Here is a 54,398-nt window from a genome sequence, read left to right as displayed (position 1 = left end):
GCGCCGGAGGCGGTTGATCTGCACGTCCACGGCGCGCTCGTTGACGCTGCCATTGCCGGTCAGCGCACTGCGCGGCACGGTCTCGCCCGGCGTCTCCGAGAGAATGCGCAGCATCTCGCGCTCGCGGTCGGTGAGGTGGATGACCTCCTCGCCCTGGCGCAACTCGCCGCGATCGAGATGGTAGACATAGGGACCGAACGCGATCTTCTCGACCGTCGTGGCCTGCTGCGGCGGCGCGGCGCGCTTGAGGATGTTGTTGATGCGCAGCGCAAGCTCGCGCGGCTCGAACGGCTTTGCGACGTAGTCGTCGGCGCCGATTTGCAGGCCCTCGATGCGGGCTTCGGCCTCGTGACGCGCCGTCAGCATCACGATCGGCACTGAGGAGGAGGTCCGAATGAAGCGGGCAAGATCGAAGCCGGTCTCGCCGGGCATCATGACGTCGAGGATCAGGAGGTCGAAATGCAGGCCCAGCAGTTTGGAGCGTGCGTCACCCGCGCTTGCCGCGGTGGTGACGCGGTAGCCCTCGCTGGCGAGAAAACGCGAGAGCAGGTCGCGGATACGGCGGTCGTCGTCGACCAGCAGCAAATGCGGGGCATCGTCGGCCGGTTGCACCGGCGGACGGGCGAGCGTGGCTGCGAGCGGCACGGTCACTCCTTCGAGTCTTGATTGACGGAGGCGAAGATCGTCTCGAGCACCTTGTCCGGATCGTCGCGGTCGATCATCGCTCGCAGGAAGCGCTTGACCGTCTCGGCGTCCTGCGGACCCATCTCGGCAAGTGCCTTGGTGATCCGCGTGGTCTGGAGCCCGGCGAGCTTCTGGACCAGCGCCTCGCCCTTCGGCGTCGCGTAGAGCAGGCGCTGGCGGCGGTCATTGTCGCCGGTCTTCTGCACGATATAGCCCTCGTCCAGGAGCTGCTTGAGCACCCGGCCGAGCGACTGTTTTGTGATGCGCAGGACGTCGAGCAGGTCGGCGACCTTCAGCCCGGGATAGCGGTAGACGAAGTGCATGACGCGGTGGTGGGCCCGGCCGAAGCCGAACGCCTCGAGTTCCTGGTCGGGATCACCGACGAAATCGCGATAGGCGAAGAACAGCAGCTCGATGATATCCCAGCGCAAATTGCCTCCATCGCCCGCGGCCGGCCGGTGCGCGGCAGCGTCTTGAGGGGGAGTCGCGAAATTTATGTCAGGCATATTGACGTATCTTGGGTTCAATGTTACAAAAGGATCGACCCGCACGAAATTTTAGATCGTTTCGCATCGGGTGGCATCGTAGCAGGGCGGCCAAAGAGAGCCGGACAGGCGGCGACGGCCGAAGCAGATCTACCGTGCGATTGTCGAGCGGCATTTCGGCAAAACATACTGGACTTCCGCCTTCCGCAAAAGCATGTCCTCGGCGACATGCTGGCCACGGAAACCGGCCGTAACATGGCTGGCGGCGGTCCGGCCAGAAACCCAATCAAGCCAGCCGGCCCCGGAACGGGCCGGCGGGCGCGAGAAACAGCGCCGCCACCGGGCAGCGGGAGGCAAGGACATGAGCATGAAATTCGACATCCAGCCCGCATCCAATCCGACGTCCGAAAAGGACCGCGTCGCCAAGCTGGTGGACCCCGGCTTCGGGCGGATCTTCACCGACCACATGGCGATCGTCCGCTACAACCAGGCCAAGGGCGGCTGGTATGAGGCCCGCGTCGAGGCGCGTGCCAATTTCCAGCTCGATCCGGCCGGCGCCGTCCTGCACTACGCCCAGGAAATATTCGAAGGCCTCAAGGCCTACAAGCGCGACGATGGCGGCGTGAACCTGTTCCGTCCCGACGCCAATGCGCGCCGCTTCAGGGATTCCGCCGACCGCATGGCGATGGCGCAATTGCCCGAGGACGTCTTCATCGAGGCGGTCGAGCAGGTCGTGCGCATCGATCGCGCCTGGATGCCGGGCGGCGAGGGCAGCCTTTACCTGCGCCCCTTCATGATCGCGAGCGAGACCTTCCTCGGCGTCAAGCCGTCGTCCGAATACATCTTTGCGGTGATCGCTTCGCCTGTTGGCTCCTACTTCAAGGGCGGGCCTGCGCCGGTGTCGATCTGGGTTTCCGAGAACTATACACGCGCCGCGATCGGCGGCACCGGCGCCGTCAAATGCGGCGGCAACTATGCCGCGAGCCTGCGCGCCCAGGCCGAAGCGATCCAGCACGGCTGCGATCAGGTCGTCTTCCTCGACGCAGTCGAGCGCCGCTATATCGAGGAGCTCGGCGGCATGAACATCTTCTTCGTGTTCGACGACGGCTCGCTCTCGACGCCGCCGCTCGGCACGATCCTGCCCGGCATCACCCGCGACTCCATCATCGCGCTCGCCCGCGATGCAGGTAAGACCGTGCGCGAAGAGCCGTATTCGCTCGACCAGTGGCGCAAGGATGCGGCCAGCGGAAAGCTCAAGGAAGCCTTTGCCTGCGGCACCGCCGCCGTGATTTCGCCGATCGGCAAGGTGCGTTCGGTGAGCGGCGATTTCGAGATCTCGGGCGGTGCCGCCGGCCCCGTCGCCATGGGCCTGCGCAAGCAGCTCGTCGACATCCAGTACGGCCGCACCAACGATCCGCACAACTGGATCCGCAAGGTGTTTTGATCTCTTCACCCTCCCCTGGAGGGGGAGGGTCGATCGCGCGAAGCGCGAGCGGGGTGGGGTGATTTCTCCACACGGGCGGTGCGCACAGTGGAGAGACCGTCACCCCACCCCGTCTCTCATCTTCGCTACGCTCAGATGCGAGCCGACTCTCCCCCTCCAGGGGAGAGGGCAGAAGCGCAGCGCTTGTGGCTTATCGCGCACTGAACGTGCTGCTGCCGACATGCGACAAAGCCAGGACACAACAAGCATCCTGGACATCGCGAACATGGCATTCAAACTCTCCCAGCCCATGAAATGGGTAATTCTCGCCGCCGTCACCGGCGTCTCCGTTTTCGGCATCCTGACCATCGGCCCCACGCCCGAGGTGGTCGCGCAGGACCGCTCGCCGATCGTCGACGTGCGCACCACCGACCCCGAGATGAACGCCGCGATTGCCCGCGCCCGCGGCTCGCTGCCGACCTTCTGGGCCTCCTATGACGCGCCAAAATCGTCGGAGACCGGGCACGCCCTGAAAGTCCGCTTCTCGACCCGCAAGGGCGGCGAGCACATCTGGATCGGCGAGGTGAAGAAGCAGCCCGACGGCAGCTATTCCGGTCTGTTCGCCAACGAGCCGCGCGATCTGCCGGGCAAGCACGCCGGCGACGAGGTCAAGTTCAGCGAAGCCGACATCTCGGACTGGATGTTCATGCGCAACGGAAAGATCGTCGGCGGCGAGACCATCAGGCCGACGCTGAAGTCGCTGCCGAAGGCGGACGCGGATGCCCTCCGGGCCCGGATGGAGAAGCCGTAAAGGGCTGACGCCGTCATTCCGGGATGGTCCGAAGGACCAGACCTCAGGTGCGCAATTGCGCACCGGGGAATCTCGAGATTCCGGGTTCGATGCTTGCGCATCGCCCCGGAATGACGGCGTCCCCTAAGCACCGGTTGCCGCCACCGGCGTCGGCTGGTAAACGCCGCGGATGGCCGAGAAACCCAAAAAACCCCAGAAACTGAAGGCGCGCCTGCCGCGCGGGCTCGAGGATCGCGACCCCTCAGCGATCCGGGCGACGCGCGAGATGGTCGAGAAGATCCGCGCCGTCTACGAGCTCTACGGTTTCGAGCCGGTGGAAACGCCGGCGATGGAATACACCGACGCGCTCGGCAAGTTCCTGCCCGACCAGGACCGTCCGAACGAGGGCGTGTTCTCGTTCCAGGACGACGACGAGCAGTGGATCAGCCTGCGCTACGATCTGACCGCGCCGCTCGCCCGTTACGTCGCCGAGAATTTCGACACGCTGCCCAAGCCCTACCGCAGCTATCGCGCCGGCTACGTGTTCCGCAACGAGAAGCCCGGCCCCGGCCGCTTCCGCCAGTTCATGCAGTTCGATGCCGACACGGTCGGCTCGGCGACGCCGGCGGCGGATGCCGAGATCTGCATGATGGCGGCCGACACGATGGAAGCGCTGGGCATAGCGCGCGGCTCCTATGTCGTGAAGGTCAACAACCGAAAAGTGCTCGACGGTGTTCTGGAAGCCATCGGGCTTGCCGGTGCCGAGAACGCAGGCCGCAGGCTGACCGTGCTGCGCGCCATCGACAAGCTCGACAAGTTCTCCGCCGACGAAGTGCGCAAATTGCTCGGTCCCGGACGATGGGATGGCGGCGAGGAAGGCAAGGGCGACTTCACCAAGGGCGCCAATTTGAGCGAAGCTGAAGCTGACGTTGTTCTCGCCATCACCAGGCCGCGCGACGATTGGAAGGAGGCGATTGCCGCCGCGGAAACCTACCTCGCCAAGAGCGAGATTGGTCAAGCCGGCGTCAGCGAGCTGGAAGAGATTGCGAAGCTGGTGACGGCGTCGGGTTACGGCGCGGACCGCATCAAGATCGATCCGTCCGTGGTGCGCGGTCTCGAATATTACACCGGCCCGGTCTACGAGGTCGAACTGCTGCTCGACACCAAGGACGAGAAGGGCCGCCCGGTGCGCTTCGGCTCGGTCGGCGGCGGCGGGCGTTACGACGGCCTCGTCTCGCGCTTCCGCGGTGAGCCGGTGCCGGCGACCGGTTTCTCGATCGGCGTCTCGCGGCTGCAGGCCGCGCTGACGCTGCTCGGCAAGCTCGACACGCGGCCCGAGTTCGGGCCCGTGGTTGTTACCGTGTTCGATCGCGACCGCGTCGCCGACTATCAGAAGATGGTGGCAAGCTTGCGCACCGCGGGCATCCGCGCCGAGCTCTATCTCGGCAATCCCAAGAACATGGGCAACCAGCTCAAATATGCCGATCGCCGCAACTCACCCTGCGTCATCATCCAGGGCTCGGACGAGAAGGCGCGTGGCGAGGTGCAGATCAAGGATCTGGTCGAAGGCGCGAAAGCAGCCGCCGCGATCGCTTCCAATCAGGAATGGCGCGAGACCCGCCCGGCGCAGTTCTCGTGCAGCGAAGCCGATCTCGTCGCAAAAGTGCGTGAAGTCCTCGCGCGCCATGACGTGAACTGGGGCTAGCCATTCGCTCCATTGGTCATGCGCGGGCTTGACCCGCGCATCCATCTTTCAAATGATGAATGGCCGGGACGAGCCCGGCCATGACGACCAGCAGCAGGGAGAAGACGATGCCTGAGATCACCATCAGCATGGCCGAGGGCCGCACCGACGAGCAGAAGGCCGGCATGATGCGCGACATCACCCAGGCGCTGGTGAAGAACCTCGGCGTCGATGCCGATGCCGTCGTCATCCAGATCAACGAAGCCCCGCTCCGCCACAAGATGAAGGGCGGCAAGACGTTCGTGGAGCGCGCGGCGGCTGCGAAGAAGTAGGCGCTGCTGGCGCGGCAATCACAACTGTCGTCCCGGCGAAGGCCGGGACCCATAGCCACAGGGAGTGGTTATTTGGCCAGCTGGCAACTCCGAGCCTTCGCCAAACTACTCCCTGTGGTTATGGGTCCCGGATCAGCGCGCGCTTAAGGCGCGCTTGTCCGGGACGACATCGAGCAAGCACCATGGATGCACGCGAGTTCATCAAAATCGGCATGAGCGCCGAGCGCACCCTGGTGGTGCCGGCCGAGCGCACCGTCGGGCATTTCGTGCCCGGCATGCCCATGGTGTATGCGACGCCGATGATGATCCTCGAGATGGAGATGACCGCGGGCGATGCGATCCGCGCCGCGCTTCAGCCGGGCTGGGTCACTGTCGGCACCGAGGTCGACATCCGCCATCTTGCAGCTGCGCTGGTCGGCGCGACGGTGCGGACCACGGCGAAGGTGACTGCCGTAGAGCGCCGCGTCATCCGCTTCGAGGTCGAGGCATTCGAGGGCGCGCGCAAGCTCGGCGAGGGCCGCCACGCCCGCGGGCTCGTCAATGTGGAGATGTTCAACAAGCGGCTGGGTGCGTAGCCGCGGACGCGGTGCCGTAGGGTGGGTTAGCTCGCGGTCGCGCGAAGCGCGGTCCGCTGGCGTAACCCACCAACTTCGATCCGCAATCGCTGATGCATGGTGGGTTACGGCTTCGCCTAACCCACCCTACGGCACCTGTTTACTTCGCCAGCTCCTTCGACCGCTTCGTCGCCGCCGCGATCGCGCGGATCATCAGATCGCGCAGGCCCGGCTCGCCCATCAGCACGCCGAGGGCCGCGGCCGTGGTGCCGCCCGGCGAGGTGACGTTCTGGCGCAGCGTGGCGGAGGGGAGCTCCGACTGGTGCAGCAATTCGCCTGAGCCGGCGACGGTCTCGCGCGCGAGCTTGGTCGCGAGCGCTTCGGGCAACCCCGCCTCCACGCCGGCCCGCGCCAGCTCCTCGGCGAGCAGGAACACATAGGCCGGGCCCGAGCCGGAGACGGCGGTCACCGCGTCCATCAGGCCTTCATCCTCGACCCATTCGACCGAGCCGGTGGCGCGCAGCAGCGCATCGGCCACCGCGCGCTGGCTCACGCTGACGTTCTGTGCTGCGACCGCGACGGTGATGCCGCGGCCGATCGCGGCCGGCGTGTTCGGCATCGCGCGCACCACGGCGCCGCCGCAGACCTCCTCGAGCGAGGCGATCGTGGTTCCCGCCATGATCGAGACCACCGAGGTCTTGTCCGAGACGAACGCTTTCAACTTCGCGCCGGCCTCGCGGAACATCTGCGGCTTCACGGCGACGACCATCGTCTCGACCCGACCGGCAGTCGCAACATCGGGATTGAGCGCAACGCCCTTGGCGGCAAGTGCCGTGATCTCCGGCGAGACATGCGGATCGATCACCGCGACGCGGCGCGGATCGAGCCCGCCCGCCAGCCATCCGGTCAGCATCGCGCCGCCCATCTTGCCGGCGCCGGCGAGAAGAATGGTGCCGGTGATGTTTTTGAGAGTGCTTTTGTCTGCCACTGAGGTCACCCAAGCAAAAGGTGTCGTCCCTGCGAACGCAGGGACCCATAACCACGAGTGGTTCTAGTGGATGGAGGTGGTGGCAACAAGCCGCGTGCCACAAGGGAAATCACGCGGTATGGGTCCCGGCGTTCGCCGGGACGACGTGGGGAGGGAGTAGCGGCTCCCTCACGATCCCGGGCGAGGCCTTACGCCTCTCCCACCGTGTCGAACATCGCCGCGTCCATCGCCTCGGTCGTGGTCTTGCCAGCCCACACCACGAACTGGAACGCCGGAAAGTAGCGCTCGCAGGCGTGGATCGCGCCGGCGAGCATGGCTTCGCATTGCGCGGGCGAGGCGGTGAGGCCGCCCGGCAGCACCAGGGCCTGGCGGTGCATGACCATGCCGGTGTTGGTCCACAGATCGAAATGGCCGACCCACAACTGCTCGTTGACCGCGGCGACGAGCCGCTGCACTTCGCTCCGCCGCGCGGGCGGAATCTTCATGTCGAACGCGCAGGCAAGATGCAGCGCCTCGATCTCGCCCATCCAGGTGAAGGAGATCTGGTAGTCGGTCCATTGTCCCTTCGAGACAATCGTGAGTTCGTCTTCGCCGGAGCGTTCGAACGGCCAGTTGTTGCTGGCAGCGATATCCTCGACCACCGCGAGCGGATGGTTTCGGGAATCGATGTTGCCTTCGAGCAGGGACATGCCGTCTCGACCTCTTGCCTTCTTGTTGTCGTTGATACGCACGCGGTTGGGCCCGGCGCGCGCTCCCTAAACGCTACGGCGTCCCCTCGGAGTCGCTCTTGCGATCCCTCGGATCAGCGCGGGCCTGTCGCGGATCAAGTGATGTGATTTGCGGAATCTGCGCAACGGGGTCGCGAGTCCGTCCACAAGCCAGGACTCGGTCGTCCACAGCTCATCTCCGCCACAATTATTAACGTGGGAGTCGCGATCCGGACGGACGAGAACAAACCGGAATCGGATTCGAGCGGGCCGGCCAATCGTTAATTCCGTCCCGCGAGGCCGCTCCCGCCACGATGGCATGGGACCATGCGCTTTCCCCATGGGGAACGCGCTTGCTGTCGCCGCCGGCCGGCGTCATATTTCCGGGCAGGCCGTTCATTCCGGACGGCCGATGTTCTCAGGGCGGGGTGAAAGTCCCCACCGGCGGTAAGGGCCGAAAGGCCCAAGCCCGCGAGCGCCTTCTCCCAAGGACTTTCCTGAAAAGGTCTTGTCCGAAGGGAAGGGTCAGCAGATTCGGTGCAATTCCGAAGCCGACGGTTAAAGTCCGGATGAAAGAGAACGGTCGGTGGCAGACGCATCGTGAGGATGCGGCTGTTTGTCGTTCCGTGTGCCCTGATTCTGGTCCTTGAACCGAGGAAAGCCATGAATCAGATGTTGCAAGATCCCCAAACCGAAACGTCCCAACCCACCCAAACGCCGCCGCCGGTTCCGCAAGAGCCGGCACCCGCGCATCCGCGCTTCGCCAAACCGCAGCGGGTGGCCTTCGTGCAGGCCTGCTGGCACCGCGACGTGGTCGAGGAAGCCCGCATCGCCTTCATGAAGGAGGCCGAGGCGCGCCACCTCACCCATGTCGACGTGTTCGAGGTGCCGGGCTCGTTCGAGATCCCGCTGCACGCGCAGGTGCTCGCCAAGACGCGGCGCTACACCGCGATCGTCGCCGCCGGCCTCGTCGTCGACGGCGGCATCTATCGCCACGAGTTCGTCGCCGACACCGTGATCAAGGCGCTGATGGACGTGCAGCTGCGCACCGAGGTGCCGGTATTCTCGGCGGTGCTGACGCCGCAGCAATTCCACGAGACCGAGGTGCACTACGATTTCTTCCGCAGGCATTTCTCCATCAAGGGCGTCGAGGTCGCGGCAGCCTGTGCCGAGACGTTGCACGGCCTGGAGCGCCTGCGCGGCCAGGTCGCGGCGGGGATCGTGTAGCCGCGCCCTTCACACGCCGCTGATTGTCAATCCCGCCGCCGTCCCTATAAAGTCGGCGGCGGGAGGAGGCCGTGCCGTGGAGACGGGGCGGCCGGCAAGATCATGTTCGAAGGACACGATCCCTATCTCGTCGCGCTCTCTGTGGCGATCGCGAGCCTGGGTGGCTATACCGGCTTTGCGCTTGCGGCTCGCATCCGCAACACGCCCGGCGTCAGTAACCGCGTGATGCTTGCGGGTGCGGCGGCGTTTCTGGCCGTCGGCATCTGGACCATGCATTTCGTCGGCATGCTGGCCGCGCCGTTGCCGCGGGACACGGTCTATCTGGTTCTGCCCACCATCATCTCGTTCCTGATCTGCGCGCTGGTGGTGGGCATCTCCCTGTTCTTCGTCTCGATCGGCGAGCCCACGCTGAAGCGGCTGGCGTCGTCCGCCGTCTTGCTCGGCGTCGGCATCGCCAGCATGCACTATGTCGGGATCCATGGTCTCGCCGGTCCCTTCGGCATCGCGCACGACTGGACGATGGTGCTGCTGTCGGTGCTGGTTGCGATTGTCACGGCTTATGGCGGTTTGCGCGCCTTCCTGGCGCAGCAGGACGGCGTGCGCCTGATCGTCAGCTCGATCGCCTTCGGTGTCGCGGTCTCCGGCATGCACTACACCGCGATGCTCGGGATGCATTTCGAGCCGCTGACGGCGAGCGGGCATCAGCATCTCGGCGGCAGTCTTGCCGCGTCGCAGCAAGTCCTGTCCATCGTGGTTGCCGTGCTCTGCTTCGTGATCGCCGCCGGCTTCCTGCTCTCGCTGGTGCCGGACCGGCGGCAAGCGGCGGCCGATCCGGTTGCTCCGTCCGTCTCTTCTGATCCGATCCCTCAGGCGACCTTATCGCCGAGGCCGACGCCCGCGCCGCTCGGCGGCCTGGGCCAGCCGCAGCGTGCGCCCGTGCCCCGGCTGCCGGTCGAGGGGGCCGATGGCACGCACTTTATCGACACCGCCAATGTGCGGAGCGTCCGCGCCGACGCCCATTACACCCGCGTCCATGACGGCACGCGCGAGCGCATGTGTCCCTGGTCGATCTCGGAAGCCGAAGCCCAGCTCGATCCCTCGCTGTTCCTCCGCGTGCACCGTAGTCACATCGTCGCCATTCCCCATGTCGCCCTGGTCCGGAAGGAGGGCGATGGCGCCGTGCTCGAGCTCGATGGCCCGTCGCCGCATCGGGTGCCGGTCAGCCGCGCCAAGATCGCCGAGGTGAAGGCGCGGCTCGGACTGGCGAACCGGCGGCACGCGTAAGATCTTAGCCGAATTGGAAAGGGCGCCCCTTCTCCCGCCTGCTCCCTCCACTCCCTCTCCCCGTTCTTACGGAGCCGCGACGAGCTTCGCTCGCGCTGAGAGGGTTGGGGTGAGGGGCCTCTCTCCGCGGATGAGATCTCCCGATAGACCTGTACCCCCTCACCCGGCTTGCATCTTGCGATGCAATCCGACCTCTCCCCGCAAGCGGGGAGAGGTGAAGGCACAAGAGGGTGGGAAGGGTCTCCGGCCCTGACGCAATTCGTGCGTTCCCTGCCGCAACTCGTGCGAAATCCGCTGTTCCGTGCCGCTGGTGTTGCGGCCCGCCCTGCTCGGAGAGACCGTTCGCCCAACGTCCGCGCCGTCAGCGGCCCAAGGACGATTGTGGGAGGAGATGATGATCCCGGGCTCATTCAGCTATCACCGGCCGGCGAGTGTCGCCGACGCCGTCAAACTTCTATCCGACCTCGGCGAGGATGCGCGGCCACTGGCCGGCGGGCACAGCCTGGTGCCCATGATGAAGCTGCGGCTCGCCACCCCCGCCCATCTGGTCGATTTGCACGGCATCGCCGCCCTCAAGGGCATCCGCCGCGACGGCAGCAATCTCGTCATCGGCGCGATGACCACCCAGCACGAGCTGCTGGCCTCTGGCGATGTCGCAACGACCATGCCGATCCTGCACGAGGCGGCCCTGCTGATCGCCGACCCGCAGGTGCGCTACCGCGGCACGATCGGCGGCAATGTCGCCAATGGCGATCCCGGCAACGACATGCCGGCGCTGATGATGACGCTGGGTGCGTCCTATCGCCTCGAAGGCCCCGGCGGCACCCGTGATGTGGCGGCCGCCGACTTCTATCAAGGCGCCTATTTCACCGCGCTCGAGCCCGGCGAGATCCTGACCTCCGTCTCGGTCCCGGTGCCTGCGGCCGGCCACGGCTACGCCTACGAAAAGCTCAAGCGCAAGGTCGGCGACTACGCCACGGCAGCGGCGGCCGTCGTCCTCACCATGTCCGGCGGCAAGGTCGCGACCTGCTCGATCGGGCTCACCAACGTCCACGAGACGCCGCTGCTCGCCGTTGACGCGGCCAAGGCGGCCATCGGTACCAGCCTCGATGCGGCCACGCTGAAGAAAGCGGCTGCGGCGGCCGAAGCGATCATGGCGCCGGCCGCGGATGCGCGCGGTCCGGTCGAATACCGAAAACATGTCGGCGGCATCATGGTGGCGCGCGCGCTCCAGCGCGCCGCGGCGGTCGCGAAGTAAGGGAGGGGATAGATGGCAAAAACACATGTGACCATGAAGGTGAACGGCGCCGAGGTCGAAGGCCTCGTCGAGCCGCGCACGCTGTTGGTGCACTTCATCCGCGAGAACCTGGGGATGACCGGCACCCATATCGGCTGCGAGACCACCCATTGCGGCGCCTGCACCGTCGATATCGACGGCATGTCGGTGAAGTCCTGCACCATGTTCGCGGTGCAGGCGCAAGGCAGCGACATCACGACCGTCGAAGGCATGGCCAATGCCGACGGCACGCTGTCCGCGCTGCAGGAAGGCTTCCGCATGATGCACGGCCTGCAATGCGGCTTCTGCACGCCCGGCATGATTGTCCGCGCGCATCGGCTCTTGAAAGAGAATCCCGCGCCGAGCGAGCAGGAGATCCGGATGGGCATCTCCGGCAACATCTGCCGCTGCACCGGCTACCAGAACATCGTCAAAGCCATTCAATACGCGAGCGCCAAGATCAGCGGCGTGGAATTCCGGGAGGCCGCAGAATGAACGACATGACTCCCACGCGGGAACAACGCTCTGCCGCGCTCGAAGGCATGGGCTGCAAGCGCAAGCGCGTCGAGGACATCCGCTTCACGCAAGGCAAGGGCAATTACGTCGACGACGTCAAGCTGCCGGGCATGCTGCACGGTGATTTCGTCCGCTCGCCGCATCCGCATGCGCGCGTCAAGAAGATCGACGACAGCGAAGCACTGAAAGTGCCGGGCGTGCTCGCGGTCATCACCGCCGAGACGCTGAAGACAGTCAATCTCGCCTGGATGCCGACGCTCGCCGGCGACGTGCAGATGGTGCTGGCCGACGGCAAGGTGCTGTTCCAGAACCAGGAGGTCGCGTTCGTCGTCGCCACCGACCGCTATGCGGCCGACGACGGCATCAACAAGGTGATCGTCGAATACGAGCCGCTGCCGCCGCTGGTCGATCCGTTCAAGTCGATGGATCCCGACGCGCCGGTGCTGCGCGAGGACCTCGCTGGCAAGACCTCGGGCGCGCACGGTCCCCGCAAGCACCACAATCACATCTTCGAATGGACCGTCGGCGACAAGGAGCTGACCGACGCGGCCTTCAACAAGGCCGACGTCAAGATCAAGGAGATGATCGCCTATCACCGTACCCATCCGTCGCCGCTGGAGACTTGCCAGTGCGTCTGCTCCTTCGACAAGATCAAGGGCGAGCTGACGATCTACGGCACGTTCCAGGCCCCGCACGTGATCCGCACCGTGGTGGCGCTGATCGCAAAGCTGCCGGAGCAGAAGATCCACGTCATCGCCCCCGACATCGGCGGCGGCTTCGGTAACAAGGTCGGCGCTTATCCCGGTTACATCTGCGCGGCGGTGGCCTCCATCGTCACCGGTAAGCCGGTGAAATGGGTCGAGGACCGCATCGAGAACCTCACCGCGACGTCGTTCGCGCGCGACTATCACATGACCACCGAGATCGCCGCGACGAAGGACGGCAAGGTCACGGGCCTGCGCGTCCATGTGCTCGCCGACCATGGTGCGTTCGACGCCTGCGCCGACCCGTCGAAATGGCCGGCCGGGTTCTTCAACATCGTCACCGGCTCCTACGACTTTCCGACCGCGCATCTGGCGGTGGACGGCGTCTATACCAACAAGGCGCCCGGCGGCGTCGCCTACCGTTGCTCGTTCCGCGTCACGGAGGCGGCCTATTGCATCGAGCGCGCCATGGATATCCTTGCGCAGAAGCTCAACATGGATCCGGCCGAGCTGCGGCTGAAGAACTTCATCAAGCCGGAGCAGTTCCCGTATCACTCGGCGCTGGGCTGGGAATACGATTCCGGCGACTACCACACCGCCATGCGCAAGATGATGGAGACCACCGGCTACGCCGCGCTCCGGAAGGAGCAAGCCGAGAAGCGCGAAGCCTTCAAGCGCGGCGAGACCCGCGAGATCATGGGGCTCGGCATCTCCTTCTTCACCGAGATCGTCGGCGCCGGGCCGTCGAAGAACTGCGACATCCTCGGCATTGCGATGTTCGACTCCTGCGAGATTCGCATGCATCCGACCGGTGCGGGTATCGCGCGGATGGGCACCAAGAGCCAGGGGCAGGGCCACGAGACCACCTGGGCCCAGATCATCGCAACCGAGATCGGTATTCCCGCCGACAACATCATGGTGGAAGAGGGCAACACCGATACCGCGCCTTACGGGCTCGGCACCTACGGTTCGCGCTCGACACCGGTGGCGGGCGCCGCAATCGCGATGGCCGCGCGAAAGATCAAGGCCAAGGCGCAGATGATCGCTGCCTACAAGCTCGAGGTCCACGAGGACGATCTCGAATTCGACATCGACGGATTCCGGGTGAAGGGCCTGCCGGAGAAATTCATGTCGATGAAGGATATCTGCTGGGCGGCGTACAATTCCGTGCCGCCGGGCATGGAGCCGGGACTGGAGGCGGTGAGCTACTACGATCCGCCCAACATGACCTATCCGTTCGGCGCCTATCTCTGCGTGATGGACATCGACGTCGACACCGGCGTGTACAAGGTCCGGCGCTTCTATGCGCTGGACGACTGCGGCACTCGCATCAACCCGATGATCATCGAGGGCCAGGTGCATGGCGGCCTCACTGAGGCCTTCGCCATCGCGATGGGCCAGGAGATCCGCTACGACGAGACCGGCAACGTCGTCACCGGCTCGTTCATGGACTTCTTCATGCCGACCGCGGTCGAGACGCCGCATTGGGAGACCGACTTCACCGTCACCCCGTCGCCGCATCACCCGATCGGCGCCAAGGGCGTCGGCGAAAGCCCGAATGTCGGCGGTGTGCCGGCCTTCTCCAATGCCGTCAACGACGCGTTCTCGTTCTTAGGATCCACGCACATCCAGATGCCGCACGATTTCTGGCGCAACTGGAAGGCGGCCAAGGATCTGGGCGCGGTGGTGTAGTGTTGTCGTCATTGCGAGCGAAGCGAAGCAATCCAGTATCCCACCGCGGAAACAGTCTGGATTGCTTCGTCGCTTCGCTTCTCGCAATGACGAGGGGGAAGTAGGAGCATGAAAAGCCGTGACGAGATCGCGCAAGCACTGGCCGCATCCGGCTACATTGCCGATGCGGACCTCGCGACTGCGATCTCGCTGATGCAATTGCTGCGGCGTCCGCTGCTGCTGGAAGGCGAAGCGGGCGTCGGCAAGACCGAGGTGGCGAAGGCGCTCGCGAAGGTGCGCGCGACCGAGCTGATTCGTCTGCAATGCTATGAGGGGCTCGACCAGTCCTCGGCGCTCTACGAGTGGAACTACCAGCGCCAGTTGCTGGCGATCCAGGCGCATCGCGGCACCGAGAGCATCGAGGACCAGATCTTCTCGGAAAAGTACCTGCTCGAGCGCCCGCTGCTCGCCGCGATCCGCCGGCCGCAGGCGCCGGTGCTGCTGATCGACGAGGTCGACCGCGCCGACGACGAGTTCGAGGCGTTCCTGCTGGAGCTGCTCTCCGACTTCCAGGTCTCGATCCCCGAGCTCGGCACCATCCCCGCGATCACCATTCCGCACGTCGTTTTGACCTCGAACGGCACCCGCGAGCTTTCCGATGCGCTGCGCCGGCGCTGCCTCTATCACTATGTCGACTATCCCGATGTCGACCGCGAGACCCGCATCATCCTGGCGCGCGTCGCCGGCGCCAGCCCATCACTGTCGCTCCAGATCGCGCGGATGGTCGAGGGCGTGCGCAAGGAGGAGCTGAGAAAAGTCCCGGGTGTGGCGGAGACGCTCGACTGGGCAGCGGCGCTCGTCGGCCTCGACGTCCGCGATCTCCATGATGCGCCGGAGACCGTGTACGACACGCTGATCTGCCTGTTGAAGACCCACGAGGATCGCGCCCGCGTCACGCAAGAGGTGACACAGCGCCTGCTGGGGAAGGTCGCATGAGCTGCTGCGGCTCCAGTCCCGAATACGACGATCTCAATGAGGTCTCCAAGCTCGTATCCGCAAGGCTCGCGGCGTTCCTGCGGACCTTGCGCGATGCCGGTTTTCGCGTCGGGCTCGCCGAGGGGCAGGATGCGGCGACGCTGATGTCATCCGGCTATGCGGCACGACCGAACCTGCTTCGGGCAGCGTTCAAGCACCTGTTCTCGGCACGCAAGTCCGACTGGGACAAGTTCGACGGGCTGTTCGACGCGTTCTGGCTGGGCAAGCGCGTGCGCTCGCGCTCCCGCACGATCGGCTCGGCCCCGGGCGCCGGCAACCCGTCGCTGAAGAGCCTGCAGGACAAGTTGGCCGAGCAGGGGGGCAACCAATCGATCTCGGACCAGCTTCCGTCAGCCGACGATGCGCCCGATGGCCGCGCAGGCGAGGGCCGCATGGAAGGCGCTTCGCGCGCGGACAATCTTGCGGAGGTCGATTTCAGAAAACTCAGCGATCCCGATCAGGTTGCGCAGGCCCATGACGCTGCCGCCCGGCTCGCCAGGGCGATGCGCACGCGGCTGACGCGGCGCGATCTCGCGCGCCGGCGCGGCTATCGGCTCGACCTCAGGCGCACCATCCATCGCAACATCAGCCATGGCGGTGTGCCGATCAGCCTCGTCAAGCGCCAGCGCAAGGACAAGCCGCTGCGGCTGGTCGTGCTGCTCGATGCCTCGGGTTCGATGAGCATGTACATCGCCGTCTTCCTGCGCTTCATCCACGGCGTGCTCGACCAGTTCCGCGAGGCCGAGGCGTTCCTGTTCCACACGCGCCTCGCGTACGTATCCGATGCGATGAAGGAGAAGGACGCCGGCCGGGCGCTCGACCGGCTCTCGATCATGGCGCAGGGCGCGGGCGGCGGCACGAAAATCGGCGAGTCCTTGCAAACCTTCAATCGCTGGTACGCCGCCCGCGTCATCCATTCGCGCAGCTGTGTGATGATCGTGTCCGATGGCTATGAGACCGGCGATGCCGCGTTGCTCGGCCGGGAGATGGCGGCGCTGCACCGGCGCTGCCGCCGCATCGTCTGGCTCAACCCGATGATGGCGTGGACCGGCTATGCGCCCGAGGCGAGGGGCATCAAGGCCGCGCTGCCGCATGTCGATCTCTATGCGCCGGCGAATTCGCTGCAAAGCCTGCGTGCGCTCGAACCCTATCTGGCGAAGCTCTGAGGAGGCGCCGATGACCGCTCATGTCGAAGTGCTGGATCTGGTCGCGCAGATGAAGGCCGCAGAACGCGCCTTCGTGCTCGCGACGGTGGTGCGTACGGTGTCGGTGACCGCGGCGAAGGCTGGCGCCAAGGCGATCATCGCGGCCGACGGCACCATCGTCGCGGGCTGGGTCGGCGGCGGCTGCGCCAGGGGCGCGGTGCTGAAGGCGGCGCGCGAGGCGCTCGCCGACGGCGAGCCGCGCATGGTCTCGGTGCAGCCGGAGAACCTGCTGGCCGAGCTCGGCGTCAGCGCCGGCGAGAGCCGCGACGGCATCCGCTTTGCCAGCAACATGTGCCCGAGCAAGGGCACGATGGACATCTTCGTCGAGCCGGTGCTGCCGCATCCCTCGCTCGTCATTCTCGGTGCAAGCCCGGTGGCGCTGTCGCTTGCCGCGCAGGCGCGCGTGCTCGGCTATCACGTCACGCTGGCCGCGCCCGCGGCCGATCTCACGGCGCAGCCGGATGCCGATGCGGTGATCGATGGCTACCAGCTCGGCGAGCTCAGCGACGCCAAACGTTTCGTCGTGGTTTCGACGCAAGGCAGGGGCGACGAAGTCGCGCTCCGCGCCGCCGTCGCGACCAAAGCCGACTATCACGCCTTCGTCGGCAGCCGCCGCAAGATGGCCTCGCTGCGCGCAAAACTTCTTACGGACGGCGTCAACGCCGCGGCGATCGACGATTTCAAGGCGCCGGCTGGTCTCGACCTCGGCGCCATCACGCCGGAGGAGATCGCGATGTCGATCCTCGCCGAGATCACCGCGGAACGGCGGCGCGGCCAGCGCGCCGCCCAACAGCCAGCAAGCAGAGAGTAATCGACCATGGAGATGAACGACAGCCAGCGCATCCCCGCCTCACGCGAACAGGTCTGGGCGGCGCTGAACGATCCCGCTGTGCTGAAGCAGTGCATTCCCGGCTGCCAGTCGCTCGACGTGACCGCGCCGAACGAGATGACCGCAACGGTGGTTTTCAAGGTCGGTCCGGTGAAAGCGACTTTCAGCGGCAAGGTGACCCTCTCCGATCTCGATCCGCCCAACTCCTATCGCATCTCGGGCGAGGGCTCCGGCGGTGTCGCCGGCTTCGCCAAGGGCGGCGCCGTGGTGCGGCTGGAGTCCGAGAGCGCCGAGGTGACGGTGCTGCACTATGACGTGGACGCCCAGATCGGCGGCAAGCTCGCCCAGCTAGGGGCGCGGCTGATCAACTCGACCGCGACGAAGCTCGCGGGTGAGTTCTTCAAGTCGTTTGCCGATGTGGTGAGTGCTAAGGCAGAGGCGAGCTGAGGTGCCGTAGGGTGGGCAAAGCGAAGCGTGCCCACCACCTTCATTGCAAAAAGAAAAGGTGGGCACGGCGCGTCGCGCCTTTGCCCACCCTACGAGACCTTTTGGATCGGAAAACTAGTCGAACAGGCTCGACACCGACTCTTCCGCGGCGGTGCGCGCGATCGCGTCCGAGATCAGGCTGGCGATTGGCAGCGTGCGGATGTTCGGCGCCTTGGTCACCGCTTCGGTCGGCAGGATCGAGTCGGTGATCACCAGCTCCTTCAGCTTCGAGCCGGAGATGCGGGCGGCCGCGCCGCCGGAGAGCACGCCGTGGGTGATGTAGGCGTAGACGTCCTTGGCGCCCTTGGCGATCAGCGCGTCGGCCGCATTCACCAGCGTGCCGCCGGAATCGACGATGTCGTCGACCAGGATACAGCTGTAGCCGGAGACGTCGCCGATCACGTTCATGACTTCGGATTCACCCGGACGCTCGCGGCGCTTGTCGACGATGGCGAGCGGGGTGTTGATGCGCTTGGCGAGGCCGCGGGCGCGGGCCACGCCGCCGACGTCGGGCGATACCACCATCACCTTGCCGAGGTCGAAACGTTCGCGGATATCGCGCACCATCAGGGGGGCAGCGAACAGATTGTCGGTCGGGATATCGAAGAAGCCCTGGATCTGGCCGGCATGCAGGTCGAGCGTCATGACGCGGTCGACGCCGGCATGGGTGATCAGATTTGCGACGAGCTTGGCCGAGATCGGCGTGCGCGAGCCGGAGCGGCGGTCCTGCCTGGCATAGCCGAAATAGGGGATCACAGCGGTGATGCGGCGCGCCGAGGAGCGGCGCAGCGCGTCGGTGATGATCAGCAGCTCCATCAGATTGTCGTTCGCCGGGAACGAGGTCGACTGGATGATGAAGGCATCCGAGCCGCGGATGTTCTCCTGGACCTCGACGAAGATCTCCATGTCGGCGAAGCGCCGGACCACCGCCTTGGTCAGCGGCACGTTGAGCCCCTGCGCGATGGCCTGGGCGAGTGCCGGATTGGAGTTGCCGGCGACGAGCTTGATGGAGCCGTTCTTGGCCGACATGGACGCTTCCTCCCGCGCTTTGCTGGATACGACGTTCAACATCAGAAAATACCCACTGGGAGCACGGTTACGACGGGCGAGGAAATATCAGGCCGGGGGCCGCAATGGCAACCCGGGATGCTACGTTTTCCCTTTGAAATCCTGAGTCCGGCCAACGGCTTGGCCGCAAACTGGGCCCGTGGTTTAGCGGGGGTTATCACTCGGCATAGCCGAGCGCCGAGGCCGGCATCTCGGGCGCGGGCGCGACCGGAGCGACGCTCGCCACCGCCGGTCCGCGCAGGCCGGGAGCCGCGCTAGGTGCATCCGGCGTTCCGTTGATCATGTTGGAAAGTCCGCTGAATCCGGCCTGGGCGATCTTCCGCAGCACGAGGTCGTCGGCCGCGGCCCAAGCGTCGCGGCCGCCCTTGGCCGAGGTGGGTTCCTCGCCGGAGAGGCGCAGCGCCCGCTGCTGGTTGGCGTCGTAGACGTCCCAGACCCAGGCGATCACGGTCTTGCCGCGCACCACCTGGGCGGAAAGGTAGCTGCGCACGCGGTAGGCCGCCGTCCCCTCGCGGGAGACCACGGACAGGCTGCGCAGCTTGGATTCGCTGTCGAGCACGCCGACCATGCGGTCGAACACCTGCGGCGGCGGCCCGTCGATGGATTCGAAGGCGACCGTCGCTCCCGAACCGGTGCTCGGCGCCATCGCATAGGAATTGGCGGCATTGCCGCCGCCACCGGCGCAGCCGCCGAGCGCGGTCGCAGCCGCCAGCAGCATGACCGCCAGCACGCGCGAACCCGCGCGGCGCAAGATGGATGACGCGTCCCTCATTATGGAGGGCAGCGATATCGTTAAAATCGATTAAGGTCTAGGGCAGAGGCGAGATAGACCACTGTCATTCCGGGCTCGGCTCTTCGAGCCGCCCCGGAATGACACGAGGTTGCCTTTGTGTTCACGCGTCCAGCGTGCAGCTTTCAAAGCGATGGTCGGGAAAACGGTGCGTGTCCCGGACGCGCTGCGGCGCGCAGTGCCGCTGCGCTGAGCCGGGACCCAGATTGCCGCCGAGATCGAGATCGTGGAGACATGGACCCCGGACGCGGCGCATCACTTGCGTGCTGCGCCGCGTCCGGGGCACGAGACCTCACGCTTCGAGCGCGATCGCGTGAACGTGCCGGCCGTAATCCGGCTCCTTGCGATGCACCGAGCGGCGATAGCTGAAGAAGCGCTCGTCGGCGTAGGTGTCCAGACCAAGATCGTCGATCATCAGGATGCCGGCCGCCTCCAGCCGTTTGCGGATGAAACCGGCGAGATCGAACATCGCGTGACCCTCGCGCACCGAGGGAATGAAGAACACCGCGTTGTCCGCGTCCGCCTCGATGAAGCGCGCGACGAACTCGTTGCCGACCTCGTAGCTCTCTTGCCGGATCAGCGGCCCGATCGCGGCGATGATGCCGCCGCGCGTGGCGCCGAGCTTCTCCATGGCCGAGATCGTGGATTCCAGCACGCCGGTCAGTGCGCCCTTCCAGCCGGCATGCGCGCCGCCGATCACGCGCGCGTTGGGGTCGACGAACAGCACCGGCCCGCAATCGGCGGTGGAAACGCCGAGCGCAATGCCGGGCGTCTTCGTGACCAGCGCGTCGCCCTTCGGCCGCGGGCCGCTCGGCCACGGCAGTTCGGCGATGAGCACGTCGGGCGAATGGATCTGGTGCAGGCTGATGAAGCGCTCCGGCGCGACGCCGACATGCTCGGCCATGCGGCGGCGGTTCTCCGCGACGAGGGCCTGATCGTCGTTCGAGCCGAGCCCGCCGTTCAGCGCGGCATAGATGCCGCCGGAGACGCCGCCCTCGCGGGTGAAGAAGGCATGGCGCAGGCCGGGCACCGCCGACAGCAGCGACGAGGCAACAGTCATCAATGTCCTCCGGCGTGTTCGAGATCGCTGAGACCGGCAATGCCTGTCAGCCGCGGCTCGGAAATGCCGAGCACCTTGAACATAGAGCCCATGCCGCTGCGTCCCGTATCGGTCAGGCGCTTGAGCGCCACCGAAATATCGGTGGCGACTTCCGGCGTCGCCTTCTGCATCAGTGCCGCGGCGCGGGTGTCGATGCCGACGCGCTTAAGAAAATCGCCCTGCGTCACCGGGCCGTGGACGCGGGCGCCGACATCCTCGGCCGCCCGCGCCAGCGCCTGGAAGTCGACATGGGCGGTGACGTCGGCCTGGCCCGGCGCCTTCAGGGGATCGGTGAAGGTGTGGCGGGCGATGGCCTGGAAGGTGTCGCCGGCATCGCTGCGTAAGTGGCCATAGTCGATGATCAGCGCCGCGCCGTCCTGGTCGCGTACGCGCGTGGCGAGCTTCATGATCTCGCCGTCCGGCCGCCATTCGAACACGGCGCCGACAGGGGCGGCGCGCACCAGAGGCGGCAGCAGCACCTCGAAGCGCGGCGTCGGCTCGGACGCCGCGCCGAACTGCAGCTTGCCGTTCGGGTCGATCTCGATCACGCGCTCGTGCCAGCCGTTCTCGAGCCTGACCATCTGGTGGATCGGCAGCACGTCGAAATATTCGTTGGCGAGGATGACGCTTGGTCCTTCCGGCACGTCGTCGATGCTGTCGTGCCAGGAGATGTTGCGCACGCCCGCCAGCGTCGCGCTCTGCCGCTCGCGCAGCACGGGATTGACCTCGACCATGTGGATGTGGAGCGCCTGGTAGAGCGGCGGCAGCACGCGGAGCGCACGCAGCGCATCCGCCATCATGGTGCCGCGGCCGGGGCCGAGCTCGATCAGCCGCAGGAATTGCGGCGAGCCCATCTGCTTCCACACAGAGGCGGTCCACAGTCCCAAGAGCTCGCCGAACATCTGGCTGACCTCGGGCGCGGTGGTGAAATCGCCCTCACGCCCGAGCGGATCGCGCGAGACGTAATAGCCATAGCGCGGATGCATCAGGCACAGTTCCATGTACCGCCAGACCGGCATCGGGCCCGAGGCTTTGATCAGCGCCTTGATCTCGTGGAGTAGCGGCTGGTCGGTCACTGCGTGCTTTCTCGAAATGAATTAACGAACGGCCTCGATCGGCTCCGGCGCACCGCGCCGCACTGCCAATACAATAAGTATGAGGCCGACAATAAGCATCGGGATCGACAACAGCATGCCCATGGTTAATCCGCCCCAGAGGTAACCGAGCTGGACGTCCGGCTCGCGGAAATGCTCGCCGATGATCCGGGTCAGGCCGTAGATCAGGATGAAGCTGCCGAGGATGAGCCCCGGCCGCTTCAGGGCGCCGCGGCGGATCATCACGGCGAGCACGATGAAGAGCAGCAGCCCCTCCATGCCTGCCTCGTAGAGCTGGCTCGGGTGGCGCGGCACGTCGCCGCCGGTCGGAAAGATCATGGCCCAGGGCAGGCTGGGGTCGGCAGCGCGGCCCCACAACTCGCCGTTGATGAAGTTGGTCAGCCGCACCAGGAAAATCCCGATCGGTGCAACGCCGCAGGTGATGTCGCCGAGCGACAGGATCGAGATGCGGTTCTTCCTGGCGAACCCCATCACCGCCACGACGCAACCGAGGAAGCCGCCATGGAAGGACATGCCGCCTTCCCACAATTTGAAGATGGCGGTCGGGTGCTCGATGAAGAAGGGCAGATTGTAGAACAGGACGTAACCGGTGCGGCCGCCGACGATGATGCCGAGTGTCACCCACAAGATGAAATCGTCGATCTGCACCAGGCTGATCGGCGACGAGCCGGCCCACAGCCTGTCGTTCTTGATCAGTGCGCGGGCATAGAGCCAGCCGAACGTGATCCCGCAGATATAGCCAAGCGCGTACCAGCGGATCGCAAACGGTCCGATCTGGAGCGCGATTGGACTGAACGAGGGAAAGTCGATGAGCAGAAAGGGCATCACGCCTTCTATGTCTAGACGAGATTGCGGCGATAGAGCGCCAGCAAACGCTCCCAGTGCCGCTCTGCGGCGTCGCGGTCGTAGACCGGACGCTTGGGAAAGGCAAAACCGTGATGCGTTCCGGGATAGATCTCGACCTCGGCTTTGGCGCCGGTCATGCCCTGCCTGACCTTCTCGATGATCTCCGTCGGCGCGTAGATGTCGGTCTCGGCGCAGGCGAAATAGAGCTCGGCTTTGGTTTTGCTCGCTGCGAGATGCGGGCTGTCGTCCTGGTCGGTCGCGAGCTGCGTGCCGTAGACCGAGGCGGCGGCCTTGACGCGGTCGGGGAAGTGCGTGGCGGCATTCACGGCGTAGCGTCCGCTCATGCAATAGCCGACGGTGCCGATGAGCTTCGTGTCGGCGGCCGCCTGGCCCTCGGCATAGGTGAGCAGGGCGCGCGTGTCGTCCATGATCATGGGAATGGTGAGCGAGCCCATCAGCGCGAACATGCGCTTGCGCTCCGGCGCGTTCGGGTCGGCCGGAAGCGCGCCGAGCTCCATCACGCCGGAGCGGTAATAGAGGTTCGGCAGCATCACGTAATAGCCCGATGTCGCGAGCCGGCGCGCCATGTCGCGCAGCTCTTCGCGGATCGCCGGCGCATCCATGTAGAACAGGATGACCGGAAACGGTCCGCCGCGTTCGGGATGGCTGATGAAGGTTGCGGTGTGGCCGTCCTTGGTGGGAATCGCGATCTGCTGGTCGATCATCTGATGCGCCTTCTGATTCTTCTTATGCCGGGACGTTGAATACGATTGCAAGGAAACCGGGGCATGACAAGGATACCGCCGCTTCGCTCTTGAACCGGCCCAATCGGATTGCCATTGTCTTTTCGAGTGTTCGCGCAAAGTTTATCTTGAGGCCGCCAGGAGACCGACATGACCCAGACCAGCAACCGGTTTTTCGACGAGATCGGCCGCCTGATGAACGACGCCGCCGGTGCGGCTCAGGGCGTCAAGCGCGAGTTCGACACGGTGATGCGCACCCAGGCCGAAAAATTCCTGCGCGACATGGACCTCGTCAAGCGCGAGGAGTTCGAGGCGGTCAAGGACATGGCCCGCCTGGCGCGTGAGGAGAACGAGGCCCTGAAGGCGCGGATCGCGGCGCTGGAGGCCAAGCTCGGGGGATAGGGTCTGTCGTTCCGGGGCGCGACGAAGTCGCGAACCCGGAACCTCGAGATTCCGGGTTCGGTCGCTGTCGCGACCGCCCCGGAATGACGGCAGATTCGGTACCTTCCGGCCGCCCATTCTCCTTGTCATTTCCGCATCTTCCGGGTAAAAGCCCGCCACGTCTGCGGCCCCCGCACCCCTGGAGGCTTGCTGTGGACCATGCCATGGGCCGCCTTGCGGCCCATTAACTTTTGCAAAAACAAGGACTTAACGACATGGCGACGACCGTCAAGGAATTGAAGGCGACCGCACGTCCGAAGAGCGGCAAGGGGGCCGCCCGGGCTGAGCGTCGCGCCGGGAGAGTGCCCGGAGTGATCTATGGCAACAACCAGCCCCCCGTCACGATCTCGATCGAAGATCGTGAACTGCGCCAGCGCATCCTCGCCGGCCGGTTCCTGACCACGCTGGTCGACATCGATCTCGAGGGCAAGAAGCACCGCGTGATTCCGCGCGACTACCACCTCGATCCGGTCAAGGACTTCCCGATCCATGTCGACTTCATGCGGCTCGGCGAAGGCGCCACCATCCGCATCAGCGTGCCCTTGCACGTGGTGAAGGCGGAAGGCTCCCCGGGCGTGAAGCGCGGCGGCACCGTCAACATCGTTGCCCACGCCATTGAGCTCGAATGCGGCGTCGAGAGCATCCCGCAGTACATCGAGGCCGATGTCGGCTCGCTGGAAATCGGTCACTCGCTGCATCTGTCGGACGTCAAGCTGCCGGCCGGCGTGAAGGCGCTGACCCGCGAGGACGCGACCCTCGTCACCATCGTGCCGCCGTCCGGCTACGCCGAAGAGCAGAAGGCTGCGGCTGCAGCTGCTGCTGGTGGCGCGGCTCCGGCTGCGGGCGCTGCTGCTCCGGCGGCTGGCGCGGCTACTCCGGCGGCTGGTGCTGCTGCTCCGGCGGCTGCCAAGGCTCCCGCCGGCGGCGACAAGAAGAAGTAATCTCTCAAAGCTGGCGCGCGGTCTCTAGCCGCGCGCCGAGCGAGGGGCGCGCCGCGTCATGCGACTCTTTGTTGGGCTCGGCAATCCCGGCGCGAAATACGCACGTAACCGGCACAATATCGGCTTCATGGCCGTCGACGAGATCGCGCGGCGTCACAGCTTCTCGCCGTGGCGCCGTCGTTTTCAGGGCGAGACCTCGGAAGGGGCGCTGGGCACTGAGCGCGTGATCCTGCTCAAGCCGACGACCTACATGAACGACTCCGGTCGCGCAGTGCAGGAGGCGGCGAGCTTCTTCAAGATCGCGCCGGGCGACGTCACCGTGTTCCACGACGAGCTCGAACTGCCGCCGGGCAAGGTGCGGGTGAAGATCGGCGGCGGCATCGCCGGCCATAACGGCCTGCGCTCGATCTCGGCGCATATCGGCAACGACTACCGCCGGGTGCGGCTCGGCATCGGTCATCCCGGCGTCAAGGAAATGGTGCACGGCCACGTGCTGTCGGACTTCGCCAAGGCCGACAACGAATGGGTGGCGACGCTCTGCGACGCGGTCGCCGAGCATGCCGCACTGATCGCCAAGGGCACGGACGCGACCTTTGCCAACAGGGTGCATCTGGCCATGCAGGCGAAGGGATTTTTGACCAAGGACGAGAACGGCAAGGAATAACGCTCGTGGGATTTAAATGCGGGATCGTCGGGTTGCCCAACGTCGGCAAGTCGACCTTGTTCAATGCGCTGACCGAGACGGCCGCGGCGCAGGCTGCGAACTATCCGTTCTGCACCATCGAGCCGAATGTCGGTGAGGTCGCCGTCCCCGATCCGCGGCTCGACAAGCTCGCGGCGATCGCCAAGTCGGGCCAGATCATCCCGACCCGGCTGACTTTCGTCGACATCGCCGGCCTCGTGCGCGGCGCTTCCAAGGGCGAAGGCCTCGGCAACCAGTTCCTCGCCAACATCCGCGAGGTCGACGCCATCGCGCATGTCGTGCGCTGCTTTGAAGATTCCGACATCACCCATGTCGAGGGCAAGATCGCCCCGCTCGCCGACATCGAGACCATCGAGACCGAGCTGATGCTCGCCGACCTCGACAGTCTCGAGAAGCGCGTCGACAACCTCACCAAGAAGGCCAAGGGCAACGACAAGGACGCCAAGGAGCAGCTCGACCTCGTCAACCGCACGCTGGTGCTGCTGCGCGACGGCAAGCCCGCGCGCCTCGTCGAGCGCAAGGCCGAGGAGGAGCGCGCCTTCTCGATGCTCGGCCTCTTGTCGTCCAAGCCCGTGCTCTATGTCTGCAACGTCGAGGAAGGCTCGGCCGCAACCGGCAACGCCTTCTCCAAGGCGGTCGAGGAGCAGGCGGCGAAGGAGGGCGCGGTTGCCGTCGTCATCTCCGCCAAGATCGAATCCGAGATCGCGACGATCTCGCGCGAAGAGCGCGCCGACTTCCTGGAGACGCTGGGCCTGGAGGAGGCCGGTCTCGATCGCCTGATCCGCGCCGGCTACTCGCTGCTCCAGCTCATCACCTATTTCACGGTGGGTCCGAAGGAGGCGCGCGCCTGGACTATCCATCGCGGCACCAAGGCGCCCGGCGCAGCCGGCGTGATCCACACCGACTTCGAGAAGGGTTTCATCCGCGCCGAGACCATCGCGTATGAGGACTACGTCGCGCTGAACGGCGAAGCCGGCGCCCGCGATGCCGGCAAGCTCCGCCTCGAAGGCAAGGAATACGTCGTCGCCGACGGCGACGTGATGCATTTCCGGTTTAATACGTAAGGCTGGTTCTCGTGCCCCGGACGCAGCGCAGCGCTTCTTCAGCGGTGCGCTGCAGAGCCGGGGCCTAGAAACTTTGATTGCGGATGCATGGGTCCCGGCTCTGCGCAGCGTCACTGCGTGCCGCAGCGCGTCCGGGACACGAAAGCCTCACCGCATCCCGCCGCCCTGGTCCCTGATCGCGCCGAGATGCTCGTTGATGCGGAAGACGATCAGGATCAGCTCCGCGACGATGCGCGAGAACACGATCCCGACCACGACGCTGGCGATCGACGACAGCAGCACCAGGAAGCCGCCGAACGGGCTGATCGCCATCGCGGCCAGCCCTGAGAAAATGCCGGAGAGGCCGAACAGGCAGATCAGCGCGATCACCAGCCAGTAGAAGGTCTTGATGATCGTCGGCGTGATGAAGCGGTCCCATTGGAACAGGTCGCTGAATGAAAACATCGCTCTCCCCAAGCAAATCGGGACGTCAAATCGGGTTTTGGCCGTCGATCGATCCGACTCAAATCAACGCCGATCCCCCATATGTAGCACGAGCCATGCGGGCCGGCGGGTTGAGATTGCCGCAAAGTACGGCCACAATCTGTCATTCCCGCAAAGCTTTCCCAAGATGACCCTGACCTTCGAAGATTTCCCGCCCGGCCGGTTCGGAACGTTCGGCCCGCGCCATGTCACCCGCGACGAGATTTTGGCCTTCGCCGCCGAGTTCGATCCGCAGCCGATGCACCTCGACGAGGAGGCAGCCAGCAAGAGCATGCTGCGCGGCCTGTCCGGCTCGGGCTGGCATCTCTGCTCGCTGATGATGCGGATGATGGCCGACGGTTTCATCACCCGCGCCGCGTCACTGGGGTCTCCCGGCGTCGACGAGGTGCGCTGGTTGTCACCTCTGCGCCCCGGTGACGATCTCACGCTCGATGTCGACGTGCTGGAGGCGCGGGTCTCGAAGAGCCGCCCCGGGCTCGGCATCGTCAAGTTCAAGTGCACCGCGCGCAACGCGGCAGGGCAGGCGCTCGCCGAGATGACGTCACCGATCCTGATCAAGCGGCGCGAGGGAGCGGCCTGATGCGGTTCTTCGAAGACATCGCGATCGGACAGCGCCGCGAGATCGGCGCCTATACGTTCACGGCGGAGGCCATCAAGACGTTTGCCGCGAAGTTCGACCCGCAGCGCTTTCACCTCGACGAGGAGGAAGGCAAGAACTCGCTGTTCGGCGGGCTCGCGGCTTCGGGCTGGCATGTCGGCTCGGCCTGCATGAGCCTGCTTGTCGCCGACGGCCAGCGCCTGGCGCGCGAGGCCGCTTCGCGCGGCGAGGAGGTCGCGGTCTGGGGCCCGTCGCCGGGCTTTCGCGACCTGCGCTGGATCAGGCCTGTGCTCGCGGGCGACACCGTCTCTTACGTCAGCGAAGTCATCGACAAGCGCACCTCCGCCTCGCGTCCCGGCTGGGGCATCTTGACGGCCCGCACCACCGGCACCAACCAGCGCGGCGAGGAGGTCTACTCCATCACCGCCAGCGCCTTCGTGCCGCTGCGGAAGACGGCTTAGATCAGTTCCAAGTTGAACGGGGCAAATGAGTGCGCGAGTGTTGCCCGTGCGCTATGGACGCGTTTCCGGGCGACTGCCATAAGCCTGCGCAACATGGTTACCGCGAAGCAATTGCCGGAACCATCAAGTTGCTAACCAATTATGAACCTGTCGCTGTCTATTTGAACGAATAGACAGAGACAGGGGACGAGGACCATGGCTGACCGCGGCGCACTCAAGTTTGTTGGATTTATCTTTGCGACCGCGACGCTGGCCGTGATGCTGGTCGCCGGCATGGTGGTGAAGGGCTATGCCGACGGCGGCTACACCCTGGAAGCCTCGACCGTGGACGCTGACCGGTAACGGTCTGTTAAAGTTCCGGGGCCCTCAGCCTCGCCTCAGCGGCTATAGACGAACGCCAGCACCGCGATCGCAACCGCCAGCAATCCGACAAAGCGCAGCATGATCGTGCCGAACTGGTTCGGCGCGGGTCGCAGCGGTATGGGGTCCGTGGTGTCGGGCCGAATGCTTTCCATCTGACATCCCCTGAGCCCGGTCGTAACGGCACGGGCGCTTGGCATTGGTCGCCGGGAAGCGGCGGAGGGTTCAAAGGGCACCCTCGTGTCCCGGACGCGCTGCAGCGTGCAACGCTGCTGCGCAGAGCCGGGACCCATCGCGCCGCGTGTTCATCCTGACTGTGGGCCCCGGCTCTGCGGCGCGTCACCATAGCGTGTCGAAGACGCGCGTAAACGCGCTTGTGGTGCCGCACCGCGTCCGGGGCACGAGACATCCCCCACAAATCAAAACCGCCGCGCCCCCTTCCGGGAACGCGGCGGCCAATGATGCGTCGTGCTGGCGATCAGCTGTTGCGCAGGCCGTCGGCGGCGCGCTTCCACTGCGCGACGTTGTCGGCGATCATGCGGGTCGACTTCATCGCGGCCTGGCTGAGCTGGGCGTAGCCGGAGATCTCGCGCTGGACGCGCTGGCCTTCGGCATGGAGCAGGTCACGCAGGCTCTCGAGCTCGGAGATCAGGTTCTCGATCTCGGCGAGGGAGGTGCCGGCGACGCGCTGGATCAGCGAGTTGACGTTGGTGACGGTGGCCTCCGCGCTGGAATCGAGCGGCGGCGCGTCGGTGGTCGACGCCGGACGGCGCAGATAGGCGATGTCGTTGCGGACGAAATCGCGAATGCCGGCTTCGACCTCGGTCACGGCCGCGAGATTGTTGTCGACGGTTTCGGTCTCGGTTGCTTCAACCTTTTCCGGACGAATGGCGTTCATCGTTGTTCCCCTGTTCGCGTTGAGCGCAGCGCGAGTGTCCCCCGCACGACGAATTCGGTCAGCCCGACTAGGGCGTCGGAATTTGACCGCAACTTGGCCGAGATACGGCAAGGGCGGACGATTCGGGGGCTTTGCCGTGGCGTATGGTTACGGGAGTGTAAATGGCGGAGGCGCGGCGAAGCGAATGCGCGGCTCGGCCGGTGCTTCGCTCCCTCTCCCGACAGGCGGGGAGAGGCGAAGATACTACCAGCTCTTCTTGAATCCCGCCGTCACGCTCTTGTTGATCGCGCCTTGCGAGGTCTCGCCGACCGAGCCGGAGACGGTGACGTTGTCGAACAGTTTTTGCTCGGCGCCGAGCTTGCGCAGCCATTTGTCGTCGGTGGTCGACAGCGTCTGGCCCGCGCTGATGCTGGTGCCGGTGTCGGTGATGGTGACCTTAGCCGTCTGATCGGTCTCGTAATTGCGCGTGATGTGGCCGCCGATGCCGGGGACCGCGGTGGTGCCCTGCTGATTGACGCTGTAGCCGTTCTGCAGCGTCAGCTGTGTGTCGCCCGACAGCGGCATCGATTTGGTCAGCGACGCCCCGATCTTGCTCTGCTCGGAGCCGGGATCGACGCGGGCCTCGACCGCGGTCTTGTCCCAGATCACCCCCGCGCCCGGCGCGGTCGCGGTCGCCCAGGCGCTGCCGGAGGATTGCGGCAGGCTGCCGCCATTGGCGGCCTTTTGTGCCAGGAGCTCGGACATCGTCCGCGGCTCGCTTGCGACCGTCATGTCGGCGCCGATCCGCGTATCCCAGAACTCGAACACCGACTGCTTCACCGTCACCGCCGAGGAGCCATTGGCGTTGGCGTTCGACGACCAGTTCAGTCCGCTATTGGCCGCGGCCTGCGCGCGCTTCTTGGCGGCGATGATGTCGTTGAGCGTGCCGGCGTCGATGGCGAGCTGGCTCCAGTCGAGCTTGTCGACGTCGATGCCCTTCATCACGTCAGGGTCGTTGGCGCTGGGAGCCTCCGCCGTCTCGGCCTCCTCCTCGTCGGACGCCGCGGCCGGGCCGGGGGAGAAGGGCGGAATGATCTGCGCCGAGACCGTCAGCACCGATCCCAAGATGAATGCGGCCGCCAGCACCGGCAGCCTGGCGCAGCCAAAACCCGTCGAGAATTCCATCGTCCTGCCCGCAAACCCCAGCGCATGCTGCCCGGCAATATAGTGCGGCCATCCGCAACGCGCTATTCCGCAGCGAGGATGCTCACCTATCGTTGCGAAATTGTGGCGACTCGCCTCGAGGCACCTGGCTTGAGACGCTTGGCTGGCGACGCAAACCAACGGGCCGCGCGAAGGGCGCTCGCCCGATGACGGCTTGCCTGCGACGGCATCCGGCGGGGCTGGAGGCCAGGACGTCGCGGTCGGCTTGTCATCGGTCCCGGGAAGCGGGGCCCGTTGGCGTCCCCCTCAGCCGACGCTGGTCATCTTCGGCAGATGAATGGCGCGGCCGAGTGCCTGCTCGATCAGGTCGAAGGTGTCAATCAGCACCCGCATGCTGATGAGCTTGCCCGCCCTGAACTGGGCGAACTGCGCGACGCGCAACGAGATCGGCTTGTTGGAATCGAGCGCCGTCAGCGAATAGCGCAGCATCGAGGCGGCGGAATCCACGCCCAGCATGATGCTCTCGCGGTCGAAGCGGCGGACCTGGAAATTGTCGGCGAGCTGGCGGATCACGTCGAGCACGGCGTCCTTGCCCTGGCGCGCGCCGAGGAACGGAAACATGTCGATCGGGCCGTAGAGCGCCCACTCGACGTCCTCGTCGATCAGGGCCTCGATATCCTCGAAATGCCGGTCGTTGATCGCACGGTGCAATGCGCGCGAGAAACGCCAGAGGCTGTGCTCTGTCATTTTGGGCAGTCCTGACGCTGGCTTGCAGAAAAAACGGAAAACAACCCCATGCACCGTAAAGGTGCTCCGGGGCGCTCAACTCATTCGTATACGAATGACATAGCCGATTTCGGCCAAAACGCAATTCACGTTTTTGCAATGCACAATTGACTGCGCTTTGTGAGATTTACAACAGAACCCCGTAATCTACCGGTCTCCGGGGTCGCTACCGATCCCCGTGGACGGCGGGTTCCCGCTCGATGGCGATCGCATCGTCCCGCAGCGCCAGCAGGCCGAACAGCACCGCGCCGCCGATTCCACCGATCGCAGCGCCCAAAGGCATGAAGGTGAAGAACACCAGCATGCCATTTTGGCCTTCGAAATTCGTGGTTTGCGCGATTTCGACGAAAGCAAGCCCGGCTCCGATGCCGAGCGCGGCGCCGCCCAGCGCCCCCAGGAACAGCCCCAAAACAGCAAGCAACACGACTTTCATCGGCCCATCACCCCAGCCGGCGTGCACAACGCCCCGGGATGGGTCTCGGCGGCGGGGAGGGAGGTTCAATGGGGGGTGGTGGAGATGCGCAAGGGAGCGCCACCCTCGCCGTCGTCCTGGCCTTCGCCAGGACGACAATTACACCCCGTCCGCACCCGCCCCCGTGATCAACGGCCCGATCTCGCGCTCCAGCACCTGCTGCACCAGATCGTAGGAATCGATGATCTCGCGGATCTGCGCCACCTGTCCGCCGCGGAAGGTGTAGAACACGGCCATGTCGACCTGAATGATGCGCTCGTTGCTGCGCTTCTTGAAGAACACGCGCAGATAGGCCGCGACGGTGTCGCCTTCGGCGACGATCTGCGGCACCTGATAGCGGGTCTCGGAATAGCGCGCCTGCACCGTGCGCCAGAACTCGCGCAGCTCTTGCTTACCGTGGCAGGGGCCCATGTGCGGCAGCACGTCGATCGGCGCGTGGGTGAGGAAGTCGATGTCGTCGGTGCAGCACGACAGCGCGGCTTCGAGATCATCTGCCGCGATGGTGTCCAGCAGATGCAGCACGCGCTGGCGATTGAGCTTCTCGACCGTCATTCCGCCCGTCCTTGTTGGCCCCGCGACGCTGCGCAACGCTAACGCACGATCTCGCGCATCGGCAATCCGCGAGAACACAGGGCTGATTGCAGCCTATGACGCGCGGGCGCAATGCCCGGTTCATGGGGGTGCAATTGCGGGTTGCGCGCCGGATTGCCCGCAAGAAACGAGCGGCCAGCGATGACGCCGCGCGCATATCGGCAGGCGCGCCTTGCAGTGCTCTGTGCAAGGGAACCTGGATCCTGCGGCATCGGCGGACAAGAGCGGGGAGAGGCGAAGCACCGCGTGACCCATCTCACATCACCCCCGCGGCATCGCGGCTATCGTCATCCCCATGTCATCAGGGAGACGTGCCATGGCCGCCATCGCCGCCGCGAGAAAGTCCCGCCTGCATAACGTGCTCGAAGGCCTCGCGCTGACCGCGACGCTGCAGAGCTTCCCGACCTTCGCCACTGCGGCCTTCCTGCTCAAGCTCATCGGCAACCACGACCTCGTCGGCGACCCCGGCGTCGCCATCTTCGTCGCCGTCGCCTCGATGCTGCACGCAATGCTCGCAGTGACCCTGGGTCCGAGCTTCCCCGCCGCCTTCAAGACCGTCTACGAACCAAGGTTCTTCGAGGCCCATCTGTCGCTGTCCGACAAGATCACGGCATGGCGCACCCAGCCGGTTGCCTCGCTCCAGCTCGTGACCATTGATGGCCGTGGTGACGGCGAGCGTGGGGTGAGGGGGCGCCGCCATGGTGGGGGGAAGGCGCCTCTGTCCAATCATTCAGCTTCTCAAGTCAAGGCGCTGCACGCTAAGCACTTTATTCGTGACTCGCACAATAAATAGTTGTAATTTAGCGATCGGGCAAAATGAGTGCGGAACGAACTCAGAAGCAGCTACTTCTTGCTGCGGGGGTGATCAGCAGCGTTGGCGGGCTCGTCAGCGCTGCTGGCGGAGTTATTGGCAATTTCACCGACTTCTTCGGAAAAATTGGTGCCCTTAGCAAGCTGCCGACGTGGGCCTTTTGGCTATTTTCATGCTTCCTACTTCTTCTTGGACTGTGGCTCCTCGTTAAATGGCGCACTCGTTATTCGCGTCTCTTGAGACCCGACGCACTCAGACTCGATCGAAATAACTCGGAGCATCTCGTAGGGCGAGAAACGGACATCGATAGCCTGCTGCAGCAGTGTCTGTTAAGGTCGATTGTATTTTTGGAAGGCGAATCTGGCTCAGGTAAGTCCGCCTTAGTTCGGTCTGGTCTTTTGCCACGTTTAAAAGCCGAAAAATCAATTCTTCCTCTCATGTTGGCTGATCTATGGGTGGACCATTGGGAGCGTGGTCCATTCAATGCATTGAGGATCGCCTTAACTGACAGCGAGGCGTTTGCTGAAGGTAACTCCGCATCGAAGTCATTAAAGCTTTCTGACCTAGCCGATCTTGAAAAGGCGTTGGCAAAGCTTAGCGAGGAGCGGGCACGTACCGCATTGATCGTCTTTGATCAATTCGACGACTATCAAGCTCGCAACCGTGAGCGCTTTCTGCCAAATAAGATTTGGTTGAGCCCAAATGCTTTGCGACGAGAAAATCCATTTTGGGATATGATCGGCCGCCTCTTAGAGCAGGATAAGATTCGCGCTCTTTTTGTGACGCGCAGCGACACTGCAGCAGGTTTGAATTCGGTGCAGTTCTTGGGTGTTGTCGAAGCTCTCCGGCTTGATCGCGTTGCGTCACCGTTTATTTCGGAGCTCTTGACGCGTCTTGCCGATGGCAATTCAGTGATCGAGGATCCCGAGGCGGGGTGGAACAAGCTCAAGGAGCGGATTGTCCGAGATATCTCGCAGCAAGACGTTGTGTTGCCTCAGCAACTCAAGATCATGCTCGGAGGCATCCAAAGTCTCAAGCGACTTAACATCGCCTACTATGAACGGGCAGGTGGCGCCAGCGGCATTGAGGCGCTCTATGTTGAGCAGCAAATCACTGGTACCTCACGCAAAGTAGGCATTGAAGTTTCTCAAGTTCGTGCCATCTTGATTGCACTGATTGATCCGGAAAATCAAACAAAAACGCGATCGCTTTCCAAGGCCGACCTCGCGACAATTTTGCAAAAGGTTCAAGACGACAGGCTTGATAAGGCTCTACAAGAGTTGGAGCGTGGTGAAATATTGCGAAGCGCCACGGACCCCCAGACAGGACTTATCGCCTATCGACTTGATCATGATTACCTCGCTCGTGGCGTGCTTGCGGCGGAGCGACGAGCAAATCGTTGGTATTATTTGTTAGCCGACGGCGCGGTCGCATTTCATAATTCCTCTTCAGTTTTGAGCCAATGGAAATCGCTTCTGCCCATGAGTGCTCAATGCAGGCTTGCGTGGGAAAGGCTTTGGGGGGGATTTCGCTATGGCTTGCAAAGCAACTATGCATTACTCAGCCTCCTGCGTTTCGTTCCGTTGATTGTGTTGGCGTCAGGGGTTCTCTTTGGATCTCTTGTCTTTGCAAATTGGCGCGAGAGGCAGGCGGCAACAGAGAGTGCCCGAAAGATCCTTTTGCAGCTTGAATTTAGAAACGGTGTGGGTAGCAGGGAGTTAGACGCAGCGTGGTCTCTTGCGAGTACGCGAGATGCCAACGTGCGCACTGAGTTTGTGGATCAGTTGCTGGGTACAAGAGAGTATGCGGAGCATTTTATGCTGCAGCCCGATCTCGTAGCTCAAGCAACATTGGCCGCCAATCCGTTTGTTAGGGAGAGAATCGTTGGGATCGTAGCTGCCCCGTTAGCTGCCGACCATTACGATCAAAAGTCAATTGCGGCCGTTGCGCTCGCGTTACACCTTCAAAAGATGGAGATCGTTGGTCCGGTTCAGCTGATTGATGCAATCGGTGCGACAAAAGATGTCGCCCAACTGCGCGTTCTCGGCTCTGCCCTTGCCATGCGCATGGTGTTGCTGAAGCCTGGAGATCTATACGCTAACGTTAATCGGATGATCGATGCAATAAAGTCAACCAAGGTCGCCGGTCAGGCTAATGAACTGACGAGAGCGGTTACAATTGCTGCAAAGCAACTGGGGCCGGAAGATGCTTACGCGGTCGCGCGACCCGTTGTCGAAGTCATCAAGGCTGGAGCTCCAACTAGTCAGCAAGAACAAATGGTCAAGATTTTAGCTGCGTTAGCCCCGCAACTTCGCCCCGATGACGGGAGTGCAATTGCGTCTGTTGTTCTTGATGCGTCGAGAGCTAATAAGGAACGCAAGGGTCTTGTCCAAGCGCTTGCCGCTGTCAGCGCCCGACTAAAGCCGGAGGATATGACTGCGTTGATGCGAGCGATCGGCGAAGAAATAGTGAGTGCAAAGGATGTCAACGAACTTCGCGGAATCGAAGATCGTATCACGGCGGTTGCGGTTGAGCTTAAATCGGATGATGCCTATCGGCTGGCAACACTGATTGCCGAACGAAGTGGAAGAGCAAACGATGAAGAGGAATCGAGGTCGTTGACGAGGGCGCTTGTGCTGTTGACGCCTCGATTAAAGCCCGACAATATCTCTTCGTTGGTCAACACAGCCGTCGGAATTGTGAAGAAAACCAAGGACCAAGGTCGGCGCCTGCGTTTGCTAAAATCGTTCATCAATCTCGTTGCTCCGCTGAAGCCAGAAGATAAGACGTTCTTCACGGGCCCTTTAGTTGAAGCGCTCAAAAAGAACCCAGGTGTTTTTTCAACTTTTGCTTCGCCAGTGTTCTTTACGCTTGACGGTCCTCAAGACGTACTAAACAACGTCGCATTTGCAAGTCAGTTGGGGCCAAGGGATGCGAATGTCCTAGCTCGCTGGGCGATTGATCTTCTTGCGGTTCCAGGAAATTCGCTGAACCCGGAGACCATTTTTCCAATGTTGTTGGCAATCGCCCCGCGCGTCGGAAATCAAGAAGCGTTTGCACTAGCAAATCAATTGCTTGATTTCCTAAAGACATCGGATCTTAGCAGATTGAGATTCAATCCCTTTCCGTTCGCTCTTCCCCGTGACAGAGTTGTAAGATTTGCCGCGCCCATATTTGTGGCTCTCTCGCCAAGGCTGAAGCAAGAAGACGCATATACGTTGGCTCGAGAGCTTGCAGGAACAACTAAAGATGACCAGACATTTGTGCCGATTTTTGCCCCAGTGGCTGCGCAACTAAGTCCCGAAACTCTTCGACTGGTATTGGGGAATATTGTTGAGTCTGTAAAGAGAGCCAAAACCTCAAGCCAGCTCAGTGCGCTGGCGCCAGCTATGGTGGTCGTTGCGTCCCAAATGCCTGTTGAAGACATCCCGTCTTGCGTCGACTTAACGAGCCAAGCTTTGGGGGAGCTGCCCGGAGATCAAGGGGGTGAAGCCGCGAAGGCTCTCGTTGCATTGGCTAGGCGCTTACCTTGGCCGGAGCGCTTATCTTTGCTCGCTTCTGTGCTTAAGTACCCAACAAGTTACGGGAGTTCCCGCGATGTCCTTATCAATGCTGTTAAGGAGCATCCCGAGGCAAAGCAAATTCAATCTTCCCAGTTCTGGGAAGTAATGGATTGGATCAAGTCTCGCAAATTTCTAGACCTGACAAGCCCGCCGCAGCGAGCGAAGATTGTCGCGGGATAAAAACTGCCTACCTCTTCTTCCACCCCCCGCGTCTTCCCGGCTGCCCCCCCGTCGACTTCGGCGCCGGCCCGAACTCCGGCCCGGACTGCCTCGAATCCGTCGGCTGGATGATCCGGCTCGTGCTGCCGAACGGCTTTGCCGGCAGCGTCTGGTTGGCGCGGTAGGGCAGGGATTCCGGGCCGTGCATCTCGTCGAGATGCGGCTTGTGCACCTTCGAGCCGCTGCCGGCGCCGCTGGCCTTCAGCGCTGAGCTCACCGTTTTCTTCTTCATCGCGCTGACGGGCAGGTTGGCGGCGTCGCCGTACTTCTTCGCGCCGGCATAGGCGCCGGCCTTGCCCGCGACGGCGCGCTGCTTTGCGGTGGGATCGTCCACGACCGCGAGCTCGGTGGCGCGCAGGCGCTTGACTTCGTCGCGCAGGCGGGCGGCTTCCTCGAAGTTCAAATCGGCGGCGGCCTCGCGCATGCGCGTTTCGAGATCGGCGAGCACGGCTTCAAAGTTGTGGCCGATCGAGATGACGTCGTCGGTCATGTCGTGACCGCCGACTTCGACCAGCACGTGGTCGCGCTCGTAGACGGAGTTGAGGATGTCCCCGATCTGCTTCTTCACGCTCTCCGGCGTGATGCCGTTGGCGGTGTTGTATTCGACCTGTTTTTCGCGACGGCGGTTGGTCTCGGCGATGGCGCGCTCCATCGAGCCGGTCATCTGGTCGGCGTAGAGGATCACCTTGCCGTCGACGTTGCGCGCGGCGCGGCCGATGGTCTGGATCAGCGAGGTCTCGCTGCGCAAAAAGCCTTCCTTGTCGGCATCCAGAATGGCGACCAGCGCGCATTCGGGAATATCGAGGCCTTCGCGCAGCAGGTTGATGCCGACCAGCGCGTCGAACGCACCGAGGCGCAGATCCCTGATGATCTCGATGCGCTCGATGGTGTCGATGTCGCTGTGCATGTAGCGGACGCGAATGCCCTGCTCGTGCAGGTATTCAGTAAGATCCTCCGCCATGCGTTTCGTCAGCACGGTGATCAGCGAGCGATAGCCGCCCTGCGCGGTGGCGCGGACCTCGCCGACGAGATCGTCAACCTGCGTGCGGGCCGGGCGGATGTCGACGGGCGGATCGATCAGGCCTGTGGGGCGAATGACCTGCTCGACGAACACACCGCCGCTCTCGTTCAGCTCCCAGCCGCTCGGCGTCGCCGACACCGCGACGGTCTGCGGCCGCATCATGTCCCACTCCTCGAACCGCAGCGGGCGGTTGTCCATGCAGGAGGGCAGGCGGAAGCCATATTCGGCCAGCGTCGCCTTGCGGCGGAAGTCGCCGCGGAACATGGCGCCGATCTGCGGAATGGTGACGTGGCTTTCGTCGGCGAAGATCAGCGCGTTGTCGGGGACGTATTCGAACAGCGTCGGCGGCGGCTCGCCGGGGCGGCGCCCGGTGAGATAGCGCGAATAGTTCTCGATGCCGGCGCAGCTTCCCGTCGCCTCCATCATCTCCAGGTCGAAAGTGGTGCGCTGCTCCAGCCGCTGCGCTTCCAGCAGGCGCCCCTGGTCGTGCAGCTGGTCGAGCCGCTGCTTCAGCTCGAACTTGATCGATTTGATCGCCTGTACCAGCGTCGGGCGCGGCGTCACATAGTGCGAGTTGGCGTACATCTTGATGAATTCGAGCTCGTCCTGCTTGTGGCCGGTGAGCGGGTCGAACTCCTCGATGGTCTCGATGCTGTCGCCGAACAAATTCACGCGCCAGGCGCGGTCCTCATAGTGCGCCGGGAAGATGTCGATGACGTCGCCGCGCACGCGAAAAGTGCCGCGGGTGAAGTCGGCCTGGGTGCGCTTGTACTGCAGCGCGACGAGGTCGGCGATGAGCTGGCGCTGGTCGATGCGCTCGCCCTTCTTCAGCGCGAAAGTCATCGCGGTGTAGGTCTCGACCGAGCCGATACCGTAGATGCAGGACACCGAGGCGACGATGATGACGTCGTCGCGTTCGAGCAGGGCACGGGTTGCCGAGTGGCGCATGCGGTCGATCTGCTCGTTGATCGACGAGTCCTTCTCGATATAGGTGTCCGTGCGCGGAACGTAGGCTTCCGGCTGGTAGTAGTCGTAATACGAGACGAAATACTCGACCGCGTTGTCGGGGAAGAAATTCTTGAACTCGCCATAGAGCTGGGCCGCCAGCGTCTTGTTCGGCGCCAGGATCAGCGCCGGGCGCTGCGTCGCCTCGATCACCTTGGCCATGGTGTAGGTCTTGCCGGAGCCGGTGACACCGAGCAGCACCTGCGAGCGGTCGTTGCGCTCGATGCCTTCAACCAGCTCCTTGATTGCGGTCGGCTGGTCGCCGCGCGGCTCGTAGGACGACTTGATCTCGAAGCGCACGCCGCCTTCAGACTTCTCCGGGCGCGGCGGCCGGTGCGGCGTCCACACCTTCATCGAGCCGTCGTCCTTGCGGAACTCCGGGCGGCCCTCGCGGATCAGCGACTCCAGCGCGTCGGCAGTCGCCTTGACGCCGAGCGCCTCCATCTTGGAACGCGGCGGACGCGCCAGCGCTTCCGCGTCGTCCTCTTCGGTGGGCAGACCGAGCTGACGCGCCAGTTCCGGATCGAGCGTCGGGATCGTGGCGGCAGTGCCGTAATTGGCCTGCGGTGCCTCGTCCAGGCCCGTCGGGCGGTCGCTGGGGAAGTCCTTCGGCGTCGAGGCGCGTGCGCGATGCGCGGCGGCCTCGCCTCCGGCGCGGCGGTCGCGCGAATTGTCCGGCGGCGGCTGCAGCCCGGTGCCCGAGCCAAGCCCGGCATCGCCGCGATTGATCGCGGGATTGAGCAATTCGGCCAGCGCCGGCCCGATCGGCTGCACGTCAGGCCGATGCGCCTTCGAGTTCGGGGCCTTGGATTTGGGGGATTTCGGGGGAGCAGGTTTCTTCGCCATGGGGCGAATATGGGACGAGTCCGCCGCTCAATAAAGGGCGAATGCCCCTCCGTGCTCAGGCTGCTGACAGCAGGTTGGCAGCAGGGTCCCGCTCACGCCGCCGGCAGCGGTCCGTCGTCGTCCGCGCCCGGCTGGCGCGGCTTCAGGATGTCGAGATGGACGCTGCCGCAATCGGTGCAGCGCATGGTCCAGTACTCGCATCCGGCGCGGCCGCCGATCACACGGAGCACCGTGAGATCGCCGTCGCAGTCGGGGCATCTCGACAGCACCGATCGGGCGTAGGATCGGGCCAGCGGCTGGGTCTCTTCGATCTCGATAGACGACATCACCGGTTCCTCGTTGCGCGCCGCGCTGTGCTGAAAGGCCTATTCGTCGTCGCTGTCGGCGCGCCGGCGGAAGCGATCGATATGGTGCTTGGCGTCGGCGATCGCAGCGTCGGGATCGGGCCAGGCGAAGCCGACTTCCATGGCCGGAAACAGCACGCCGTCGATGGCAACCGGGCTGAAATCGGCGCGCCGGATGCGGGCGTGCCACAGTCCCTTGCCAGCTTCGAAGGATTCGATGTCAAAGCCGTCGTAGAGGGTCGTCATTGCTAGTCCCCAAAGTGGTTCGTACGTGTCTTGTTGGAGGGTCAAGGGACCACGTTTGCGGATTTGTGGATGTGAAGCCGTTCACAAGGGGCCGGCTTTTTTGCCTGAACGGCGTCAGTTCCGCGCGGAACTGCGGCCGGGGCGCCGCACGGGGCGGGTCGCGGGTTCCGATGCCGCGCGCATGATCCAGCGGCGGAACGCGGCAAAGTCGCGCTGCTCGGTCTGGAAGCTGCGATAGAGCAGGTACCAGCGCATACCCTTGGGCACCGAGAGGTCGAACGGAGCGACCAGCCGCCCGGCGGCGAGATCGTCGTCGATATAGGGCCGGATCCCCATGGCGATGCCGAGCCCGTCGACGGCGGCCTGCAGCGCCTGACCGTAGAACTGGAACTCCGGTCCGCGCGCGTTGATGCGAGGCAAGTTTGCGGCTTTCAGCCAGATCGGCCAGTCCTCGGGTGAGTGCGCGACGCGGATCAGGCTCGGTCCCCTGAGATCGGCCGGCCGCTTCAATGAGGCGGCGAGACGGGGCACGCAGACCGGCGTGAGGTCGCCGGCAAACAGCGGCTCGGCGACGAGGCCGGGCCAGTCGCCGGTGCCGAGCTTGATCCCGCAATTCCAGTCCTCGCCGAACGGCACCAGCGCGCCGCCGGTTGTGAAGCGCACCTCGATGTCGGGCTCCTCGCTGCGAAACTCCGACAGCCTCGGGATCAGCCAGCGCATTGCAAAGGTGTGGCCGACGCCGATGGTCAGCACGCGCACGCTGGAGGGCGCCGTCACCTGCGCGGTCAGGCTCGCGAGCGCATCGAAGATCGGGGTCAGCCCGCTCTGATAGGCGCGGCCGGCCTGCGTCAGAACCAGGCGGTTGGCCTTGCGCTCGAACAGCGCGACGCCGAGGCGTTCTTCCAGCAGATGCACCATGCGGCTGACGGCGGCCGCGGACACGCTGAGCTCGAGCCCGGCCGCAGCAAAGCTGCCGGTCCGCGCCGCCGCCTCGAATGCCTTGATGCCGTTGAGAAAGAGCAGCCGCCGCAAATGCCGACCCTCAGGAAAGCTGATGCCAGGGCAAGATAACTCAGTTTGCGCGAGCGGGGCAAGCGAGGCAGAAGAATGAGAGTAATTCCAAGTTGTGTTTCGGGGCGGCCGTGTTTTTCGCCTCTCCCCGCGCTTGTCCGCCGAAGCTTCAGCGAAGGCGGATGCGGGAAGAGGCTGGAATTTGCGAGAGCAAATTCCGGGTGAGGGGGACTCTCCGCGAGTCTCACCGCCACCGTGATTGTGGAAGCAGCACCTCACCCCGCCCTCTCCCCGTAAGAACGGGGCGAGGGAGAATGAACGGCTTGCGTCCCTTACGTGCCAACATCGGAGATATTCGTGACGCCCATCATGATCGCTGCCCTTGGATTGCTGATGGTCGCCACCGCGTTTCTGTCGGGGCTGTTCGGCATGGCGGGCGGGCTGATCCTGATCGGCGTGCTGCTGGCGCTGATGCCGCTGCCGACCGCGATGGTGCTGCATGCGATCACGCAGATGGCCTCGAACGGCTGGCGTGCGTTCTTGTGGCGGGCGCATATCCGCTGGCGGCCGGTCGCGAACTACATGGTCGGCGCTGCCATTGCGCTCGCCGCCTGGTCGCTCACCCGCTACGTGCCGGACAAGCCGACGGCGCTGCTCCTGCTCGGCGTCACCCCGTTCATGGCGCGGCTGCTGCCGTCAAACATCAAGCCGGATCCTGACAGGCTCTGGCAGGGCACGGTCTATGGCACGATCTGCATGGGCCTGATGCTGATGACCGGCGTGTCGGGGCCGTTGCTCGACACCTTCTTCCTCGGCGGCGACTTTGGCCGGCGCGAGAAGGTCGCGACGAAAGCGATGTGCCAGCTCGTCAGTCATTTCACCAAGCTGGTCTATTTCGGTGGCATCATCGATCAGGCGGCGAGCCTCGATCCCGTGCTGGCCGGCGTCGCCATCGCAGCCTCGATGCTTGGTACCACGCTGGCACGGCGCATTCTCGAAGCCATGACCGACCAGCAATTCATCGCCTGGTCCAACAAGCTGATCACCACCATCGCCTGCTATTATATCGCCTATGGCGGCTGGCTGCTGGTTCGGACCCCTGTGCTGGCCGCTTTCGACAAGGGAGGTTTGCAATGAGCGAGACCGCCGATCCCCTGGTGCTGGACTTCGTCGAATGGGTCGCGCGCGAGCCGCGCGCCTATGCCGAGGTGATTTCGACCTGGAAGACCTCGTGCCCGCGCCTCACCATCTGGGAAGACGCCGCCGATCGCGGCTACGTCGCGCGCGAGACGCTGCCCGGTGTCGGGCTCGTCATCGCGGTGACGGAAGGCGGCGAGAGGCTGCTGCGCACCAACGGGCGGTAGCGTCTTCGCCTCTTCCCGCGCCCTCACTGTCATCATCCGCGAAGGCGGATGATCCAGTAGACACTAGCAGTCATGTGTCTCACGACCGCCGCGGCGTACTGGATGCCCCGGTCAAGCCGGGGCATGACAGTTGTTGTTGGAGCGACCCTGCCTCCACATCGTCATTGCGAGCGCCAGCGAAGCAATCCAGAATGTCTCCGCGGCGGCAGTCTGGATTGCTTCGTCGCAAGGGCTCCTCGCAATGACGGAGCGTGAGGAGGCCGCCAACCATGTCACTCAAGCTCTACGAACTCGTCGGCACCGACGCCGCGCGCCCCTTCAGCCCGTATTGCTGGCGCACGCGGATGGCGCTGGCGCATAAGGGACTGTCGGCGGAGACGCTGCCCTGGCGTTTCACCGAGAAGAGCGCGATCGCGCCGCACGGCTCGGAGCGGGTTCCGGTGCTGCTGCATCATGACAAGCCCGTGGCCGATTCTTGGATCATCGCGAATTATCTGGAAGTCAATTTCCCGGATCGTCCGTCGCTGTTCGGCGGCGAGGGCGGGCGGGCCATGGCGCGCATGATCAATGCGTGGGGCGACATCGCCATCGTCGGTGGTCTCTCCCCGCTTGTTATCGCCGATATCCCGAACAATCTCGGCGAGGTCGATGCCGCCTATTTCCGGAAGTCGCGCGAGGCGCGGTTCGGCAAGAGCCTGGAAGAGGTCCAGGCGAGCCGCGACACCGGCATCGTCGCGTTCCGCAAATCGCTGGAGATCATGCGCCAGACGTTCAAGACGCAGCCGTTTCTCGGCGGGGAGGCGCCGAACTATGCGGACTACATCGTGTTCGGTGGTTTCCAGTGGGCGCGCGTGGTGAGCCCGTTCAAGCTGCTGGAGACGGACGATCCGATCTATGCCTGGCGCGAGAAGCTGCTGGATGCGTTCGAGGGCATGGCGCGGAAGTCGCCGGGGCATGAGGTGTAGGGCAGGCACCTTCCACCGTCGTCGTCCCGGCGAAGGCCGGGACCCATACCGCGTGATCTATCGGTTGCGGATGGTATTCGTCCCGAACGGCCAGTCTTCGCCAAACTTCTCCCTGGGGTTATGGGTCCCCGCGTTCGCGGGGACGACAGTGGCGTATGTCGCGCGCTCTCACATCTAACCAGCAGCGCTCGCCTCCGCCGCCGCCTTGCGCAAACAGTCCCGGCACAGGCAATCCTCGCCCTTGACCGGCATCGGCAGCCGCGCGGTCTCCTCCGCGCACCAGCAATTGCCCGACAAATCGCAGCCGAATTCGGTGCCGCAACGGGAGCAGATGAGGCGGCGCGCAAGTGCCGGCGCTGACGGCATTTCTTTCGGAATTGTCATGATTTGCCCAAAAGCTGCGTCGTCATTTTCATGTCGGGTTCATCTGTTGCTGCGGTATATTATGCGCCGCGCAACGATCAGGAAAGCGGTTGGCAATCCGCGAAGGACAAATCGATGGCCCGCGATTCGCAAGCCGCCCTCGTTGCGCTCAACCGTTTCGGCTTCGGCGCCCGCGGCGGTGCCTCCGGCGATCTCATCAACGCGGCCACCGATCCCAGAGGCTTTGTGAAGGCGGAACTGGCCCGTCCCAATGGCGTGCTGCTGGAGGCGCCGGGCCTGCAATCGACGCCGCAACTCGGGCAGGCGGTGTTTGCCTATCAGGACCAGGTCAAGCAGGCGCGCGAGGCTGCCAAGGAAACTGCCAAGGAAACTGCCAAGGCCGCGGCGCCCGCGGAGACGCCGCCGCAGGCGCCTGCCGATCAGAAGCCCGCTCTGCGCCGTAATCTCTCGCTGAACACAGCCGCAACCGAGATCGCCGGCCAGATGGCGGACGCGAAGCCGGCTGAGGCGCCGGCCAGGCCCGAGACGATGCAGCCCAACGCGGCGACGCCGCCGGCCGCAAAACCCGCGCCGCAACCGCTCAACGTGATTCAAAAGACCTTTCGCGCCGAGGCGCTGGCGCGCCTGCAGCGCGCGACGCTGGTCGAATGCGGCTTCGCCGAGCGTCTCGTCGTGTTCTGGTCCAACCATTTCTGCATCTCCGCGAGCAAGGGCGAGCTGGCGCGGATCTGGGCCGGTGCGTTCGAGCGCGAGGCGATCAGGCCGCATGTGCTCGGACGCTTCGCCGACATGCTCAAGGCCGTCGAGCAGCATCCGGCCATGCTGTTCTTTCTCGACAACCAGCAATCGCTGGGTCCGGACTCGCGCGCAGGGCAAAACCGCAAGCGGGGGCTGAACGAAAATCTCGCGCGCGAGATCATGGAGCTGCATACGCTCGGCGTCGGCGGCGGCTACACGCAGGACGACGTCACCTCGCTCGCGCGCATCATCACCGGCTGGACCTTTGCCGGAAGGCAAGGCCAGCTCGGCACGCCAGGCTCCTTCGTGTTCAACACCAATGCGCACCAGCCCGGGCCGCAAGTGCTGCTCGGCAAGACCTATGAGCCGGCCGGCCTTGCGCAGGGCGAAGCTGCGCTCGCCGACATCGCGCGCCATCCATCGACCGCGAATTTCATCGCGACCAAGCTCGTCCGTCACTTCGTCGCCGACGATCCGCCACCGGTGCTCGTCGCGCGGCTGCGCGATGTCTTCGTCAAGACCGACGGCGACCTCAGGGCGCTTGCGACGGCGCTGGTCGATGCCGACGAGGCGTGGAAGGCGCCGCTGACCAAGATGCGCAGCCCTTACGACTTCGTCGTCGCAAGCGGCCGGCTGCTCGCGCGCGTGCCGGAGGATCCCGGCGCGTATCTGAACAATCTCAACCTGCTGGGACAGCCGCTGTGGTCGCCGGCAGGGCCCAACGGTTTCCCTGATACCAGCGCCGCCTGGGCCGCGCCAGAAGGCATGAAGCTGAGGCTCGACATCGCCGCGCAGATGGGTGCGCGACTTGGGCCCAACATCGATCCACTCGACCTGCTCGAATTCGCAGCTGCCGACGCGGCCTCGATCGAAACGCGCCGCACCATCGAGCGCGCAGAGTCGCGCCAGCAGGCGCTGGCGCTGCTGCTGATGTCGCCGGAGATGCAGAGGAGATGATGATGGACTGCGTCGAGAACCGGCTCCTCACCTCGCGCCGCGGCCTTCTGCTCGGCGGCGCCTCCTTCGCGGCGTGGGCTTACTTGCCGAAATTCGCGCGCGCGGCTGGCGGACGTGATCCCAGATTGATCGTGGTGATCCTGCGCGGCGCGCTCGACGGGCTCTCGACCGTCGCACCGCTCGGTGACCCCGACTATGCCGGCCTGCACGGATCGATCGCGCTCACGGCCGATGGCGCGCATCCTGCCATCATGCTCGACTCGTTCTTCGCGCTGCATCCGGCGATGCCGGAGTTCGCGCGCATGTATCGCGACAAGCATGCCGCGGTGATCCATGCGGTGGCGACGCCCTATCGCGACCGTTCGCATTTCGACGGTCAGGACGTGCTCGAAAGCGGCTACGCCGGACCGGGACGCGTGCAGTCCGGCTGGCTCAACCGTGCGCTCGAAGCGCTGCCGCGCGGCGAGCGCGTCTCGAGCGGTCTCGCGGTCGGTCCGACCACGCCGCTGGTATTGCGCGGCAATGCGCCGACCGTCGGCTGGGCGCCGGTCGCGCTGCCGCAGGCCGACGACGACACCGCGATGCGGCTGGTCGATCTCTACCGCCACCGCGATCCCGCGCTGGCTGCGGCGCTGTCGCAAGGTCTCCAGCTCGACAAGGTCGCAAGCGGCGACGACATGAAGCCGAAGGGCGGCAATCAGGTCGCGCAGATGCGCCAGGTCGCGCGCGGCGCGGCCAAGCTGATGGCGGCCGACGATGGCCCCCGCATCGCCGCGCTCGCCTTCGACGGCTGGGACACGCATGCCAATGAAGGCGGCCCTGTCGGGCGTCTCGCCTTCCTGCTCGGTGGTCTCGACGGCGCGCTCGCCGAATTCGAGAGCGGCCTCGGCGAGCGCTGGCGCGACACCGTCGTCGTCGTCGCCACCGAGTTCGGCCGCACCGCGCGCATCAACGGCACCGACGGCACCGATCACGGCACCGGCACCATCGCGCTGCTCGCCGGCGGCGCCGTGAAAGGCGGCCGCGTCATCTCGGATTGGCCAGGCCTCAAGCTCGCGAACCTATATGAGGCCCGCGACCTCAAGCCCACCACCGATCTGCGCGCGGTGATCAAAGGCGTGCTGCAGGACCAGTTTGGCCTGTCCGATCGTGTGCTGGCGGAAACAGTGTTTCCGGACAGCGCGAGCGCGCGGCCGATGAAGGGGCTGGTGACTTAACCTCTCCCCGCTCTTCTGCGGGGAGAGGTCGGATTGCCCCGGCGATGCGCAGCATCGTCCGGCGCGATCCGGGTGAGGGGCACGGCACGCTGTTGCCACGAATCAAATCTCTCCGACTCGCAGACGATTGCGATCGAACACATTCCATCTACAATTCACACCAACTCGCGGAGACAGCCCCTCACCCCACCCTCTCCCCGTAAGAACGGGGCGAGGGAGTGAGAGGGCGGTGCGTCCATCACGGGTGAGGGGCAGGCAATGCGTGGCCACAACGAAAAACCCATCCGACTCGCGCGACGCTTGCGCGCTGATCAAACGGACGCCGAGACGGTTCTCTGGAATCGCATTCGCAACCGGCAGATCGATGGACACAAATTCGTCAGGCAAGAGCCGATCATCGGCTACATCTGCGATTTCGTATGTCGCGAGAAGCGGATCGTTATAGAAGTGGACGGCGGGCAGCACAATGAATCCGCAGCAGATGCTATTCGAGACGAGCGCTTAAGGGAGAAGGGCTACAAGGTGCTGCGCTTCTGGAACAACGATGTCCTTGGAAATATCGAAGGTGTTCTCACCGTAATTCAAACTGAACTCGCCGAGGTGGGAGGTGCGCCTTAACCTCTCCCCGCTCTTTGCGGGGAGAGGTCGGATTGCGCAGCAATCCGGGTGAGGGGCAGGGCACACTGTTGCCAAGAGGGCAGTGTATCCGACTCCGACATTGACCATGCGCGCATCGTGCGCTTCGCTTACAATTCAGACCGAACTCGCGGAGACCGCCCCTCACCCCACCCTCTCCCCGTAAGAACGGGGCGAGGGAGTGAGAGAGCGGCGCCTCCTTTACAAATATTCCGGCACCAGGAGACCACCCCATGTACATCGCCATGAACCGCTTCCGCGTCGCCAAGGGTTCCGAGTCCGATTTCGAGCAGGTCTGGCTCACCCGCGACACCCATCTCGACAAGGTGCCGGGCTTCGTCGAATTCCATCTGCTGCGCGGGCCGGAAGCCGAGGACCACACGCTCTACGCCTCGCACACCGTGTGGGCGAACCATGCCGCGTTCGAGGCCTGGACTAAGTCGGAGGCGTTTCGTGCCGCGCATCACCGGGCCGGCGACAACAAGCCGCTTTATCTCGGCCATCCCCAGTTCGAGGGCTTTGAGGTGATGCAGACGGTGGGACGCGGCGCGAAATAGCGCCGCGCCGCAAAGGTCGGTCGTCGCAAAAATCAGCCCAAGGTGATCCTGTCGATCTCCGCCATCTCCTCCGCGCTGAGCTTCCAGGCGATCGCCTTGACGTTCTCCTCGATCTGCTCGACGCGGGTGGCACCGGCAATCACGCTCGACACTTGCGGACGCGCGGCGAGCCAGGAGAAGGCGAGCTCCAGCATCGAATGCCCGCGCGCTTTCGCAAAGGCCTGGAGCTTCTCGACGATGTCCTCGTTGCGCGGCGTGACGTAGCGGTCGCGCAGCCGCGGCACCTTGCCGAAGCGGGTGTCGCCGGGCGCGGCCTCGCCCTTCCTGTATTTGCCGGTCAGCAGGCCGCTTGCGAGCGGGAAGAACGGCAACAGGCCGAGCTTGTATTCGGTCGCGGCCGGCAGCAGGTCCTTCTCGATGTCGCGCACGAGCAGGGAATATTCGTCCTGGCAGGAGACGAAGCGGCTGACATTCATTGCGCGTGCGACGTACTCGGCTTCAGCGATCCGCCAGGCCGGAAAGTTCGAATTGCCGATGTAGCGAACCTTGCCCTGCCGGACGAGATCGTCCAGCGCACGCAGGCTCTCCTCGATCGGCGTCAGCGGGTCGTAATCGTGCTGCTGGTAGAGGTCGATGTAATCGGTCTTCAGCCGCTTCAGGCTCGCTTCCACGGCCTCCATGATGTAGCGGCGCGAGGCGCCCTGCTTGGTGCCGTCCTCGGCCATTGGCTTGGCGTATTTCGTCGCCAGCACGATGTCCTTGCGGCGATCGCCCAGCACGGCGCCGAGCACGTTTTCCGAGCCGCCCATGTTCGAATAGATGTCGGCGGTGTCGAACAGCGTGATGCCGAGATCGAGCGCGCGATGGATGACCTTGCGCGAGGTCTCGAGGTCGGTGCGCTGGCCGAAATTGTTGCAGCCGAGCCCGACCGCGGACACGCGAAGGCCGGAGGCGCCGAGATTGCGAATTTCCATGAAAGATCCTGTCGGAGATGAGTGGCGGGCATTCTGACCGCCGTGTGCCGCAGCAGCAAGCTGCCCGCCGCGCTGCTGCCATGCCGGCAGCGCGGACAAAAAAATGCGGCCCCTGTCAGACGCGGCGACTGACGGGGACCGCTTTGGGGCGCTTGATCGGTGACGGGGGGCCTGATCAGACGCAGGTGCAGCGTAGTCCCGCTATGTTACGCGCCGGTGACAGGCCAAGTTATCCACAGGCTGTGCGCGGGGATCAGAACAGCTTGCGATAGACGATGAAGCCGGAGCGCTCCGCGACCTTGTCGTACAGGCTCTGCGCCGTGACGTTGGTCTCGTGCGTCTGCCAGTAGACCCGCGGCGAACCCGCCAGTTTCGCCCGTTCATACACCCCGTAAATCAACGCCGACGCGACGCCCTTGCCGCGGGCGGCTGGAAGCGTGAACAGGTCCTGCAGATAGCAGGACGGCTCGATCGCGGTGGTGCTGCGATGGAACAGATAGTGCGTCAGTCCGAGCAGCTTGCCGTCGCTTTCGGCGACCAGCGCATGCACCGGCTCATAGGCATCGAAGAAGCGCTGCCACGTCATCTTCGTGATCTCGGGTGCAAGCGCGGTCGGGCCCGAGCGGCCGTAGAAGGCGTTGTAGCCGTCCCAGAGCGGGAGCCATTGATCGTAGTCCTGCCTCGTGACGGAGCGAATGGTGAGCGACATGTGAAGATCCCGCAATCGATGAGGCGTCCTTCATACGTGACGAAGGGCGAGGCGATCAATCGCGCAGTCGCGTCACTCCGCGGCGCGCAGATACCGGATCAGCTTGCGGTTCTGGGGATCGCGCAGCGAGCGGTAGTAGTCGGCACGCGCCGGCGCATCGGTGTGGCGCACGAGGTCGGTGACCGGCGTGTAGCTCAGCATGCGCCCGCCGTCGGGCAGCGCGGCGCAGACGAAGCGCAGCACCTCGCCATTGCGCAATTTGATGTTGATCGGCGTCGCATCGCCGATCCGCACCATCTCCATGCGCTGCGCGATGAAGGTGCCGAGCTCGTCCTCCGGCAGCTCGAACGCGCCGGTGTCGCGGCTGTGATACATCAGCGCGATGAAGGGCGGCTTGCCGTCGGCGATGTCGTCCGGCACCGCAAAATAATCGCGGAAGGCGCGGTTGATGAATTCGGCCCGCGTCTCCGTATCGAGCAGCACGATGCCGATATCGACCTGGTCGAGCGCGGCCGACAGCCGCGCGGCGGTGGCGTGGCTCTGGCGCTCGGTGGCGAAGGCGGCGAGCAGCCGCTCGCGCATCAGGCCGGTGATGCCTGCGGTACCGAAGGCCGTCACTGCGAGCAGGCCGACCAGGTCCGCGCTGGCATGGAAGGGCACGCCGCGATGGCCGGCGAAGAACAGCGCCGCGCCGGCGACCGCGAGGGCTGCGCTGGCCATGGCGGAGGCGAAACCCGCCAGCGCGCCGGCAAGTGCGACGATGCAGACGAACAGTGGGGCAGGCGAGGGAATGTGAACGGAGCGATCGAGCAGGATTGCCAGCAGCGTGATCGCTACCGTCAGCATCGGACCGGAGATCGCACGCCATCCGAACCGCATCTCGTTCCTCCCTGAACGAGGGAACGCCGCAACTCTGACCGATTGTTGCGCCGGCGCGGTGAAGAATCGCGTGGAGTGCTAAAGGGCGGCTTACGAGGGCGCGCCAAGATTTCGGATGATTTTAGACCAAATGCGAATGCCTGACGCGCTGCTGCAGCGCCGGCGCATTCAGCGTCGAGGTGCCCGAGCTCTTGCGCATGCCGGTGAAAATCAACAGCGACGCCGCGACCAGGATGGCCGCGGTCAGGGTAATTGCAACGACGACCACAGGTGATTTCATCGACGTCCCGTCGCGATGCCGGTCAGCGCGGGCCGCGCGGCACCTTGAAGGATGGGCCAGGATGAAACGGGAATCAGACCGGCAGGCCCATCGCCATGGTCGCCTTGGTCGACAGCACTGTCAGGGTGACGATCAGGCACAGCGAGATCGCGGCGACGGCGAGCGAGGCCGCGACCGCATTGGTCAGCCGGGAAGACGAAACGGTAGCGGGATGGCCCTGAAAGCCTGCCGTCCCGGACGCCCGAGTCATGGTCTAAATCCTTCAACGTGCGAGCGAATCACCCGCGACGCAGAACAATTTCACCATTTCAACCGGCAATATTGCGGCGGCTGGCGCGCCGAATATGGCGGGATCGCGGCAAAGGTTAACGATATGCCCGCTATTTCTTAACGCCGGACCGCTTTCAGGCGCCGGCGGCGATGCTGGCGGGGTCGTCGATGTCGGCCGGCCGCCAGTCCATGGAGACGAAGCCGGGCGCAGCTTGCACCCGCTTCAGCCAGTCCCGGATCGCCGGGAAGGTGGAGAGATCGAAGTCGCAGCGATCGGCGAGGTGGGTGTAGCCGTAGAGCGCGATGTCGGCGACCGTGAGCTGACGGGCGGCGAAGTAGGGGCTGGTCTTGAGGTGGTTCTCCATCACCTGGAGCGCGCCATAGCCGCGCTCCATCCAGTCCTCCAGCGCGTGGGTCTGGAGGTCGCGGCCACCCTTGACCAGCGACAGCCAGAAATAGGCGGCGCCGATATTCGGCTCGAGCGCGTGCTGCTCGAAGAACATCCATTGCAGCGCCTCGGCGCGGTCGATGCGGTTCTCCGGTGCGAGCGGCGTGCCGACGGCGACGTACCAGAGGATGGCGTTGGACTCGGCGAGAAAGCGGTCCTCGCCGACCTCGAGCAGCGGCACCTGGCCCGACGGATTCTTGGACAGGAAGTCCGGCGTGCGGCTCTCGCCGCGCAGAATGTCCACCTCCACCGCTTCGTAAGGTACGTTCAACAGCGCCAGCGCAAGGCGGACCTTGTAGCTGTTGCCGGAGCGTTGCATCGAATAGAGCTTGTACATTCTGAGAGTTCTAAACCTTGGACGGGGAAGTGCGACGCGTCCTGCCCACGCGCCGCGGCTAAACAATGATGCCGATGCGAATCCGCCGCAAGAGCCGGTCCATAGAAAAACTCGAAAACCCTACCGCACTGCAATGCCGCGGAAGATCATTTCCGCGCGACGCCGCAAATCGAGATCACGCTTGCGTCAACGCGTGGACGCGTTGCGCCGCGGACCGTGCGAGACCTTGAGCGGCTGCGATCGAGCCGGGCGCTCACGATCGGCTCGAGGCTCCCGGGCGTCCTCGAAAAACGTCAGCCTCGTGGTCGGTTTCCCGGCGTCCGAACGGCCTGAAATTGCTCCGAGGACAAGCCTTGGCGGATATGAGGGGTTTGCGCGGCAAAGTTACGGAAAATTGCGGGAAATCGCGGCTCGAAGCCCTGGAATTCGTAAACTTTTGCGGGATCGGGCCGAAGTTTCTTGCGGTGCAGCGGCACACGTTTTAGGGTAGCTCCATTCCCACAATCAGAGTCGTGAGGCGAAAGGCTTCACGACGCTTGTCAGGAGATGACGATGTCCTTCCTTGCCGCTGCGCTCGACCGTGTGAAGCCGTCCGCGACCATCGCGGTCACGGATAAAGCACGCGCGCTGAAAGCGGCGGGCCGCAACGTCATCGGCCTCGGTGCCGGCGAGCCCGACTTCGACACGCCCGCCAACATCAAGCTCGCGGCGATCCGCGCCATCGAGGCCGGCAAGACCAAGTACACCGCGGTCGACGGCATCCCCGAGCTGAAGGAAGCCATCATCGCGAAGTTTCAGCGCGAGAACGGCGTCGTCTACAAGCCGAACCAGATCATCGTCGGCACCGGCGGCAAGCAGGTGCTCTACAACGCGCTGATGGCGACCATCAATCCGGGCGACGAGGTGATCATCCCCGCACCCTATTGGGTCAGCTACCCTGAAATGGTGGCGCTCGCCGGCGGCGAGCCGGTGCCGGTGGTCTGCACCGCCGCGACCGGCTTCAAGCTCGGGGCGGAGGCGCTCGAGCGTGCGATCACGCCGAAGACCAAATGGGTGATCCTGTGCTCGCCGTCGAACCCGACCGGTGCGGCCTACACCAAGGCCGAGCTGAAGGCGCTCACCGACGTGCTGGTCAAGCATCCGCAAGTGTGGGTGATGACCGACGACATGTACGAGCACCTCGTCTATGACGATTTCCAGTTCACCACGGTCGCGCAGGTCGAGCCCAGCCTCTACGACCGCACGCTCACGGTGAACGGCGTGTCGAAGGCCTATTGCATGACCGGCTGGCGTATCGGCTATGCCGGTGGCCCGGCCCAGCTCATCAAGGCGATGTCGACCATCCAGTCGCAGTCGACCTCGAACCCCTGCTCGATCGCGCAGTGGGCCTCGGTGGAAGCGCTGAACGGTCCGCAGGACTTCATCCCCGCCAACAACAAGGTGTTCAAGGAGCGCCGTGACCTCGTCGTCTCCATGCTCAACCAGGCGAACGGCATCGAGTGCCCGCGCCCCGAAGGCGCGTTCTACGTCTATCCGTCCTGCGCCGGCACGATCGGCAAGAAGGCGCCGTCGGGCAATTTGATCTCGAACGACGAGCAGTTCGTCACCGAGCTGCTCGAGACCGAAGGCGTCGCCGTGGTGCAGGGTTCGGCCTTCGGTCTCGGCCCGGCCTTCCGCATCTCCTACGCGACCAAGACCTCGGACCTCGAAGACGCCTGCAAGCGCATCCAGCGCTTCTGCGGCAATCTGCGCTGAGCCGAAGACAGTGCGAATTGAAAAGGCCCGCTTCGTGCGGGCCTTTTTGTTGTGTGCCGAGTATGAGCGACAGCTTGGAGGTGGAAGTCCTCTATCCAGCCTGATGGCGGCGAAGGATTGGCGAAGCGCAAGGGCGTCATCGTGAGGTGGGGTCTGAAGAAAGCGTGGAGCAAAGCCGCGGCCCGATGGACAAACACCGGATAACGAGGCCTACCCGGCCGGACGAGCGAGCAATTGATCGCGAAGTCCAAGGTCATCAAAGGTCGGGGTGGTAAATTCGGCGGGCGTGCGGTGAAGGCGGTCGGTCTTACCTCGGGAGGTCTGCGCTGTGTCTCGGCAACGAGACTGAGACCGTCGCAAGACGGCCTGACCGCAGCGCA

Annotated in this window: 59 protein-coding genes and 1 riboswitch (1 of these 60 running past the window's edge); of the genes, 31 read left to right on the top strand and 28 right to left on the bottom strand. The window is 64.5% G+C overall.

From position 1 onward, the window contains the following. Both IQ16_RS23520 and IQ16_RS23515 read right to left on the bottom strand, forming a co-directional pair. On the bottom strand, positions 1-651 hold the 5' portion of the coding sequence (locus IQ16_RS23520) for a response regulator (RefSeq protein ID WP_018648360.1). 81 nt of this gene lie to the left of the window's left edge; 651 of the gene's 732 nt are visible here — the first part of the coding sequence; it begins with the start codon at positions 649-651; its stop codon lies beyond the left edge, outside the window. Further along, entirely contained in the window at positions 648-1,190 is a 543-nt protein-coding gene (locus IQ16_RS23515; protein ID WP_026312891.1) for a MarR family winged helix-turn-helix transcriptional regulator, read from the bottom strand. Before IQ16_RS23515 ends, IQ16_RS23520 begins: the two co-directional genes overlap by 4 nt. 340 nt (positions 1,191-1,530) lie before the next feature. Here IQ16_RS23515 and IQ16_RS23510 point away from each other — a divergent pair, with 340 nt between their 5' ends. The 5 genes from IQ16_RS23510 to IQ16_RS23490 all read left to right on the top strand — a co-directional run bounded on the left by IQ16_RS23510 (position 1,531) and on the right by IQ16_RS23490 (position 5,973). Continuing rightward, entirely contained in the window at positions 1,531-2,613 is a 1,083-nt protein-coding gene (locus IQ16_RS23510; protein WP_018648358.1) for a branched-chain amino acid aminotransferase, read from the top strand. A gap of 265 nt (positions 2,614-2,878) precedes the next feature. Then, positions 2,879-3,403, top strand: a complete 525-nt coding sequence (locus IQ16_RS23505) for a YegJ family protein (protein WP_026312890.1) — start codon at positions 2,879-2,881, stop codon at positions 3,401-3,403. A gap of 169 nt (positions 3,404-3,572) precedes the next feature. Next, on the top strand, positions 3,573-5,087 hold the full coding sequence (hisS, locus tag IQ16_RS23500; protein ID WP_018648356.1) for a histidine--tRNA ligase: 1,515 nt from the start codon (positions 3,573-3,575) through the stop codon (positions 5,085-5,087). 80 nt (positions 5,088-5,167) lie between these two features. After that, positions 5,168-5,398 carry a tautomerase family protein gene (locus IQ16_RS23495; RefSeq protein WP_080648182.1) on the top strand — a complete coding sequence of 77 codons (231 nt, stop codon included), beginning with the start codon at positions 5,168-5,170 and terminating at the stop codon, positions 5,396-5,398. 182 nt (positions 5,399-5,580) lie between these two features. Continuing rightward, complete coding sequence (locus IQ16_RS23490; RefSeq protein ID WP_018648355.1) at positions 5,581-5,973, top strand: thioesterase family protein; 393 nt, start codon at positions 5,581-5,583, stop codon at positions 5,971-5,973. Positions 5,974-6,112: 139 nt separating this feature from the next. On the opposite strand, the gene proC is transcribed toward IQ16_RS23490, so the two are convergent. Together proC and IQ16_RS23480 are read right to left on the bottom strand one after the other, a co-directional pair. Further along, the gene (proC, locus tag IQ16_RS23485; protein ID WP_430648214.1) at positions 6,113-6,877 is read right to left on the bottom strand and encodes a pyrroline-5-carboxylate reductase; all 765 of its coding nucleotides are present in this window, start codon (positions 6,875-6,877) and stop codon (positions 6,113-6,115) included. A gap of 251 nt (positions 6,878-7,128) precedes the next feature. After that, positions 7,129-7,629 carry a type III secretion system chaperone family protein gene (locus IQ16_RS23480; RefSeq protein ID WP_026312889.1) on the bottom strand — a complete coding sequence of 167 codons (501 nt, stop codon included), beginning with the start codon at positions 7,627-7,629 and terminating at the stop codon, positions 7,129-7,131. Positions 7,630-8,057: 428 nt separating this feature from the next. Continuing rightward, positions 8,058-8,232, top strand: a riboswitch (FMN riboswitch). 78 nt (positions 8,233-8,310) lie between these two features. Here IQ16_RS23480 and IQ16_RS23475 point away from each other — a divergent pair. From IQ16_RS23475 to IQ16_RS23435, 9 genes are all read left to right on the top strand, one after another. Next, a complete protein-coding gene (locus IQ16_RS23475) occupies positions 8,311-8,874 on the top strand; it encodes a 6,7-dimethyl-8-ribityllumazine synthase (protein WP_018648352.1) in 564 nt (187 codons plus the stop codon). A 102-nt stretch (positions 8,875-8,976) separates the two neighbouring features. Next, entirely contained in the window at positions 8,977-10,158 is a 1,182-nt protein-coding gene (locus IQ16_RS23470; RefSeq protein WP_018648351.1) for an MHYT domain-containing protein, read from the top strand. Between the two features lie 394 nt (positions 10,159-10,552). Then, positions 10,553-11,416: an FAD binding domain-containing protein gene (locus IQ16_RS23465; RefSeq protein WP_145831779.1), complete on the top strand. Its 864-nt coding sequence runs from the start codon at positions 10,553-10,555 to the stop codon at positions 11,414-11,416. Between the two features lie 12 nt (positions 11,417-11,428). Beyond that, positions 11,429-11,929, top strand: a complete 501-nt coding sequence (locus IQ16_RS23460; protein ID WP_018648349.1) for a (2Fe-2S)-binding protein — start codon at positions 11,429-11,431, stop codon at positions 11,927-11,929. Next, positions 11,926-14,346, top strand: a complete 2,421-nt coding sequence (locus IQ16_RS23455; protein ID WP_018648348.1) for an aerobic carbon-monoxide dehydrogenase large subunit — start codon at positions 11,926-11,928, stop codon at positions 14,344-14,346. Before IQ16_RS23460 ends, IQ16_RS23455 begins: the two co-directional genes overlap by 4 nt. Before the next feature lie 108 nt (positions 14,347-14,454). Further along, a complete protein-coding gene (locus IQ16_RS23450) occupies positions 14,455-15,321 on the top strand; it encodes an AAA family ATPase (RefSeq protein WP_018648347.1) in 867 nt (288 codons plus the stop codon). Continuing rightward, on the top strand, positions 15,318-16,526 hold the full coding sequence (locus IQ16_RS23445) for a vWA domain-containing protein (RefSeq protein WP_018648346.1): 1,209 nt from the start codon (positions 15,318-15,320) through the stop codon (positions 16,524-16,526). The genes IQ16_RS23450 and IQ16_RS23445 overlap by 4 nt, the downstream gene beginning before the upstream one ends. A gap of 10 nt (positions 16,527-16,536) precedes the next feature. After that, entirely contained in the window at positions 16,537-17,376 is an 840-nt protein-coding gene (locus tag IQ16_RS23440; protein ID WP_018648345.1) for an XdhC family protein, read from the top strand. 6 nt (positions 17,377-17,382) lie between these two features. Continuing rightward, positions 17,383-17,841, top strand: a complete 459-nt coding sequence (locus IQ16_RS23435) for an SRPBCC family protein (protein ID WP_018648344.1) — start codon at positions 17,383-17,385, stop codon at positions 17,839-17,841. 114 nt (positions 17,842-17,955) lie between these two features. Here the strand turns inward: IQ16_RS23435 and IQ16_RS23430 are convergent, their stop codons facing one another. From IQ16_RS23430 to IQ16_RS23405, 6 genes are all read right to left on the bottom strand, one after another. Then, complete coding sequence (locus tag IQ16_RS23430) at positions 17,956-18,909, bottom strand: ribose-phosphate pyrophosphokinase (protein ID WP_026312887.1); 954 nt, start codon at positions 18,907-18,909, stop codon at positions 17,956-17,958. Between the two features lie 196 nt (positions 18,910-19,105). Beyond that, positions 19,106-19,720 carry a hypothetical protein gene (locus IQ16_RS23425; RefSeq protein ID WP_018648342.1) on the bottom strand — a complete coding sequence of 205 codons (615 nt, stop codon included), beginning with the start codon at positions 19,718-19,720 and terminating at the stop codon, positions 19,106-19,108. Positions 19,721-20,030: 310 nt separating this feature from the next. Continuing rightward, positions 20,031-20,798, bottom strand: coding sequence for a peptidoglycan editing factor PgeF (gene pgeF, locus IQ16_RS23420; RefSeq protein ID WP_018648341.1), 768 nt, complete (start codon positions 20,796-20,798; stop codon positions 20,031-20,033). Further along, the gene (locus tag IQ16_RS23415) at positions 20,798-21,913 is read right to left on the bottom strand and encodes a class I SAM-dependent methyltransferase (protein WP_018648340.1); all 1,116 of its coding nucleotides are present in this window, start codon (positions 21,911-21,913) and stop codon (positions 20,798-20,800) included. The genes pgeF and IQ16_RS23415 overlap by 1 nt, the downstream gene beginning before the upstream one ends. A 21-nt stretch (positions 21,914-21,934) precedes the next feature. Further along, on the bottom strand, positions 21,935-22,777 hold the full coding sequence (gene lgt, locus IQ16_RS23410; RefSeq protein WP_026312886.1) for a prolipoprotein diacylglyceryl transferase: 843 nt from the start codon (positions 22,775-22,777) through the stop codon (positions 21,935-21,937). Between the two features lie 14 nt (positions 22,778-22,791). Continuing rightward, entirely contained in the window at positions 22,792-23,523 is a 732-nt protein-coding gene (locus tag IQ16_RS23405) for a dienelactone hydrolase family protein (protein WP_018648338.1), read from the bottom strand. Between the two features lie 168 nt (positions 23,524-23,691). Between IQ16_RS23405 and IQ16_RS23400 the strand changes: the two genes are divergently transcribed. The 4 genes from IQ16_RS23400 (at position 23,692) to ychF (ending at position 26,690) form a co-directional block, all read left to right on the top strand. Continuing rightward, positions 23,692-23,943, top strand: coding sequence for an accessory factor UbiK family protein (locus tag IQ16_RS23400; protein WP_018648337.1), 252 nt, complete (start codon positions 23,692-23,694; stop codon positions 23,941-23,943). Between the two features lie 254 nt (positions 23,944-24,197). Further along, complete coding sequence (locus tag IQ16_RS23395; RefSeq protein ID WP_018648336.1) at positions 24,198-24,923, top strand: 50S ribosomal protein L25/general stress protein Ctc; 726 nt, start codon at positions 24,198-24,200, stop codon at positions 24,921-24,923. A 58-nt stretch (positions 24,924-24,981) separates the two neighbouring features. Beyond that, entirely contained in the window at positions 24,982-25,587 is a 606-nt protein-coding gene (gene pth, locus IQ16_RS23390; protein WP_018648335.1) for an aminoacyl-tRNA hydrolase, read from the top strand. Positions 25,588-25,592: 5 nt separating this feature from the next. Continuing rightward, positions 25,593-26,690, top strand: coding sequence for a redox-regulated ATPase YchF (gene ychF, locus IQ16_RS23385; protein ID WP_018648334.1), 1,098 nt, complete (start codon positions 25,593-25,595; stop codon positions 26,688-26,690). Between the two features lie 147 nt (positions 26,691-26,837). Here ychF and IQ16_RS23380 read toward each other — a convergent pair whose 3' ends face one another. Then, a complete protein-coding gene (locus IQ16_RS23380) occupies positions 26,838-27,134 on the bottom strand; it encodes a DUF4282 domain-containing protein (RefSeq protein ID WP_018648333.1) in 297 nt (98 codons plus the stop codon). Between the two features lie 166 nt (positions 27,135-27,300). Here IQ16_RS23380 and IQ16_RS23375 point away from each other — a divergent pair, with 166 nt between their 5' ends. The 3 genes from IQ16_RS23375 (at position 27,301) to IQ16_RS45795 (ending at position 28,574) form a co-directional block, all read left to right on the top strand. Next, a complete protein-coding gene (locus IQ16_RS23375) occupies positions 27,301-27,753 on the top strand; it encodes a MaoC family dehydratase (RefSeq protein ID WP_018648332.1) in 453 nt (150 codons plus the stop codon). Beyond that, positions 27,753-28,232, top strand: a complete 480-nt coding sequence (locus IQ16_RS23370) for a MaoC family dehydratase (RefSeq protein ID WP_018648331.1) — start codon at positions 27,753-27,755, stop codon at positions 28,230-28,232. Before IQ16_RS23375 ends, IQ16_RS23370 begins: the two co-directional genes overlap by 1 nt. A 195-nt stretch (positions 28,233-28,427) precedes the next feature. Then, on the top strand, positions 28,428-28,574 hold the full coding sequence (locus tag IQ16_RS45795; RefSeq protein ID WP_018648330.1) for a hypothetical protein: 147 nt from the start codon (positions 28,428-28,430) through the stop codon (positions 28,572-28,574). A 35-nt stretch (positions 28,575-28,609) separates the two neighbouring features. Here IQ16_RS45795 and IQ16_RS45790 read toward each other — a convergent pair whose 3' ends face one another. The 6 genes from IQ16_RS45790 to IQ16_RS23345 form a co-directional block, all read right to left on the bottom strand. Beyond that, positions 28,610-28,747 (bottom strand): hypothetical protein, encoded by a 138-nt coding sequence (locus tag IQ16_RS45790; protein ID WP_018648329.1) that lies wholly within the window; start codon positions 28,745-28,747, stop codon positions 28,610-28,612. Between the two features lie 323 nt (positions 28,748-29,070). Further along, the gene (locus IQ16_RS23365) at positions 29,071-29,490 is read right to left on the bottom strand and encodes a hypothetical protein (RefSeq protein WP_018648328.1); all 420 of its coding nucleotides are present in this window, start codon (positions 29,488-29,490) and stop codon (positions 29,071-29,073) included. A gap of 243 nt (positions 29,491-29,733) precedes the next feature. Next, positions 29,734-30,654, bottom strand: coding sequence for a hypothetical protein (locus IQ16_RS23360; protein ID WP_018648327.1), 921 nt, complete (start codon positions 30,652-30,654; stop codon positions 29,734-29,736). 285 nt (positions 30,655-30,939) lie between these two features. Beyond that, positions 30,940-31,380 (bottom strand): nuclear transport factor 2 family protein, encoded by a 441-nt coding sequence (locus IQ16_RS23355; RefSeq protein ID WP_018648326.1) that lies wholly within the window; start codon positions 31,378-31,380, stop codon positions 30,940-30,942. Positions 31,381-31,585: 205 nt separating this feature from the next. Then, complete coding sequence (locus tag IQ16_RS23350) at positions 31,586-31,852, bottom strand: hypothetical protein (protein ID WP_020608160.1); 267 nt, start codon at positions 31,850-31,852, stop codon at positions 31,586-31,588. Positions 31,853-31,990: 138 nt separating this feature from the next. Then, entirely contained in the window at positions 31,991-32,443 is a 453-nt protein-coding gene (locus tag IQ16_RS23345) for a nuclear transport factor 2 family protein (protein WP_026312885.1), read from the bottom strand. 355 nt (positions 32,444-32,798) lie between these two features. On the opposite strand from IQ16_RS23345, the gene IQ16_RS23340 reads away from it, so the two are divergent. Together IQ16_RS23340 and IQ16_RS23335 are read left to right on the top strand one after the other, a co-directional pair. Further along, positions 32,799-33,275, top strand: a complete 477-nt coding sequence (locus IQ16_RS23340) for a hypothetical protein (protein ID WP_244635826.1) — start codon at positions 32,799-32,801, stop codon at positions 33,273-33,275. Between the two features lie 23 nt (positions 33,276-33,298). Then, positions 33,299-37,036 (top strand): nSTAND1 domain-containing NTPase, encoded by a 3,738-nt coding sequence (locus IQ16_RS23335; RefSeq protein ID WP_145831778.1) that lies wholly within the window; start codon positions 33,299-33,301, stop codon positions 37,034-37,036. A 7-nt stretch (positions 37,037-37,043) separates the two neighbouring features. Here the strand turns inward: IQ16_RS23335 and uvrB are convergent, their stop codons facing one another. The 4 genes from uvrB to IQ16_RS23315 all read right to left on the bottom strand — a co-directional run bounded on the left by uvrB (position 37,044) and on the right by IQ16_RS23315 (position 41,569). Beyond that, positions 37,044-39,947: an excinuclease ABC subunit UvrB gene (gene uvrB, locus IQ16_RS23330; protein ID WP_018648323.1), complete on the bottom strand. Its 2,904-nt coding sequence runs from the start codon at positions 39,945-39,947 to the stop codon at positions 37,044-37,046. A 92-nt stretch (positions 39,948-40,039) separates the two neighbouring features. Continuing rightward, positions 40,040-40,273 (bottom strand): hypothetical protein, encoded by a 234-nt coding sequence (locus tag IQ16_RS23325; protein ID WP_018648322.1) that lies wholly within the window; start codon positions 40,271-40,273, stop codon positions 40,040-40,042. A gap of 39 nt (positions 40,274-40,312) precedes the next feature. After that, on the bottom strand, positions 40,313-40,537 hold the full coding sequence (locus IQ16_RS23320) for a hypothetical protein (protein WP_018648321.1): 225 nt from the start codon (positions 40,535-40,537) through the stop codon (positions 40,313-40,315). 114 nt (positions 40,538-40,651) lie between these two features. Further along, complete coding sequence (locus IQ16_RS23315; RefSeq protein ID WP_026312883.1) at positions 40,652-41,569, bottom strand: LysR substrate-binding domain-containing protein; 918 nt, start codon at positions 41,567-41,569, stop codon at positions 40,652-40,654. 336 nt (positions 41,570-41,905) lie between these two features. Here IQ16_RS23315 and IQ16_RS23310 point away from each other — a divergent pair, with 336 nt between their 5' ends. The 3 genes from IQ16_RS23310 (at position 41,906) to IQ16_RS23300 (ending at position 43,877) form a co-directional block, all read left to right on the top strand. Then, positions 41,906-42,685 carry a sulfite exporter TauE/SafE family protein gene (locus IQ16_RS23310; protein WP_018648320.1) on the top strand — a complete coding sequence of 260 codons (780 nt, stop codon included), beginning with the start codon at positions 41,906-41,908 and terminating at the stop codon, positions 42,683-42,685. Then, positions 42,682-42,912, top strand: a complete 231-nt coding sequence (locus IQ16_RS23305; RefSeq protein WP_018648319.1) for a hypothetical protein — start codon at positions 42,682-42,684, stop codon at positions 42,910-42,912. The genes IQ16_RS23310 and IQ16_RS23305 overlap by 4 nt, the downstream gene beginning before the upstream one ends. Positions 42,913-43,181: 269 nt before the next feature. Continuing rightward, a complete protein-coding gene (locus IQ16_RS23300) occupies positions 43,182-43,877 on the top strand; it encodes a glutathione S-transferase family protein (protein WP_018648318.1) in 696 nt (231 codons plus the stop codon). Positions 43,878-44,051: 174 nt separating this feature from the next. Here IQ16_RS23300 and IQ16_RS46635 read toward each other — a convergent pair whose 3' ends face one another. Then, the gene (locus IQ16_RS46635; protein WP_018648317.1) at positions 44,052-44,261 is read right to left on the bottom strand and encodes a cysteine-rich CWC family protein; all 210 of its coding nucleotides are present in this window, start codon (positions 44,259-44,261) and stop codon (positions 44,052-44,054) included. A 114-nt stretch (positions 44,262-44,375) separates the two neighbouring features. Here IQ16_RS46635 and IQ16_RS23285 point away from each other — a divergent pair, with 114 nt between their 5' ends. The 4 genes from IQ16_RS23285 to hmuQ all read left to right on the top strand — a co-directional run bounded on the left by IQ16_RS23285 (position 44,376) and on the right by hmuQ (position 48,366). Continuing rightward, entirely contained in the window at positions 44,376-45,956 is a 1,581-nt protein-coding gene (locus IQ16_RS23285) for a DUF1800 domain-containing protein (RefSeq protein WP_026312882.1), read from the top strand. Next, positions 45,956-47,173: a DUF1501 domain-containing protein gene (locus IQ16_RS23280; RefSeq protein WP_035668511.1), complete on the top strand. Its 1,218-nt coding sequence runs from the start codon at positions 45,956-45,958 to the stop codon at positions 47,171-47,173. The genes IQ16_RS23285 and IQ16_RS23280 overlap by 1 nt, the downstream gene beginning before the upstream one ends. A 258-nt stretch (positions 47,174-47,431) precedes the next feature. Further along, on the top strand, positions 47,432-47,791 hold the full coding sequence (locus tag IQ16_RS23275; protein ID WP_018648314.1) for an endonuclease domain-containing protein: 360 nt from the start codon (positions 47,432-47,434) through the stop codon (positions 47,789-47,791). 251 nt (positions 47,792-48,042) lie between these two features. Next, entirely contained in the window at positions 48,043-48,366 is a 324-nt protein-coding gene (gene hmuQ, locus IQ16_RS23270) for a heme-degrading protein HmuQ (RefSeq protein ID WP_018648313.1), read from the top strand. A 32-nt stretch (positions 48,367-48,398) separates the two neighbouring features. Here hmuQ and IQ16_RS23265 read toward each other — a convergent pair whose 3' ends face one another. The 6 genes from IQ16_RS23265 to IQ16_RS23245 all read right to left on the bottom strand — a co-directional run bounded on the left by IQ16_RS23265 (position 48,399) and on the right by IQ16_RS23245 (position 52,263). Further along, positions 48,399-49,340, bottom strand: coding sequence for an aldo/keto reductase (locus IQ16_RS23265; RefSeq protein WP_018648312.1), 942 nt, complete (start codon positions 49,338-49,340; stop codon positions 48,399-48,401). A gap of 253 nt (positions 49,341-49,593) precedes the next feature. Further along, positions 49,594-50,049, bottom strand: a complete 456-nt coding sequence (locus IQ16_RS23260) for a GNAT family N-acetyltransferase (RefSeq protein ID WP_018648311.1) — start codon at positions 50,047-50,049, stop codon at positions 49,594-49,596. Between the two features lie 72 nt (positions 50,050-50,121). Then, positions 50,122-50,928: a PAS-domain containing protein gene (locus IQ16_RS23255; protein WP_018648310.1), complete on the bottom strand. Its 807-nt coding sequence runs from the start codon at positions 50,926-50,928 to the stop codon at positions 50,122-50,124. A gap of 121 nt (positions 50,929-51,049) precedes the next feature. Continuing rightward, positions 51,050-51,208 carry a hypothetical protein gene (locus IQ16_RS23250; RefSeq protein ID WP_018648309.1) on the bottom strand — a complete coding sequence of 53 codons (159 nt, stop codon included), beginning with the start codon at positions 51,206-51,208 and terminating at the stop codon, positions 51,050-51,052. 73 nt (positions 51,209-51,281) lie between these two features. Further along, entirely contained in the window at positions 51,282-51,458 is a 177-nt protein-coding gene (locus tag IQ16_RS45785; RefSeq protein ID WP_018648308.1) for a hypothetical protein, read from the bottom strand. A gap of 154 nt (positions 51,459-51,612) precedes the next feature. Further along, positions 51,613-52,263, bottom strand: a complete 651-nt coding sequence (locus IQ16_RS23245) for a glutathione S-transferase family protein (protein ID WP_018648307.1) — start codon at positions 52,261-52,263, stop codon at positions 51,613-51,615. Positions 52,264-52,815: 552 nt separating this feature from the next. Between IQ16_RS23245 and IQ16_RS23235 the strand changes: the two genes are divergently transcribed. Then, positions 52,816-54,018 carry a pyridoxal phosphate-dependent aminotransferase gene (locus tag IQ16_RS23235; protein ID WP_026312881.1) on the top strand — a complete coding sequence of 401 codons (1,203 nt, stop codon included), beginning with the start codon at positions 52,816-52,818 and terminating at the stop codon, positions 54,016-54,018. Positions 54,019-54,398: the final 380 nt, after the last annotated feature.

This window comes from Bradyrhizobium huanghuaihaiense (genome assembly GCF_007830635.1).
Taxonomy (GTDB): domain Bacteria; phylum Pseudomonadota; class Alphaproteobacteria; order Rhizobiales; family Xanthobacteraceae; genus Bradyrhizobium; species Bradyrhizobium huanghuaihaiense.
The sequence above is the reverse complement of the archived record's forward strand: the minus strand, read 5'-3'. Positions and strand labels throughout refer to the sequence as shown.

Bases quoted from the DNA above. Each gene is read 5' to 3' on its own strand.
- IQ16_RS23380 (WP_018648333.1), bottom strand. From the start codon at position 27,134: ATGTTTTCATTCAGCGACCTGTTCCAATGGGACCGCTTCATCACGCCG.
- IQ16_RS45790 (WP_018648329.1), bottom strand. From the start codon at position 28,747: ATGGAAAGCATTCGGCCCGACACCACGGACCCCATACCGCTGCGACCC.
- IQ16_RS23300 (WP_018648318.1), top strand. From the start codon at position 43,182: ATGTCACTCAAGCTCTACGAACTCGTCGGCACCGACGCCGCGCGCCCC.
- IQ16_RS23370 (WP_018648331.1), top strand. From the start codon at position 27,753: ATGCGGTTCTTCGAAGACATCGCGATCGGACAGCGCCGCGAGATCGGC.
- IQ16_RS23475 (WP_018648352.1), top strand. From the start codon at position 8,311: ATGAATCAGATGTTGCAAGATCCCCAAACCGAAACGTCCCAACCCACC.
- IQ16_RS23460 (WP_018648349.1), top strand. From the start codon at position 11,429: ATGGCAAAAACACATGTGACCATGAAGGTGAACGGCGCCGAGGTCGAA.
- hmuQ (WP_018648313.1), top strand. From the start codon at position 48,043: ATGTACATCGCCATGAACCGCTTCCGCGTCGCCAAGGGTTCCGAGTCC.
- IQ16_RS23345 (WP_026312885.1), bottom strand. From the start codon at position 32,443: ATGACGGTCGAGAAGCTCAATCGCCAGCGCGTGCTGCATCTGCTGGAC.
- IQ16_RS23480 (WP_026312889.1), bottom strand. From the start codon at position 7,629: ATGTCCCTGCTCGAAGGCAACATCGATTCCCGAAACCATCCGCTCGCG.
- IQ16_RS23265 (WP_018648312.1), bottom strand. From the start codon at position 49,340: ATGGAAATTCGCAATCTCGGCGCCTCCGGCCTTCGCGTGTCCGCGGTC.
- IQ16_RS23510 (WP_018648358.1), top strand. From the start codon at position 1,531: ATGAGCATGAAATTCGACATCCAGCCCGCATCCAATCCGACGTCCGAA.
- IQ16_RS45785 (WP_018648308.1), bottom strand. From the start codon at position 51,458: ATGACTCGGGCGTCCGGGACGGCAGGCTTTCAGGGCCATCCCGCTACC.
- IQ16_RS23440 (WP_018648345.1), top strand. From the start codon at position 16,537: ATGACCGCTCATGTCGAAGTGCTGGATCTGGTCGCGCAGATGAAGGCC.
- IQ16_RS23425 (WP_018648342.1), bottom strand. From the start codon at position 19,720: ATGAGGGACGCGTCATCCATCTTGCGCCGCGCGGGTTCGCGCGTGCTG.
- IQ16_RS23335 (WP_145831778.1), top strand. From the start codon at position 33,299: ATGAGTGCGGAACGAACTCAGAAGCAGCTACTTCTTGCTGCGGGGGTG.
- pth (WP_018648335.1), top strand. From the start codon at position 24,982: ATGCGACTCTTTGTTGGGCTCGGCAATCCCGGCGCGAAATACGCACGT.
- IQ16_RS45795 (WP_018648330.1), top strand. From the start codon at position 28,428: ATGGCTGACCGCGGCGCACTCAAGTTTGTTGGATTTATCTTTGCGACC.
- IQ16_RS23250 (WP_018648309.1), bottom strand. From the start codon at position 51,208: ATGAAATCACCTGTGGTCGTCGTTGCAATTACCCTGACCGCGGCCATC.
- IQ16_RS23435 (WP_018648344.1), top strand. From the start codon at position 17,383: ATGGAGATGAACGACAGCCAGCGCATCCCCGCCTCACGCGAACAGGTC.
- IQ16_RS23400 (WP_018648337.1), top strand. From the start codon at position 23,692: ATGACCCAGACCAGCAACCGGTTTTTCGACGAGATCGGCCGCCTGATG.
- IQ16_RS23495 (WP_080648182.1), top strand. From the start codon at position 5,168: ATGACGACCAGCAGCAGGGAGAAGACGATGCCTGAGATCACCATCAGC.
- proC (WP_430648214.1), bottom strand. From the start codon at position 6,877: ATGGGCGGCGCGATGCTGACCGGATGGCTGGCGGGCGGGCTCGATCCG.
- IQ16_RS23235 (WP_026312881.1), top strand. From the start codon at position 52,816: ATGTCCTTCCTTGCCGCTGCGCTCGACCGTGTGAAGCCGTCCGCGACC.
- lgt (WP_026312886.1), bottom strand. From the start codon at position 22,777: ATGCCCTTTCTGCTCATCGACTTTCCCTCGTTCAGTCCAATCGCGCTC.
- IQ16_RS23365 (WP_018648328.1), bottom strand. From the start codon at position 29,490: ATGAACGCCATTCGTCCGGAAAAGGTTGAAGCAACCGAGACCGAAACC.
- IQ16_RS23505 (WP_026312890.1), top strand. From the start codon at position 2,879: ATGGCATTCAAACTCTCCCAGCCCATGAAATGGGTAATTCTCGCCGCC.
- IQ16_RS23455 (WP_018648348.1), top strand. From the start codon at position 11,926: ATGAACGACATGACTCCCACGCGGGAACAACGCTCTGCCGCGCTCGAA.
- uvrB (WP_018648323.1), bottom strand. From the start codon at position 39,947: ATGGCGAAGAAACCTGCTCCCCCGAAATCCCCCAAATCCAAGGCCCCG.
- IQ16_RS23305 (WP_018648319.1), top strand. From the start codon at position 42,682: ATGAGCGAGACCGCCGATCCCCTGGTGCTGGACTTCGTCGAATGGGTC.
- IQ16_RS23375 (WP_018648332.1), top strand. From the start codon at position 27,301: ATGACCCTGACCTTCGAAGATTTCCCGCCCGGCCGGTTCGGAACGTTC.
- IQ16_RS23395 (WP_018648336.1), top strand. From the start codon at position 24,198: ATGGCGACGACCGTCAAGGAATTGAAGGCGACCGCACGTCCGAAGAGC.
- IQ16_RS23355 (WP_018648326.1), bottom strand. From the start codon at position 31,380: ATGACAGAGCACAGCCTCTGGCGTTTCTCGCGCGCATTGCACCGTGCG.
- IQ16_RS23465 (WP_145831779.1), top strand. From the start codon at position 10,553: ATGATCCCGGGCTCATTCAGCTATCACCGGCCGGCGAGTGTCGCCGAC.
- IQ16_RS23405 (WP_018648338.1), bottom strand. From the start codon at position 23,523: ATGATCGACCAGCAGATCGCGATTCCCACCAAGGACGGCCACACCGCA.
- IQ16_RS23450 (WP_018648347.1), top strand. From the start codon at position 14,455: ATGAAAAGCCGTGACGAGATCGCGCAAGCACTGGCCGCATCCGGCTAC.
- IQ16_RS23340 (WP_244635826.1), top strand. From the start codon at position 32,799: ATGGCCGCCATCGCCGCCGCGAGAAAGTCCCGCCTGCATAACGTGCTC.
- IQ16_RS23470 (WP_018648351.1), top strand. From the start codon at position 8,977: ATGTTCGAAGGACACGATCCCTATCTCGTCGCGCTCTCTGTGGCGATC.
- IQ16_RS46635 (WP_018648317.1), bottom strand. From the start codon at position 44,261: ATGACAATTCCGAAAGAAATGCCGTCAGCGCCGGCACTTGCGCGCCGC.
- IQ16_RS23255 (WP_018648310.1), bottom strand. From the start codon at position 50,928: ATGCGGTTCGGATGGCGTGCGATCTCCGGTCCGATGCTGACGGTAGCG.
- IQ16_RS23260 (WP_018648311.1), bottom strand. From the start codon at position 50,049: ATGTCGCTCACCATTCGCTCCGTCACGAGGCAGGACTACGATCAATGG.
- IQ16_RS23320 (WP_018648321.1), bottom strand. From the start codon at position 40,537: ATGACGACCCTCTACGACGGCTTTGACATCGAATCCTTCGAAGCTGGC.
- IQ16_RS23350 (WP_020608160.1), bottom strand. From the start codon at position 31,852: ATGAAAGTCGTGTTGCTTGCTGTTTTGGGGCTGTTCCTGGGGGCGCTG.
- IQ16_RS23490 (WP_018648355.1), top strand. From the start codon at position 5,581: ATGGATGCACGCGAGTTCATCAAAATCGGCATGAGCGCCGAGCGCACC.
- IQ16_RS23515 (WP_026312891.1), bottom strand. From the start codon at position 1,190: ATGCCTGACATAAATTTCGCGACTCCCCCTCAAGACGCTGCCGCGCAC.
- IQ16_RS23430 (WP_026312887.1), bottom strand. From the start codon at position 18,909: ATGTCGGCCAAGAACGGCTCCATCAAGCTCGTCGCCGGCAACTCCAAT.
- IQ16_RS23360 (WP_018648327.1), bottom strand. From the start codon at position 30,654: ATGGAATTCTCGACGGGTTTTGGCTGCGCCAGGCTGCCGGTGCTGGCG.
- IQ16_RS23245 (WP_018648307.1), bottom strand. From the start codon at position 52,263: ATGTACAAGCTCTATTCGATGCAACGCTCCGGCAACAGCTACAAGGTC.
- hisS (WP_018648356.1), top strand. From the start codon at position 3,573: ATGGCCGAGAAACCCAAAAAACCCCAGAAACTGAAGGCGCGCCTGCCG.
- IQ16_RS23285 (WP_026312882.1), top strand. From the start codon at position 44,376: ATGGCCCGCGATTCGCAAGCCGCCCTCGTTGCGCTCAACCGTTTCGGC.
- IQ16_RS23280 (WP_035668511.1), top strand. From the start codon at position 45,956: ATGATGGACTGCGTCGAGAACCGGCTCCTCACCTCGCGCCGCGGCCTT.
- IQ16_RS23445 (WP_018648346.1), top strand. From the start codon at position 15,318: ATGAGCTGCTGCGGCTCCAGTCCCGAATACGACGATCTCAATGAGGTC.
- IQ16_RS23325 (WP_018648322.1), bottom strand. From the start codon at position 40,273: ATGTCGTCTATCGAGATCGAAGAGACCCAGCCGCTGGCCCGATCCTAC.
- pgeF (WP_018648341.1), bottom strand. From the start codon at position 20,798: ATGACTGTTGCCTCGTCGCTGCTGTCGGCGGTGCCCGGCCTGCGCCAT.
- IQ16_RS23275 (WP_018648314.1), top strand. From the start codon at position 47,432: ATGCGTGGCCACAACGAAAAACCCATCCGACTCGCGCGACGCTTGCGC.